Source organism: Streptomyces scopuliridis RB72 (assembly GCF_000718095.1).
GTDB classification, from domain to species: Bacteria; Actinomycetota; Actinomycetes; order Streptomycetales; family Streptomycetaceae; genus Streptomyces; species Streptomyces scopuliridis.
Window position 1 is genome coordinate 1 of record NZ_JOEI01000017.1, and the last position, 55898, is coordinate 55898.

Here is a 55898-nt window from a genome sequence, read left to right on the forward strand (position 1 = left end):
ACACTAAAGCGTGATTTGTGGCGCACGAACGCCCGAACCCATCGTCAGGCCAGCTGCGCGCCGTAAATCATGCCGTCCCGGGCGCGAGCCCCGGAGCGCACCCCGGCAACAACCCGCACACAACCACCGGCCCCAGGCCACAGACGACCGCACCACGACCCCCCGCCGGAGGCGAACCGCGCCACCCGGCAACAACCCGCACCCGACCACCAGCCCGAGCCACAGACGACCGCACCACGCCCCCCGCCGGAGGCGAACCGCGCCGCCCGGCAACAACCCGCAGACGCACCACCGGCCCCAGGCCACAGACGACCGCACCACGCCCCCCGCCGGAGGCGCACCGCACCCCGGACCCGCGGCCCCAAGCCGAAACCCGCTACGCGTCAATAACCGCCCGCCACCCCCGCACCGCATCCGCCGACACCGACCCCGCCCACCCCCCCGGCCTCGCCGCCCCCCCGATGTGGAACGCGTCCACCCCCGCCGCCAGCAGCGCCCCCAAGTGCTCCAGCCGCAGCCCGCCGCCCACCATCAGCCGCGCCCCGTACCCCGGCTCCCCCCGCGCCCCGGCCGCCGCCTCCGCCAGCAGCGTCGGCAGCCCGTCGTCCACGCCCGCCGCCGAGCCCGCCGTGAGGTACGTGTCCAGGCCCGGCAGATCCGCCAGCTGCTTGCGGAGCGCGTCGCGGTCGGCCGCGCGGTCGATCGCCCGGTGGAAGGTCCACCGGCAGCCGTCCAGCTCCGCGATCAGGCGTTCCACCGTCACCAGGTCCGGCGTCCCGTCCGCGTCGAGGAAGCCGAGGACGAACTCGTCCGCCCCCTCGGCCCGCAGCCCCCGCGCCACCTCGACCAGGGCGTCCGCGCCTCTCGGCTCGCCCGCCGCGAATCCGTCGGCCAGCCGCAGCATCACCCTCAGCGGGATGTCGACGGCGGCCCGGATCTTCGCGAAGGTCTCGCGGGGCGGGGTCAGCCCGTCCGCCGCCATGTCGGTGACGAGTTCAAGGCGGTCCGCGCCTCCGTTCCGGGCGGCGACCGCGTCCTCCGCGTCGAGAGCGATCACCTCCAGGAGTGCACGCTTGCTCATGGGACCTCATTCATAGGTATGCCGGCGGGTCAAGGACATGACTGGACGGGACCGAATATAGGTCTAGTCCAATATCCAAGCCTACGGGCCCCTCCCGCCCGCGCGCATCAGCGCATCCACGGGCAACCCTTGCATCAGATACCCCATGGGGGTATACCTAGGGGAGTTAGATACCCCTAGGGGGTAAGATACGTATCGGTCGAGGAGAAGGAGCCGTCACCCATGAGCCCCACACGGACCGCCACCGGCACAGCCGGCACCGGCACAGCCGCCGAAGTCGAGCTCATGATCGGCGGTATGACCTGCGCCTCCTGCGCGGCGCGCATCGAGAAGAAGCTGAACCGGATGGACGGCGTCGAGGCCACCGTCAACTACGCCACCGAGAAGGCGAAGGTCAGCTACCGGGGTGAGGACGTCGCGGTCGAGGACCTGATCGCCACCGTCGAAGCCACCGGCTACACCGCCACCCCGCCCGCACCCGCGCCCCTCCAGACGGACACCGACACCCCGGAAACACCGGACCCGGCCGACGCCGAGCTCCGGCCCCTGCGGCAGCGGCTCACCACCGCCGTCATCCTGTCCGTGCCGGTGATCGCGATGGCGATGATCCCCGCCCTCCAGTTCGACTACTGGCAGTGGCTCTCCCTCACCCTGGCCGCCCCCGTCGTCACCTACGCCGCCTGGCCCTTCCACCGCGCCGCCTGGACCAACGCCCGCCACGGCGCGGCCACCATGGACACCCTCATCTCGGTGGGCACCTCGGCCGCGTTCCTGTGGTCCCTGTGGGCCCTGTTCTTCGGTACGGCCGGCATGCCCGGCATGACGCACCCCTTCGAGCTGACCATCGCGCGTACCGACGGCGCCGGGAACATCTACCTCGAAGCCGCCGCCGGCGTCACCGCCTTCATCCTCGCCGGCCGCTACTTCGAAGCCCGCTCCAAGCGCAAAGCCGGCGCCGCCCTGCGCGCCCTGCTCGAACTCGGCGCCAAGGAAGTCACCGTCCTGCGCGACGGCGGTGAAGTGACCGTCCCCACCGCGCAGCTCCAGACCGGCGATCGCTTCCTGGTCCGCCCCGGCGAGAAGATCGCCACCGACGGCACGGTCGTCGAAGGCTCCTCCGCCATCGACGCGTCGATGCTCACCGGCGAGTCCGTCCCCGTGGAGGTCACCGCCGGGGACCCGGTCACCGGTGCCACCCTGAACGCCGGCGGCCGCCTCGTCGTCGAAGCCACCCGCGTCGGCGCCGACACCCAGCTCGCCCGTATGGCCCGCATGGTCGAAGACGCCCAGAACGGCAAGGCCGCCGCCCAGCGCCTCGCCGACAAGATCTCCGCCGTCTTCGTCCCCGTCGTCATCGCGCTGGCGCTGGCCACCCTCGGCTTCTGGCTCGGCAACGGCGCCGGACTCACCGCCGCCTTCACCGCGGCCGTCGCCGTCCTGATCATCGCCTGCCCCTGCGCCCTCGGCCTGGCCACCCCCACCGCCCTCATGGTGGGCACCGGCCGCGGCGCCCAGCTCGGCATCCTCATCAAGGGCCCCGAAGTCCTCGAATCCACCCGCCGCGCCGACACCATCGTCCTCGACAAGACCGGCACCGTCACCACCGGCCGTATGACCCTCCTCACCACCCACACCGCCAACGGCGCGGACCAGAGCGAGGTGCTACGTCTGGCGGGCGCGCTGGAGCATGCTTCCGAACACCCCATCGCCCAGGCCGTCGCCACCGGTGCGGCCGAGCAGGTCGGTACGCTCCCGACGCCCGAGGACTTCGCCAACATCCCCGGCCTCGGCGTCCAGGGCATCGTCGAGGGCCACGCCGTCCTCGTCGGCCGCACAAAGCTTCTCGCCGAGTGGGAGATCCACCTCCCCGAGGACCTGGAGCGCGCGAAGGCAGCGGCCGAGGCCGCCGGACGCACCGCCATCGCCGTCGCCTGGGACGGCCAGGCACGCGCCGTCCTCGAAGTCGCCGACGCCGTAAAGGACACCAGCCCAGAAGCCATCCGCCGGCTGCGCGCCCTCGGCCTCACGCCCCTCCTCCTCACCGGCGACAACAAGGCCGTCGCCGACGCCGTCGCCAAGGAAGTCGGCATCGACCCCGAGCACGTCATCGCCGATGTCATGCCCGAGGACAAGGTCGACGTCGTCAAGAAGCTCCAGGCCGAAGGCCGGTCGGTCGCCATGGTCGGGGACGGTGTCAACGACGCCGCCGCCCTCGCCCAGGCCGACCTCGGACTCGCCATGGGCACCGGCACCGACGCCGCCATCGAAGCCGGCGACCTCACCCTCGTCCGCGGCGACCTGCGCGCCGCCGCCGACGCCATCCGGCTCGCCCGCCGCACCCTCACCACCATCCGCGTCAACCTCTTCTGGGCCTTCGCCTACAACGTCGCCGCACTCCCCCTCGCCGCCGCCGGACTCCTCAACCCCATGATCGCCGGCGCCGCCATGGCCTTCTCCTCCGTCTTCGTCGTCGGCAACAGCCTCCGGCTCCGCGGATTCAAGGCCGTGTAATCGCGCGACGACCGCACCCGCCGGGCCCCGGGATCCTCCGTTCCGGGGCCCGGCTCTATCGTCGTCCCATGCCCGCACCCGATCTGCGCAGCCGGTTCGCGACCACGCTTCTCGCGCTCCGGGAGGGCGCCGAGGAAGCCGTGGGGGCCGAGGGCCCCGACCCGTACGCGTACGCCGACCGCCTCCTCGCCCGCTGGTCCGAGCCTCAGCGCCGGTACCACACCACGGATCATCTGCTCGCCGTCCTGGACCACATCGACACGCTCGCGGAGTACGCCGACGACCCCGACGCCGTACGTCTCGCCGCCTGGTTCCATGACGCCGTCTACCGCCCCGACCGCTCCGAGAACGAGGAGCGCTCCGCCCGCCTCGCCGAACGCGCCCTCCCCGAGGCCGGGTTGAGCGAGGACCATACGCGCGAGGTCGCCCGGCTCGTCCGCCTCACCACCACCCACGCCGCGGCGCCCGGCGACCGCAACGGCGCCGTCCTGTGCGACGCCGACCTCGCCATCCTCGCCACGGGACCGGACGCGTACGCGGCCTACACGGCGGCGGTACGGGAGGAGTACGCCTTCGTCCCCGACGACGCCTTCCGCACCGGCCGGGCCGCCGTACTGGAGCAGCTGCTCGCCCTGCCCGCGCTGTTCCGTACCCCCTACGGCGCGCGGGAATGGGAGGCGCGCGCCCGCGCGAACCTGACGGAAGAGCTGCGCGGCCTCAGCCGTCTCACCGGCTGAGAGACGGGGTACCGCCGGAATGTAACGGCCGATACCGGCGTCGGAACCTGTCATGCCCGGCTCCGCCGATTCCCCGCCGCCGAAGCCGCTCCCGTCCCCGCACCTGCCCGCGGACCCGCCCCAGGACCCGTCCCCGGCCCGGACCCCCGCCCCGGCCCGTATGCCGCTCGCCGTCTACATCCTCGGCCTCTCCGTCTTCGCCCTCGGATCCTCTTCGCCTCCCGCGTCATCAGCGCGTTCGCCTGCGCCGGGTTCTGGGCGGTCGGCGCGGCCGTCGCCATGTGGTCGCGGGCTCGCTCCTGGCCAAGTCCTCCGAGTCCGCCGAGTCCGCCAAGGACCGGGCACCCGTACGCCACCAGCCGGACACCGCTTCCGCGCCCGCGGACCGCTGATCGACGACGTCCACACACCCCTGCCGTCTGTTACGTAACACTCCCCACGCCCCCCTCGGCAATCTAGAGTTGAGGCACCATCAGCTTCAGGGGGCGGAGACCGGAATGTCGCAGCAAGCGCCGGACAACACCGAGGGACAGACGCTGCCGTTCTGGGTCGACGTCGTGGAGGAGGAGGGCGAGGACGGCAACGCGATGGGCGGCCTCTTCCGGCACGACGGCGAGGCCGTCCTGCGCTCCGTCCCCCTCGGCCCCCTGCGCAAGAATCTGGCCGATACGGTCGACGCCCTCCAGAAGGTCTTCGAGGAGGTCGCCGACCGGGGCGGCGCGCTCCCGCTCGCCGAGGCCCAGCTCTCCTTCCAGGTCACCGCCACCGGCGGCATCCAGCTCATCGGCAGTGGCCAGGTGCAGGGCACCCGCGGTCTGACTCTGACGTTCAAGCGCCCGTCGTAGCGGCTCCATGCCACGCTCCATGCCACGCCACAAGGCTCTCCTCATCGGAGCCAGCGAGTACGACGACGAGACGATCCGCTCGCTGCCCTTCGTCCGCGACGACCTCCAGCGGCTGGAGGGCGCGCTCTCCGACCGGGGGTTCCGCCCGGTGGAGATCGCCGAGTCCCAGCGCGGCATCACACCGAACGCCGTCAACCGCCACGTCCTGCGCTTCCTGCGCGAGGCCGGCCGCGGCGACACCCTGTTCATCATGCTCAGCGGCCATGGGGTGCACTTCGACGGCCGGGACTATCTCGTCCCGGAGGACGCCTACTACGAGAGCGAGCCCTTCGCCGAGAGCTGCGTCGAGATCGGCTGGCAGAAGGAGCTGGAGGACTCCCCCGCCGGCCAGGTGGTCTTCCTCATCGACGCCTGCCGGGAAGGGTCCGCCCGCCGGACCAAGTCCCCCACCAGGATGCCCGGTTGGGAACGTCCCAAGATCGCCGCGACACTGCGCCGCAAGGTCGCGTACGTATACGCGTGCTCCAAGGCCCAGTACGCGCTGTACGTGGACGAGTCCGAGGCCGTCCTCCCCCAGCACGCCGACGCCGCCGGCACCCAGCCGAAGGACTCGTTCAGCCTCTTCTCCCGCGCCGTCGCGGACGTCGTGTCGCAGGTCCCGCACACCCTGCACATGGGCGAGTTCCTCGATGAGGTGCAGCGCCGGGTGACCGCACTGCACACGGCGTACGGCAAGACGCCCCCCGTCCAGCGGATCAGGGCCGAGACCGACATCCCCTGGCAGGAGTTCACGGTGCTGCCGGGCCCGGCACGGGACGCCGCCGAGCATCCCTGGGTACGCAGCACGGCCACCCACCCCGTATGGGAACGGACCGCCCCGGGCCCCGCCCGCGAGGCGCTCAAGGACGTCTGCGCCACTCTCGCCGCGCGGCTCGCCGAGGGGTACGACACAGCGGCGGCCACGCTGCGGGACGACCCGTGGCACGACGCCGAGCTGGCCAAGCGCGCCCAGGACCGGCTGGGCTTCCTCACCGGCCGGCTGGCCGCCGGTACGGAACTCTCCCCGACCGAAGGCGCGTTGACGGTCCTGCTCCCGCTGATCGGCCAGGCGTTCTGGACGCACGAGGCGGCCCAGCGGGCGGCCGTGGTCACCGCGGGCCCGGCCGATCAGTCCACCCCCGAGCGCGACCGCTTCGGCAAGTTCGCCCAGGGCTTCCCCCGCCTCCAGCGCCGGCTGCGCACCCTGGAGCAGCGCGGCGTTGCGGACGGATCGGCCGAACGCATCCGCTGGTGGCTGTTCCACCGCTGGCTCATCCGGCAGCCCGAGCTGTACGCGTCCCAGACCCTGAAGACACTGCTCGGCCCGCCGCCGGGCGGCCCGGAGTGCCCGGAGTGGGTGACGGACGCCCTGTCCGGCGAGCGCTTCATGCGTTTCCTCCAGGAGCTGCGGGCGGCGCCGTTCGCCGTACCCCGCCACACCGCCGGCCGGACGGGCGAACCGGACCGGTCGGACCGTACCGACCAGCGCGACAGCGACTACGACGTCATCGCCGCCAGTACGAGGGACGAACACGAGGTACGCGAATCCCTCGTCGCGTCCCTCGCCAAGGCCGCCCAGGCGTTCGCCGTGGACCCGGTGGACCTGCCCGAGATCCTCGTGGAGCACATCGGGATCTCCGACAGCGTGAACCTCGGCGATCTGCTGACGACGATCCGCGGCTCCGACTGGCGCACCTCGGGCCTCGGCCGCTCCCTGAACGCGGTCTGCGAGCACCCGGCCGTCCAGATCGCCCTGCGCGAGCACGCCCACCGCGTGGACGGACTGCTCCGCGACATCAACCGGACGTCCGCACTCGCCCCGCTCCGCTCCCTGCCCCCGTACGCCGACGCCGACCGCGTCAGGCTCAGCGGCAACACCCCTACGCATCTGGCCGACGGCATCCGCTTCCAGCTCGCCGAGGACCGGGTGCAGGAGCTGCTGATGGGCGAGGAGCTGTACGGCGAACGCGAGCTGGCGATCCGGGAGTTGTACCAGAACGCCCTGGACGCGGTCCGCTACCGGGACCGCCGTACGGAATACCTGCGCCGGACCGACGGTACGCCGCCGGAGTGGGACGGCCTCATCGAGTTCGTCCAGAAGGCCGACACCCTGGGCCGCCCGTACCTGGAGTGCCGGGACAACGGCGTCGGCATGGGCCTCGACGAGCTGCGCAACGTCTTCTCCCAGGGCGGTGCCCGCTTCGTCGACCTGCCGGAGTACATCGAGGAACAGACAGCCTGGGCCGAGCTGGGCGAGCCGCGCATCGAGCTGCACCCCAACAGCCGTTTCGGCATCGGCGTGCTGAGCTACTTCATGCTGGCGGACGAGATCGAGGTGACGACGTGCCGCATGGGCCGCGACGGCCGCCCCGGCAACAAGTACGTGGTCAAGATCGCGGGCCCGGGAAACCTGTTCCGCGTCGATGACCTGGGGCCGGGCACGGACTCGGGCACGACGGTGCGGCTGCTGCTGACCGACCACAAGGAGCGCGTCTCCTGCGTGGACACGTTGCAGCGGGTGCTGTGGCTGGCTCCGTACCGTACGAGGGCGGAGCACGGCTCGCGACGGCACGAGTGGGAACCGGGGCAGCTCTCGGTCAGCGGTCCCGAACTGTCCTGGATGGACGACTCGGAAATGTTCCTGCGCTCCGGGGCCTGCTACCCGTCGGAGGATCCCGATGTGTGGTGGGTGGACGGTACGGGCCGGTTCCTCGCGGACGGCCTGCTCGCGGCGACCAACACGCTTACCAGCACCAGCACCGGTGAGTCCTACGGCACCGTGGTCAATCTGCGCGAACAGCACCAGCCGGAGCTGAGCGTCGACCGCAAGACGATCCGCTCGAACGACGGAAGCCATGTCAGCGCGCTGCTGAGCGGGGCACTGCCCAGCCTCTTCTCCACCGCGCTGCCGCTCCTGACACCGGACTGGCTGGTGGAGGTCGGCCTCTCCTCGATCCGTTTCGCGGACGAGGTGGCCGAACGGGCCAGGACAAGTGGGGTTTCCTGGCCCGTGGGGGACACCGAACGGCCCTTCGACGCCTTGGGTTTCTTCCGTCCCGATCAGATGCTTCTGCCGCTCGTCTCCGGTCAGTACCCGGCGGCCCCCGAGACGCACGGGATGTCGTACCTGCGCACCATCCCCGCGCCGGTACTCCGGTGGAGACTGCTCACGCTCTACCAGGCGGGCCTGGGGGATGCCCTGACCGATGCGGCGCTGTCCTCACCCGCCCTGCCGTGCGCACGGCCCTCGGACCATTTGCTGCTCGCCGCCGACGGTCTGTACACCACGCTCAACTGGGCCAGGAGATACAAGGAGTGGCTCGCCGGACCGGACAACACGCAGAATTTCGTCAGCGCTTCCCGGTTCGTACTGGACTCGGGCATGTTGAGCGCCTACGAAATGACCAAGTGGCGCGATCCCGAACAGGTGGTCACCCTCGATGACACCTTCCAGCTGGTGCAGCAAGCCGAACTCACCGCCGGGGACGTCGCGGAGCGTCTGACGGCTCTCGGCTATCAAGTTGTCCCCCCGACCGGCAGCGAGGAGGTCGGGCCGGAGGATCTCGCCCTGCTCCGTCCGTTGGGCAGGGCCGACGACAGCTGGCTGGAGCCCGGAAGCGAGCTGTCGGTGGCTCAGCTCTGCTTCAGCGCGGCACTGGCCGAGAGGTCCACGCGCGAGGCGGCCGACCGGCTCCGGGAGCTTGGGTTCACCGTTCCCTCGGAGTATCCGAACTCCGACGCCTGGACCGCGGAGGACCGCGAGGTGCTACAGCGGCTGTGGGCTCTGCACGCGGATCCGGTACCGGCGGACCGGGCCCAGGAGATCACCTATGCCCAGCTGATCAGCGTGGCACGCGCCTCGGGGGCCACCACGCAGGCGGTCGTCGACCTGCTGAGGGACACCGGCTTCTCCGTGCCCTCCTATGACACGCCCGAGCAGACGTTCCACGACGACGAATGGGCCCTGCTCGTCTACAACGACATCCCCCTCAATGTTGACCGCCAAGTCCCGCTGCCTCATGCGGTGGGGGTGGCGCACCGCACCGGGCAGACACTGGAGGAGGTCGCCGTACGGTTGCGCGCGCTCGGCTTCGAGATGCCCGAACTTCCCGCCGACGGGGCGTCGTTGAGCAAACAGGACGTCAACTTCCTCTACGCGCGGTACGAACGGTCGTCCAGCAGGGCATGGCCCGAGCCGGATCGCCCGCTGGGGCTCAGCGCGATCGCGGAGCGAGCCTCCCGTTCCACCCTCTCCATGACCGAAACGGCCGCCAGACTGAGCAGCCTGGGATACCACTGTGCTCCGGATCAGTCGCTGCTCGCCCGGCTCCAGGAACATGATCTCGACGCGCTCCGGTGGACCCTCCCCGACGAGGACGATCAGACCGTGATCTCTCCCACGCAGCTGTACTCGGTGGCCGAGCACCTGGGGCGCCACCCGGAGGAAGTCGCCCAGTCGCTCACGGACTTCGGCTACAACGTCGCCGAGATCCCCGACACCTGGCACCAGGAACGGAAAGCGGAAGCGGATCTGATCGACGCCCTCTCACGCGGAGAAGAACCAATCGTCGATATCCGCTACGAGGTCGAGATCTCGCTTCCCACCCTCGCCACCGTGGCCATGCGCCTGAGGCTGCCCTTCCGTACCGTCGCCCTCAAAGCCACCGCCCTCGGCATGCGCCACGAGGCCGAGACCTGGTTCGCCGCCGGCTGATCCCGTGTGTCACAGATCATCGACAGCCCGAACCGAACACGCGGCTTCCCCTCTCTTGTGAGGCGGACGCAGACCCCCCGTCCGCCGCCCGCGCCAGCGCCCCAGCGCGCCACCCGAGGAGACATCCGCCATGCCCAAGACCTCAACTGCCCTGATCCGGCGCCTTCGTGGCCGGGCCACGGGACTCGTCGTGGCCGGTACTGCCCTCGCCCTCGCCGTCCCGGTCCCGGCGATGGCCGCGACCGCCCGGGCCAGTGCCGCCTCGGCCGACCCGGTCTCCGTCATGACGTACACCGCCAAGGAACGCCGGGAGGCCCTCGCCTACTGGACGACCGCCCGCATCAAGGCCGTCGGGAAGTCCGTGGACCTCGGTCCGACCGGGCCGAAGGCCAAGCCGTACAAGGGCGCCGCGCTGAAGACCGTGGGTCGGCTCTTCTTCGTCAACTCGCGGGGCGCCGACACCTGGTGCACGGCCACCGCCGTGAAGAGCGCCAACCGCTCCGCCGTGATGACCGCCGCCCACTGCGTGCGCATGGGCTCCTCTCCCGGCAACACCAACACCGCGATGGTGTTCGTCCCCGGCTACCACAAGGGCAAGAAGCCGTACGGCGCGTTCGCGGTCCGCTCCGCCGCGACCCCGCGAACCTGGGAGAACGACTCCCTCAACGACATGTCCGCGCTGGTCGTCGACGCCGACAAGAACGGCCGCAAGCTCACCGACGTCGTGGGCGGCCGGCCCATCGCCTTCGACCGCGCCGTCGGCGGCACGGTCACCGCCCTCGGCTACTCCGCCACCCGCCCGCAGCTCGGCGAGGAACTCCTCCGCTGCGTCGGCAGGACGAAGAGGGAGCACGGCACGCAGATGATCCCCTGCGACCTGACCGGCGGGGCCAGCGGCGGCCCGTGGCTGGCCGACTTCGACGCCACCACCGGCAAGGGCAAGGGCGTCCTGGTCTCGGTCAACGCCTCGCTGGACTCGCTGACACCGACCAAGATGTACGGAGAGGTGCTGAGGACCACGGCCAAGAAGGTGTACGACCGGGCCCAGCGCGGCTGACCGAACAGTCATCGGCGCGGTTCCCCCTGGTCAGCGGCGCGGTTCCCAGCGGAAGAGGCGGGAGGCCAGCGCGACGGCGACGACGACCCAGCTCAGTGTGGGCAGCAGCAGAGGCAGGGAGTCCGCCACGGGAACGCCGCCGTTCCAGGCGTTGAGGACCAGTTCGGTGGCCGAGCCGCCGGGGAGCAGCCGCTTGAGCAGGGTGAGCTCCTCGGTGCCGGTGATTCCTACCCAGCTGGTGACGGCGATGACGCCGAGGCTGACGGGCAGCGTGGTCACCTGGGCGTGCTCGGGGGAGTTCGTCAGTCCCGCCGTGGCCAGCGCCAGGCCGAGCATCATGATCAGCGTCGAGAGGACGGCCGCCGCCAGGAGGGGAACATTGCCCGGCCTGCCGGCGACCCCGGCCAGCACGACGAGGATCGCGGTCACCTGGACCAGTGCGACGACGGTGACCGGGAGCATCAGCCCGGAGAGAATGGTGGCATCGCTCGCCGGGGTGGAGCGCAGCCGCTTGAGGAAGAGGTTCTGACGGCGCGAGGCCAGAGTGGTCACCGCGGTGGTGTAGAGCCCGAACGCGCCCACGGTGAACATCACCACGGCCGCGATGTATCCGAGACTGCCCAGGTCGGCGAAGATTTCGTGCTGGTAGATGAAGTACGCGCTGACCGCCACGGGCATGATGAAACTGGTGACCAGAACCAGCCGGTTCCGGAAGATCTGGATCAGCTCGCTAAGAGCGATGGAGAGCATGGGGAAGGTCCTTTTCCTGGGAAGTTCCGGGATGTGTCAGACAGGGCCTCATCGCGGACGGGGCCTAATCGCTGCCGATGGAGCGGAAGACGTCGTCGAGCCGAGTCGGTCCTGCTTGGAGTTCCCGCAGCTCCACCGCGTTGTCGTGCGCCCAGCCGAGCAGGGTGTGGAGGTCCTTCTGGAGGTCGAAGGTCTCGATGAGGACCTTCCCGTCCATCTGGCGCGTGGCCTGGAGCGGTAGCGCCGGTGCGAAGGCCGCGAGGGAGAAGTGGATAGCGGCCGGCAGGGATCGCGTCAGCTCGGCGACGGTCCCTTCCCGGTGGAAGGTGCCCTTGTGCATGAGCCCGATGCGATCGGCGCGCTCCTGGGCCTCTTCCAGATAGTGCGTGGTGAGCACGACGGTGGATCCGTCTTCGCGCATTTTGTCCACGGCGTCCCACACAGCGTCCCGGGACTGGATGTCCAAGCCGGTGGTGGGCTCGTCCAGGAAGATCAGCTCAGGCTGCCCGTACACGGCGGTGGCGAAGTCCAGACGCCGCTTCTCACCGCCGGAGAGCTGGGACACCTGGGTGCCGGCCTTGTGCGTGAGGTCGACGAGGCTGAGTACGCGTTCGACCCTGTCGCTGCGCTGGGAGAGCTTTCCGATCAGCCGGACCGATTCCTTCACCGTCAGGTCCGGGGAGAATCCGCTCTCCTGGAGCATGATGCCCATCCTGGGCCGCACGGCGCGCCGGTCGCGCGGGCTCTGCCCGAAGACCCGCACGGTGCCCGAGGTGGCCGGACGGTGGCCTTCGACGGTCTCCAGGGTCGAGGTCTTGCCGGCCCCGTTCGTGCCGAGCAGCGCGTAGAGCTCCCCCTTCCCCACCTGGAAGGACAGGTCTTTCACGGCGTGGAAGTCGCCGTAGCTGAGGTTCAGACGTTCAACGTCGATGACTGGTGTCGAGGTCATGCATTGATCTCAGCCGTCGTCACGCTCGTCCGGCAGTGGCGTGGTGTCATCACTCCGCCATGACATTCCTTGGGGCGGACGCATGACGCGGTGTCACTGGTGCCACCCACGGAGCCTGGAGAATACTGCGGGACAGACTCTGCTGTTCGATCCCGGAGAGCCGCACATGGAGCACGCCGACACGCCCCAGGGACCGCTGCGCAGATGGAACCGCGTCACGTTCGTCCCGCCGCTGGCCGCCGTAGGGGCGGTGCTGGTGGCGACCGACGCCCGGACCTGGTGGGAGGCCGCCGTCCTGGCCCTGGGCGTGACAGCGGGCCTGCTGGTCGTCGCGCGGTGGTCGGCGGACGACACCTCCCGCGTCGTACTCCCCTGCCTGATCATCACCGCGGCCGTATGGCCGTTCGGAGTGCTGGTGGCCGACAGTCACACGGCGTTCTACGGCCTGACGATCGTGGGCCCCTACCTCATCCCCCGGCTGCCGCGCCACCGAGGCGCGGCAGCCCTGGGGCTCGTCGCGTTCGTCGGCGCGGTGGGCGCGGCGAGGCTGACGCAATCACGGGACGATGTTCCCGGCGTTCTGATCGAGTACGTCCTCATCCCCACGGCTGTCGCGGTGGTGACGATCGGCGCCCAGTTCGCCAACCACAGGTTCTACAAGGTCATGGAGCAAACGCGAGAACGCGAAGCGGAGCTGGCCGTCATCCGGGAACGCATACGGTTCGCCAGTGATCTGCACGATATCCAGGGCCACACACTGCATGTGGTGAAGCTGAAGATCACGCTGGCCGAGAAGCTGCTGCGCAGCGACATCGGGCGCGTGGAGGAGGAGCTACGGGAAGTGCACGCCCTGGTCAGCGACACCATCACCCAGACCAAGGAGCTCGCCTACGCACAGCGGCGACTCAACCTGTCCGTGGAGCTGGAGAACGCGAAGAACCTCTTCGAAGCCGCCGGCATCCGCGTGCGCGTCAACCGCGAGGCCGACGTCGATGAGAGCGTCAACGGGCTGCTCGGCCAGGTCCTCCGCGAGACGACGACCAACATCCTGCGCCACGCGCAGGCCACACGGGTGCGAATCACTCTCTCGGAGTCGGGCATCACCATCGTCAACGACGGCGCGCAGGAGGCTCCCCTTCCGGGGCTCAGGGGGCTGGCCACCCTCAAGGAACGAGTGGGCGACAACGGAGGCGAGCTGACGGTGGAGCAAGAGAACGGGCGCTTCCTCACGGCCGCGGCGTTTCCCCGCCTTCGCCCGGCGACGGTGCCCTCCGCGGCGCGGGAGGACAGCCGATGACCACCGTGGTGCTCGCCGACGACGAAGCTCTGCTCCGTAAGGCGCTGGCGTCGTTGCTGACTCTCGAAGGCGAGATCACCGTGCTCGCCGAAGCGCACGACGGCGAATCAGCCGTCCGGGCCACGCTGCGACACCGGCCCGACGTGCTCGTCATCGACTTGGAGATGCCCGGTCTGGACGGGCTCGGCGCTGTCGCGGAGATCCGCCGTGCGCGGCCGGACCAGGTGATCCTCATGCTGACCCGCCATGCCAGACCCGGGGTGCTCCGCAAGGCCCTGAAACTCGGAGTCCAGGGGTTCGTCAGCAAGTCGGCGGAACCCGCGCACATCACGTCGGTCATCAACACTCTGCACGAGGGCAAGCGCTGGATCGACCCGGACGTCTCCGCGCTCGCCGTCGTCGACGACTGCCCACTCACCGACCGGGAGATCGACGTCCTGCGAGCGACCCGCGACGGGTACTCCGTCGCCGAGATCGCCCCCCGCCTCCACCTGGCGGAAGGCACCGTACGCAACTACCTCTCGCACGCCATGCAGAAGACCCAGACACGGACCCGGCACGAAGCGGCGCGCTTCGCGCGCGAGCACGACTGGCTTTAGGCCGTCACGAGGTGGTTCCCACCCCTCCTGGGCCCAGCGACCCCACCGCCGCGACCACCACCCCCGCCTTCCCGCACACCCAGTGCGGATCGGGCCCCAGCTCCGGTTCCACCTCCAGCGCGTGCGGTCCGTCGGGCTCGGCCTCGGCGCAGACGGGGCACAGCGGCCACCGTCCGTACCGTTCCAACAACGCGTCTTGTACGTCCTGCGCCACCAGCCCGGCCACGTACGCGACGCCCTCCGGCCACTGCTCCACCCACCAGCGCCGGTGCGACACCGAGTCCTCCACCAGCGACACGACCTCGGCGCGCGCGACATCGCCCGCCGCCAGGTCGGCCAGCACCAGGGCGCGGGCGGCGTGCAGCGCCTGCTCAAGCAGATCCACATCAGGGTTCGGGGCGTCCATTCAGCCATTGTCAGGGACAGCGAGGGGTTGACGACCGCCGAAATCCGAAAATATCTTTCATGAGTGACCCAAGACGTGAAGGAAAGTTTCAGCGGTGACGCCCCACCCGCCCCCGCAGCCCTGGCCGCCAAGGTACGGACCCTCGCGCCGACCATGACCCGTTCCATGCAGCTCGTCGCCGAAGCCGTCGCCGGTGACCCCGCCGGCTGCGCCGCCCTCACCGTCACCGGTCTCGCCGAGCTGACCGGTACGAGCGAGGCCACCGTGGTCCGTACCGCCCGCCTCCTCGGCTACCCCGGCTACCGCGATCTCCGCCTCGCGCTCGCCGGCCTCGCCGCCCAGCAGCAGTCCGGCCGCGCCCCCTCCGTCACCGCCGACATAGCCGTCGACGACCCCATCGCCGACGTCGTCGCCAAGCTCGCCTACGACGAACAGCAGACGCTCGCCGACACCGCCGCCGGACTCGACACCGTCCAGCTCGGCGCCGTCGTCGCCGCTGCCGCCGCCGCCCGCCGGATCGACATCTACGGTGTCGGCGCCTCCTGCCTCGTCGGCATGGACCTCGCCCAGAAGCTGCTGCGCATCGGCCTGATCGCACACGCCCACTCCGACCCGCACCTCGCCGTCACCAACGCCGTACAGCTCCGCTCGGGCGATGTCGCCATCGCGATCACCCACTCCGGCTCCACCGGCGATGTCATCGAGCCGCTCCGTGTCGCCTTCGACCGGGGCGCGACGACGGTCGCGATCACCGGCCGCCCGGACGGCCCCGTGTCCCAGTACGCCGACCACGTACTGACCACCTCCACCGCCCGCGAGAGCGAGCTGCGCCCGGCCGCCATGTCGAGCCGTACGAGCCAACTGCTCGTCGTCGACTGCCTGTTCATAGGCGTGGCACAGCGTACGTACGAGACGGCCGCGCCCGCGCTCTCCGACTCGTACGAGGCCCTCGCGCACCGCCACAGCCCGCGCAGCACCCGCTGACCCGTTCACCAAGGGCACCCGCACCCGTATACCGCTCACTCGGAAGAAAGAGCCGCTTTCCCATGACCTCCCAGTACGGCGAACTCCGCGCGCAGCTCGACTCCCTCACCACCGAGGCGTTCCGCCCCGAGCTCGCCGAGATCGACCAGCTGCCCACCCTCGAAATCGCCCGCATCATGAACGGCGAGGACAGCACCGTCCCCGCCGCCGTCGCCGCCCAGCTCCCCCGGATCGCCGCCGCCATCGACGCCACCGCCGAACGCGCGGCCCGTGGCGGCCGGCTGATCTACGCGGGCGCCGGTACGGCGGGCCGGCTCGGCGTGCTGGACGCCAGCGAGTGCCCGCCCACCTTCAACACCGACCCCGAGGAGGTCGTCGGCCTGATCGCGGGCGGCCCCGGCGCGATGGTCACGTCCGTCGAAGGGGCCGAGGACTCCAAAGAGCTGGCAGCCGCCGATCTGACCGCCATGAAGCTCAGCGCGGAGGACACGGTCGTCGGCATCTCCGCCTCCGGCCGTACCCCGTACGCGATCGGCGCCGTCGAGCACGCCCGCAGCCTCGGCGCGCTCACCATCGGGCTCTCCTGCAACGCGGGCAGCGCCCTGGCCGCCGCCGCCGAGCACGGCATCGAGATCGTCGTCGGCCCCGAACTGCTCACCGGCTCCACCCGTCTCAAGGCCGGTACGGCACAGAAGCTCGTCCTCAACATGCTCTCGACGATCACCATGATCCGGCGCGGCAAGACGTACGGAAACCTCATGGTCGACGTCCGCGCCTCCAACGAGAAGCTGCGCGCCCGCTCCCGGCGGATCGTCTCGCTCGCCACGGGCGCGTCGGACGAAGAGATCGAGACCGCGCTCGCCGCCACCGACGGCGAGGTGAAGAACGCCATCCTCACCATCCTCGGCGCCGTCGACGGACCCACCGCCGCCGCACTCCTCACCGACTCCGACGGCCACTTGCGCGCCGCGCTGAAGGCCACCCGCACCGGCTGAAAGACCACGCACCATGGCACCCCCCATCCTCGCCATGGCGGGCGCGGGCCAGGTCGGCGCAGCGGCGGCGGTCTACGTCCGCCTCCCCCGCAACGGCTCGATCCGCCGCACCATCAGGTCCGCCCTCCCGGCCCCTCAACGCGCGAACAGCCCCCTCAGCCATGCCGGAAAGCGGCCCGGTACCCGTGCGGACTGGTGCCGACGACCCGCTTGAACCGGTCGCGGAAGGCAGTAGGTGACCCGAACCCCACCTGGGTCGCGATGCGGTCGACCGGGTGCGTGGTCGCCTCCAGCAGGTACTGGGCCTGCCGGATACGGGCCCGGTGCAGCCACTGCAACGGAGTCGTCCCGGTCTGCTCCCGGAACCGCCGGTTCAGGGTCCGCGTACTGGTCGCCGCCCGCGCGGCGATGTCCTTGAGGGTCAGCTCACGCCCGGCGTTCTCCTCCATCCACCGCAGAAGAGGCTCCATCGTGGCCCCGGCGGGCACCGGAGGCTGGTCATGGACGATGAACTGCGCCTGGCCGCCCTCCCGTTCCAGCGGCATGACGGACAGCCGGGCCGCGTCGGCGGCGACGGCCGAGCCGTAGTCCTTACGGATCAGGTGCAGACAGAGATCGAGCGCGGCGGCGGCCCCGGCCGAGGTGAGGAACTGGCCGTTGTCGACGTACAGCACATCGGGGTCGACGGTGACGGCCGGATGGCTCGCGGCCAGCAGCGGAGCGGCCACCCAGTGGGTGGTGGCGCGCAGCCCGTCGAGCAGCCCGGTGGCGGCGAGGATGAAGGCGCCGGTGCACACGGAAGCGATACGGGTGCCGCTCGCGGCGGCGGCGCGCAGGGCGTCGAGTACGTCCGGGGGCACCGGGGCGGCCGGGTCGTCCGTACCGGGCAGGATGATCGTGTCGGCCTCGGCGAGGGCGTCAAGCCCGTACGGCGCCCGGAGCGCGAACGGCCCGGCGTCGATCTCGGCCCCGGCCGCCGCCGCGCAGACCACGACCCGGTAGGCGCCGGCGCCGTCGGGGAGCCGGGTACGGGAGAAGACCTCGATCGGTGAGGACAGGTCGAAGGGGATGACCCGGTCGAGTGCGAGGACGGCCACGGTGTGCATGCCCACAGGCTAGACAGCCCTCACGGCCGCTTCGTCAGCGGTGGCGAGAATCCGGCGATACCTGGCAATCGAGCCACTACTACGGCCGTGAGCAGCGCCTTAGCGTCTGCGTGAGCACCACCATGCCCCCGTCGAAGCCGAAGCCGAAAGAGCGATCCCCGCCGTGACGAAGTTCCTGCTCGCCGTTCATGTCCTCGCCGCGATCGTCGCGATCGGCCCGGTCACCGTCGCCGCCAGCATGTTTCCGCCGTACGCGAGGCGGGCGATGGCAGCGCCCGGGGACCCCCGGGCGCTGTCGTCGGTACAGCTGCTGCACCGCATCTGCCGTGTCTACGCGGCGGTGGGCCTCGCGGTGCCGGTCTTCGGCTTCGCGACCGGGAGCGCGATGGGCGTCCTGGGCGACACCTGGCTGATCGTCTCGATCATCCTGACCGGGCTGGCGGCCGTCACGCTCATGGTGCTGGTACTGCCGCGCCAGGAGGCGATAGTGACGGACCTCGAAGAAGCCACGGGAACATCAACCACCGGGCTGACCGCGCGCCTGGGCATGCACACGGGGATCTTCAATCTCCTGTGGGCGACGGTCACGGTCCTGATGATCATCCGCCCCGGCTCCACGACGGGGGCGTGAACGTCCAACACGTCGTTCAGCCCGCCGCCGCCGTACGCAGGAACCGCACGAGGTCATCCAGGCTGTATCCGAGCAGCGGCCCGCGCTCGGCGGCCATCAGCAGCAACTGCCCCACCACCTCCGCGCCCCGGCCGTCGGTCCCGTCGGAGGCCCACTCCCAGAGCCCCTCGATCCCGAGATCGGTCATGAGCAGGCCGTGTTCGGCCCTGATCTCCGCGCACAGCGGCGCCACCGCGTCGAGCAGGGTCGCACCCCGGCGCACGCAGCGCAGACTGAAGTACGCCTCGAATCGCACCACCGTGCATCCCTCCGGCGGCCGGGCCTTGAGCCCGTCGTAACGGGGGTCGTCGAAGTCCGGGGAACTGTCTGCTGAGCAGTGCACAAGGCTGAACCGGTGCGTGACGGCGTCTCTTGTGTCCTGGGTACGAATCAACACAACGCTCCACTCTGTGTGAATGATTGGGCTACACAGCGTGTCCAACAGTCGCTAGCGTGCATAGAGGAAGCAGCACAACACCGACATCTGTCTCACCGGGAGCACCTGTGCCTGGACCCAAGCCACTTGACCCGTCATCCTCACCCCGCGCCATGCTCGGCGCCGAGCTCCGACATCAGCGCGACGAAGCGGATATGTCCCAAGAAGAGCTGGGCAGGCCGATCTTCGTCAGTGGATCGCTCATCGGCCAGATCGAGGCCGGTACGCGCCGAATGCAGCCGGAATACGCGATTCACTTCGATGAGGTCTTCAAGACGGACGGCTTCTTCCTGCGGAATTGCGAAGCGCTGCGGAAGTCGAAGTACCCGGATCACTTCGCGGAGGCGGCGGAGGCCGAGGCGATCGCGACGGTGATCAAGGAGTACGAACCGCAGCTGATTCCGGGCCTGTTGCAGACGGAGGCATACGCACGGGCGGTGTTCCGTGCGTACCACCCGACGGCGACGGAGGAAGTCATTGACGAACTTGTGTCAGCTCGCCTGGATCGCGCCAAGCTGCTCAAGGATCCAACAAAGCCCGTTGTGTGGACGGTCCTTGACGAAGCGATCCTGCGGCGAACAGTAGGCGGACGGGCGGTGATGGCGGAAGCGCTGCGCCATGTCGCGGGCCTGATCCGACGCCGTCGAATCATCGTGCAGGTACTTCCGTTCAGCGCAGGCGCGCACGCGGCAATGAACGGCGCCCTCAAACTGATGACGTTCGAGGACGCGCCCCCACTCGCCTATCTCCAAAGCCTGGGTTCGGGCCAGCTGATTGACGATCCAGCCGTCGTCGCCCGCAACGAACTGACCTACGATCTACTGGGGGCCACCGCACTGTCACCGGAAAAGTCCTTGGCCCTGGTCGAATCAGCGGCGGAGGATTACGAGCATGAAAAGCAGCAGCCATGAGTACGACCTGAGCGGCGTGTCCTGGCACAAGTCCAGCTACAGCGGTGGCGACGGTGGAAACTGCCTGGAAGTGGGCACCTGGAAGAAGTCGACGTACAGCGACGGCAGTGGCGGCGATTGCCTGGAGGTCGGCACCTCCTGGCGGAAGTCGACCCACAGTGGCGGGGACGGCGGCGACTGCCTCGAAGTAGGCACCGTCTGGCGCAAGTCGACGCACAGCGATGGCAGCGGCGGAAGCTGCGTCGAGGTGGCCGACGGCCACCCCGACATCGTCCCCGTCCGCGACTCCAAGGTCCCCGACGGCCCGGCGCTCGTTTTTCGTACGGCGTCCTGGTCCACCTTCATCTCCGACATCAAGGCCGGCTGACCGGCGGCGGAGCGGCCTGACACGGGTTGTCAGACCCCTCCACTACCTTGCCGGAATGACGGAATTCGTACTGGTAGCAGGAACATGGCTCGGTTCGTGGGCGTGGGACGAGGTGGTGCCGGAGCTGCGCGCGGCGGGCCACGGCGCCCACGCGTTGACGCTGTCCGGCCTCGCCGAGAAGCAGGGCCTACCGGCCGGACAGCGGACGCACGTCCGGGACATCGTTGACGCGGTCGAGCGGAACGATCTGCGGGACGTCGTCCTGGTCGGGCACAGCTACGCGGGCATCCCGACCGGCCAGGCCGCCGAGCTGATCGGTGACCGGCTGACGCGCGTGGTCTTCGTGGACTCGAACGTTCCGGCGGACGGCGAGTCGTTCGTCTCCGACTGGCCGGACGGCCGGGCGATGGTGGAGGCCGCGATCGCCGGGACCGGTGGTTTCTGGCCCCCGCTGGCGGCGGCCGACTACGCGGGCCAGGGCCTCAGCGACGAGCAGATCACCCGTATCGTCACCGCCTCGACCCCCCACCCGGGCGCCACCCTGACCGAGCCGGCCACGCTGACCCGCCCGCTCGGCGAGCTTCCGGCGACGTACATCAAATGCCTCCTCGACGGCGCCGAACCGAGTCCCCGCGTGGCCGCGCTGCTGACCAGCGACCACTGGCGCCTGGTCGAGCTGGACACCGGCCACTGGCCGATGTTCTCCCAACCGCACGAGCTGGCCCGCATCCTCCTCACCGAGGCTGGCGACTCATCGCCAACTCCTTGATCAGCACCCGGCCCAACCTCCAAGCTGACAGAACACCCCGAACCAGCGGATCAGTGGAGGTTTCCCCATGCTCGTGCGGAAAGCCCTTGTCCTGTCGGCCGCCGTGACAACGCTCCTCGCCGGTACGTCATTCGCTCCCGCCTACGCGGAGGCGGCCGAGCCCGGTGTGTACATCACCGATGGCGACCGCGTCCATGTCTCCAGCACTCCACCCCCCACCGCGTCCGCTCACGGGTGGTGGAAGAAGGTCAGCGGACCCGGCGAGAAGGCGCGCGTCACCATCGATTTACAGGTGAAGAACGCGGACGGCTCCTGGCGGACCGTCGCGACCGGCTCCAAGGTCGTCAAACAGGGTGGCGGCAGCGCACGTCGGGCCAATGCCCGCAAACAGTGCGTTAACGTGAATCGGACGATCCATTGGCGAAGTGTCATCGATGTGGACATCATCGGTGTCGTCGACTCACCGGAGAAGGCCGTCACGGCGACCCAGTCGTTGCGGTGCGCGGTTTAGGAGTTTGCAGCCTTGAGCGACAACGCGGACGCGGACGACCTGGCACCGACCATGATTCTGGGCGTCCATGGGGTCCTCGACCTGGACCCATGGATCCGCCGGGCCTATGAGGACCACAGCTTCGAAGAGGACATGTACAGCCTCGTCGTGAAGCGCACGGTCGCGTACGGACTGAGTTCCTTCCACGCGGGCGGGCCGGAGGGCGAGCGCTGGGGGCACAACGACGCGGGCGGCGACTGGACCCAGGACGGAAAGATCCGTCAACTGGCCTGGCTCCAGGTCGCCGTCAGCGAAGAGCTTCGCGGGCAGCGGCTGCCGGTCCAGCCCGCGGCGACGGTCCTCCGCGACGTCCTCACCCGGCTGGGCCGCTTCCGCCTCACGGGCCTGCACACCCTGGCGCCCCTCCATCTGGCCCCCGACGGCCGCGCCGATCTCGTGGACGCGGCGGCCTGGTTCGCCCTCGCGGACCCGGACCCCGGCGCGTCGGTCGACCTTACCGTGTCCGTATGGGCCACCGAAACCGCCGCCCTGTCCGCCCACGCCTCCGGCATCCTCACCGCGGCCCAGGAACGTACGTACGACGCGATGACGATCCGGCCCGCACCGCCCGACTCGCCCCCGACCACCGCGCAGGACGGTCTGGCCCTCCCCCTGGCGGGAGAGGTCCAGACAGATGAATTGCGCCCCGGCCCGGCGTTCCTTTGCCGCGTCCGCGAGTGGTCACTCGATGTGGCCACATGGACGACGGAGATCTTCGTGGACGCCCTGAGGTCCACGGGTACGACCGCCCCGGCGCTGATCACGGTGTCGGCCCGGGAGCGCACTCAACAGAAAGGACCCACTCAGCCGACGATGCGATAGCCGAGGTTTCCGCCACCGGCCGGACCCCCGAGGGTGCCCAAGCGCGACGCCCGCACCACACCACCTGTGGTGCGAATGGACGACACCGCGCTCCCTGTCCCCGCCCTCCGTGGCGCTGCAACGCTCATGACTCCGTTGATGATTGACGATCATTAGGAGGTCCGATGGGCACCCGATGGCTCAGGCCACCCCGGTCCCGGTCCCGCGCGCGCGGATTCGCCGTGGCCGTGGCCGCCGCGTTCACCCTGCTCACCATGCTCGCCGCACCGGGCGCGGTCGCGGCGGTCTCAGCACCCACCGCGCCCACCGCGCCCACCGCGATCGCCGGCTGCGTCGACTGGCCGACGAGCAAGTTCCTCCAGACCCCGTTGACGTACAAGGCCAACGGCGGCGCCGGTTACGCCATGCAGAACGGCAGCCATTACGGCGAGGGCTACCACGTCAACTGCAACACCGCCGGCAACATGAACCAGTACTACGCCCTCGATCTGGGCATGCGTGAGGGCGACGAGGTCCTCGCGCCGGGCGGCCCCGGCACGGTCCTGTACGCGGGCTGGGCACCCGCGGGCTGGGAGACCTGCGGGCAGTACATCGTCGTCGACCACGGCGGCGGCTACTGGAGCGTCGTCTGCCACCTCAGCCGGATCCTGGTCAGCAAGGGCCAGCAAATCACCGACGCGACCGTCATCGGCCTGGTGGGCGGCACCGGCGGCTTCGCCCCGCACCTGCACTTCTCGCTCATGTACAACGCGAAGCTCACCGGCGCGGGCGGGGTGTACGGAGGCCAGAGCGCCCAGCCCCGGCGTCTGTTCCATCTCGGCTGTGGCGGCGGCTACTACGAGTACATCAACAAGGGCCAGCAGGTCTGCTACTGATACCGCCGCGCGCCCGTACACGTCACACGTACAGCCGGAACACCCAGCACAGCCACACGCGTCGGCCGGAATCCGCCGCTCCCCTCGGGGAGGAGCCCGGCCGGCGCGTCTTCCGTACGCCGGAAAGACAGGACACAATGGCCGCCGACCGCGTCACCACCGACTTTTCGGCCGCCGAGGGGTCTCCCATGATCACCGTTGCGGTGGTGGACGACCATCCCATCGCCCGTCACGGCATCGCCCACATACTCGGTGCCCTGCCCGACTCGTCCGTCACGACGACGGCATCCGTCGGATCGCTGCCCGAGCTGGAGGAGGCTCTCGCGGCGGGCGCGGCACCGGACGTCATCGTCCTCGACCTCTATCTCGACGGCGGTACGCCCGCGCTGGACGCGGTCGCCGCCCTGTCCGTCGCCACCCGCGTCCTCGTGATGTCCGCCTCCGGGCTGCCTGCCGATGTGCTCGGCGCCATCAAGGCGGGGGCCTGCGGCTACGTCACCAAGCACTGCAGCGCGGAACTGTTCGTCGCGGCGGTGGAGACCGTGGCCGCCGGCGGCTTCTCGCTGTCGGCCGAACTCGCCGACATCCTCCAGGCCGAACTGACCCGCCGGGAGCCGGGGCCCGGGGCGGAGGCCGTCGGCCCCCGGCTGTCCGCCCGGGAGGAGGAGACGCTGAGTTACGTGGCGCGCGGCTTCACCCACGCGCAGATCGCGACGCGCCTCGGCGTACGCAAGACCACCGTCGACACGTACGTCGAGCGGATCCGGGCGAAGCTCCAGGTCGGCAACAAGGCGGAATTGACCCGCGCGGCGATAGCGCGGCTGAGCTCGGACAAAGGCACAGCCCCGGACAGAGACACGGCCCCGACGTGAGGACGACAGCCGTGGGGGCGGCCACCGGGTCGGTCGCGGGAGTGCTGCGCAGCGAGAGAGTGGTGCTGCGGGCGTACGTCCTGTTCCGCCTGGGTGGGCTGTTGCAGGTCGTGATCGGAGCTGTCACCACCTTCCCCCACTATCAACCGCTGGGGGCGGGAGTGGCGTTGTGCGCGGTCGTGTTCGGCGAGAGCTTCGCGCTGATCGCGGTGGGCTTACGGCTCCGCCGGGTCCCGCCGCGCGCGCTCGTGGCCGTGGACGCGGCGGTCATGGCCGGTGTCCTGGTCGTGGGCGGCGGTCTCACCGACCGGGCGCACGGCCACACCTGGGCATACTTCGTCTACCCGTTCAGCCTGCTCGCGAGCATCGGGTTCGGTCTCGTATTCACCAGGCTGGTGTCCGTCTTCGCGCTGGCCGCGCTGCCCGCGGCGGCGTACGCCGTCACGGCGGTGGCCCAGCTCGGCGAACCTGTCTGGAACGCCGTCCCCAACAGCGTTCCCTACCTGGTCAACGCGGGGGTCGCCTGGGCGGTGGCCAGGGCGCTGCGCCGCACCGGCCGGGAACTGGACATCGCGACGGACACCGCCATGGTGAAAGAGGCGGAGCTCGCGGCCGAACGCGAACGCGTCCGGCACGCTCGTCTGTTGCACGACCGCGTGCTCCAGACCCTGGAGACCCTCGCCCGTGAGCCGTGGATCACCGACCCGGGACTGCACGCGCATGTCCGGGCCGAGGCCGTCTGGCTGCGGGGTTTCGTACGGGGCGAACGCCCCGTCACCGGGAACGGCGACCTCGCGAGCGGCCTCGCCGGGCTCGCCGAGGACATGGCACGGATCGGCCAGACGGTGGAGGTGCATACCGCCCAACTGCGCAGCGCGTCCGAGCGAGCCGCGGCCGAGACCGTGCCGGAGGAGGTCGCCGACGCGCTCGTCGAGGCGACCCGCGAGGCGCTGACGAACGTGGTCAAGCATGCGGGTACCGCGCGCGCGGTGGTACGCGCCGAACTCGTGGGAGGCGCCGTCATGGTCAGCGTCCTCGACAACGGCACCGGCTTCGACCCGACAACGCTCCCGCCCGGCTCGGGCCTCGACGGCTCCGTACGTGACCGGGTGGCGGGCGTCGGCGGCCGGGTGACGATCGACTCAACGCCCGGCGCGGGTACGTACATCGAGATGCGCGTCCCGGGGCTCAAGCCTCGGGATCCGAGCCCTCTTTCCAAGGATCGGGAGGCCGGGTCTTAACCCACCCACCCTCCCTGCCTGGGGAGTTGACTTTTCGTGACCGACTTGCCACACAGGGTTGCGACGCTCTAGCGTGCCCCTCAGAGCACAAAACAGCCCCCGCCGATGCTTGCGACATCTGGCGAGGGCCTGACCAATCAAGATCGACGGACTAGGAAAACCGATCCCATGGCTGAGACCCAGCTTAGTGCTGCCGCGCCCGAGACGCACGCGGCCTCACCCGCTTCACCCACTTCTCCCCCGATGGCGGCCCCCGGCTACGGCAAGCGTTCGACGCCCGGCCAAAAGGCCCGCAGGGATGACGACTTCGCGCACCTGCCGCCGCGCGAGGCCGCCGTCGCCGCGTTCATCGACCGGCTGCCCGAGGGCACGGACATCTCGGTGAAGGCCCTCGCGAAGGTGCTCCCGTACGGGCAGTGCGCCCTGCGTACCGCGCTCCGACGCCTCCAGGTGGCCGGGCATCTGCGACGAGGCAGGGAACACCTCGCCGGGCCGGACGGCATGCGCTGGGTGACGCGTACGTGGTTCTCCCGTACCGCGCGGGGCAACGACTGGTGGGCGGCGTTCATCTCCGGCGACCTGGCCACCGCGGACGCGCGGGTCAACACCTCACACCCGCCGACGCGTTCCCGCGCCTTCATCCTGCTCGCCGCGCTCGGCCGCAGCGCGCCGATGATGTCGCTGTCGGCCGCCGACTGCGCGGCCCTGGAGCCGCTGACCACGCCGTGGTTCGAACGGGGCGCCACCGAGAGGGACATCCTGCGCGCCCTCACCTCCGGCCTCCCCGCAGAGGTCCACCACCCGGCGGGGATCGCCCGCGCACGGCTGACGTCCAAGCTCCCACCGGAGCGGATCCGCGCGCCACGCCCGCCACTGCGCGTCCTGGAGTGCGCGAAGTGCGGCGCCCCCGGCCGGCCCGAGGCGCTCACCGACGGCGAGTGCGGCCCATGCCGTGGCGAGCCCGTCCCCGTATCCCCCGCCTCCCGGCTCTCCCCCACCCAGGTCCGCGCCCGCGTCGCCGAGGCCCGCGCGGCGGCGACCCACCCACCCGAAAGGACCCGTACATGACCATCCAGTCGATCCGCCGCCATAGAACCGGGGCACCATGGAGGGGAGGAGGCGACACCATGACCCCCAGCTCAAGCCGCCAGGCGAAGCCGCAGATGCAGGTCGAGGACTTCGAAGAACTCGAACGCGGCGCGCCCGAGACCGTGCGACTCGAATTCATCAACGGAAAGCTAGAGGTCAAGCCGGTGCCCGACGGCGATCACGGAGCCATCGTCATGTGGCTCCTGAGGCAGTGCATGCAGCAGCGCCCTGAACTGGCGCTGTACCCGGAGCAGGGCCTGAAGGTGGAGACCTATCGCAACGGCCGCGCCCGTCCGGACGGCGCCCTGGCGCCCCTCGACCACTTCGCGGGTCATGGCGAGTGGGCGCCTGCCGATGGCGTCCTCATGACGGTCGAGGTCACGTCCCACGACCGCGACACAGACCTCCGTGACCGCGTCGAGAAGCGCGACGGTTACGCCGCCACCGGTATCCCCGTCTATCTCCTCGTCGACCGGGACGCCGAAAAGCTGGTCGTCTACACCGACCCGTACAAGGGCGAGTACCAGAACCGCGCGTCACACGCGTACGGCGCCACGGTCAAGCTCCCCCACCCAGTCTCCATCACCCTGGAAACCGAGAAGCTCAAGGACTACACCCGCTGACGAAGCCCCTGAAACGCCCGAAGGCGGCACCCCCGCGAAGGGGTACCGCCCTCGGTCACATCAGGACCATGGACCGGGTCCGAGCCGTCAGGCTCAGAAGTCCATGTCACCGCCCGGCATACCGCCGCCGGCCGGCGCAGCGCCCGCCTTCTCCGGCTTGTCGGCGATGACGGCCTCGGTGGTGAGGAACAGCGCCGCGATGGAGGCGGCGTTCTGCAGGGCAGAGCGCGTCACCTTCGCGGGGTCGATGATGCCCTCGGCGATCATGTCGACGTACTCGCCGGTCGCGGCGTTCAGGCCGTGACCCACCGTCAGGTTGCGGACCTTCTCCACGACGACGCCGCCCTCAAGACCACCGTTGACGGCGATCTGCTTGAGCGGAGCCTCCAGCGCGAGCTTGACGATCGCGGCGCCAGTGGCCTCGTCGCCCGTCAGCTCAAGCTTCTCGAAGACCGAGGAAGCCTGGAGCAGAGCCACGCCACCACCGGCGACGATGCCCTCCTCGACGGCGGCCTTGGCGTTGCGCACCGCGTCCTCGATGCGGTGCTTGCGCTCCTTGAGCTCGACCTCGGTCGCGGCGCCGGCCTTGATGACGGCCACGCCGCCGGCCAGCTTCGCGAGGCGCTCCTGGAGCTTCTCGCGGTCGTAGTCCGAGTCGCTGTTCTCGATCTCGGCGCGGATCTGGTTGACCCGACCGGCGACCTGGTCGCTGTCACCGGCACCGTCGACGATGGTGGTCTCGTCCTTGGTGATGACGACCTTGCGGGCGCGGCCCAGCAGGTCCAGGCCGGCGTTCTCCAGCTTGAGGCCGACCTCCTCGGAGATGACCGTACCGCCGGTGAGGATGGCGATGTCGTTGAGCATGGCCTTGCGGCGGTCACCGAAGCCCGGGGCCTTGACGGCGACGGACTTGAAGGTGCCACGGATCTTGTTGACGACCAGGGTCGACAGCGCCTCGCCCTCGACGTCCTCCGCGATGATCAGCAGGGGCTTGCCCGACTGCATGACCTTCTCCAGCAGCGGAAGGAGATCCTTCACGTTGCCGATCTTGGAGTTGACGATCAGGAGGTACGGGTCGTCGAGGGACGCCTCCATACGCTCCATGTCGGTGGCGAAGTACGCCGAGATGTAGCCCTTGTCGAAGCGCATGCCCTCGGTGAGCTCAAGCTCAAGACCGAAGGTCTGCGACTCCTCGACGGTGATGACGCCTTCCTTGCCGACCTTGTCCATGGCCTCGGCGATCAGCTCGCCGATCTGGGTGTCAGCGGCGGAGATGGAGGCGGTCGAAGCGATCTGCTCCTTGGTCTCCACGTCCTTGGCCTGCTCCAGCAGGGCACCGGAGACGGCCTCGACGGCCTTCTCGATACCGCGCTTGAGGGCCATCGGGTTGGCGCCGGCGGCCACGTTGCGCAGGCCCTCGCGGACCAGCGCCTGGGCGAGCACCGTGGCGGTGGTCGTACCGTCACCGGCGACGTCGTCCGTCTTCTTGGCGACTTCCTTGACCAGCTCGGCGCCGATCTTCTCGTACGGGTCCTCGAGCTCGATCTCCTTGGCGATGGAGACACCATCGTTGGTGATCGTGGGGGCGCCCCACTTCTTCTCAAGGACGACGTTTCGGCCCTTGGGGCCAAGGGTGACCTTGACGGCGTCGGCGAGCTGGTTCATCCCGCGCTCGAGACCGCGCCGTGCCTCCTCGTCGAACGCGATGATCTTGGCCATGTGAAGTGGTCCTCCCGGACGGATGGGGTCTCCCCTGCTCGAACGCAGTTGAGAGCTTGGGGAAGGATTGCTCACGGACCGTGCTGGCGCCCGCGACGGACGGCCTGAGAGCCGTGCGGTTCCTTGCCCCACCGGCTCTTCGGGCCTCACCGACCCGGTCCTTAAGTTGTCACTCTCACTTGCAGAGTGCTAACGCAATGATTAGCACTCGACCCCCGAGAGTGCAAGCTCTCCCAGTGCGCCGGGGACCCTTCAGCCCCCTCCGGAACGCACGAAGGGCCCGCATCCCCATGTACGGGATGCGGACCCTTCGGCGTGAGTACGTACGTCAGTGCGTCGGTGGCCGATCGCGCCGGGATCAGACGGCGAGCTTGACCATGTCCGCCTGCGGACCCTTCTGGCCCTGCGAGATCTCGAACTCCACTCGCTGACCTTCTTCAAGGGTGCGGTATCCGTCCATCTGGATCGCGCTGTAGTGGACGAAAACATCCGCACCACCGTCTACCGCGATGAAGCCGTAGCCCTTCTCCGCGTTGAACCACTTGACGGTGCCCTGAGCCATGCCTAACTCCCCTATTACTGGCCCTTGCACGGGGCCACACTTCGCGCCGGAACGCGTCGACCGCGGCTGAATGTATCTGCCCAACTGCCCTCTGCAACAGGTCAATCGGACGAGAATTCTGGGCATGGCTGAACACGCATAGTGATGAATTCGCTGCGTTCCAGGGCAAGTCGGGCCGGGCAAAGCGCATCTACGGCGCATACGGCACTCCGACTTCGACCCCATGTTGTCGCGTTCTCGCATGCGTTCGGCAGGGGCGACAGCGGGGCGTTCCCATACTGTACCGCGCTCAACCATGTAGAACGGCCCCCTCCGTTTCTCTCACGGAGGGGGCCGCACCAGTCACGGAGCGGAGGAAATCCGGGGCATCCGGAGGATCAGCCTCCGGCTACGGCGGGGATGATCGAGACGCCGGCCCCGGCCGGGGTGGCGGTCTCCAGGCCCTGCTCGAAGCGGACGTCGTCGTCGTTCACGTACACGTTCACGAAGCGGCGCAGCTTGCCCTGGTCGTCCAGGACGCGGGCGGCGATGCCCGGGTGGCTGGCCTCCAGGGACTGGATGACCTCGGAGAGGGTCGTCCCCTCGGCGGCGACCTCGGCCTTGCCGCCGGTGTACGTACGGAGAATGGTGGGGATGCGGACGTTGACGCTCATCATGTGCCTTTCAGTTGGTGGCGAGGCCCGCGTCACGGAACGCGTCCAGGCTCGGGCGGATCGTCGCCGTGGGTCCCGTCGTCGGCGCGACGGCGTCCAGGGTCTTCAGTCCGTCACCGGTGTTGAGGACGACGGTCGTCAGCGTCGGGTCGAGGAGACCGTTCTCGATCAGCTTCTTCGTCACGCCGACGGTCACGCCCCCGGCCGTCTCCGCGAAGATGCCCTCGGTGCGCGCCAGCAGCTTGATCGCGTCGACGATCTGCTCGTCGTTGACGTCCTCGACGGCGCCGCCGGTGCGGCGGGCGATGTCCAGGACGTACGGGCCGTCGGCCGGGTTGCCGATCGCCAGGGACTTGGCGATGGTGTGCGGCTTCTGCGGCCGTACGACGTCGTGTCCGGCCTTGAAGGCGGTGGACACCGGCGAGCAGCCCTCGGCCTGGGCGCCGAAGATCTTGTACGGCTTGTCCTCGACCAGGCCCAGCTTGATGAGCTCCTGGAGACCCTTGTCGATCTTCGTGAGCTGCGAGCCCGAGGCGATCGGGATGACGATCTGGTCGGGCAGCCGCCAGCCGAGCTGCTCGCAGATCTCGTACGCCAGCGTCTTGGAGCCCTCGCCGTAGTAGGGGCGCAGGTTGACGTTGACGAAGCCCCAGCCCTCGCCCAGCGGGTCGCCGATCAGCTCGGAACAGAAGCGGTTGACGTCGTCGTAGTTACCCTCGATGCCGACGAGTTCACCGCCGTACACCGCCGCCATGACGACCTTGCCCTGCTCCAGGTCGTGCGGGATGAAGACGCAGGAGCGGAAGCCGGCGCGGGCGGCGGCGGCGCCGACGGCGCCGGCCAGATTGCCCGTGGAGGAGCAGGAGAGCGTGGTGAACCCGAAGGCGCGGGCGGCCTCGACGGCGATGGCGACGACGCGGTCCTTGAAGGAGTGCGTCGGGTTGCCGGAGTCGTCCTTGATGTGCAGGGAGCCGGTGACGCCCAGTTCACGGGCGAGGTTGTCGGCCTTGACGAGCTTGGTGAAGCCGGGGTTGATGTTCGGCTTCGTGGCCACGTCGGCGGGGACGGGCAGCAGCGGGGCGTAGCGCCAGATGTTGTCCGGGCCCTCGGCGATGCGCTTCTTCAGCTCTTCGGGGGTGCCGCTCGGCAGGTCGTACGCCACTTCGAGCGGCCCGAAACAGCTGGCACAGGCGAAGATGGGGCCGAGGTCGAAGCGCTCTCCGCACTCGCGGCACGAGAGTGCGGCGGCGGGTCCGAGATCAACGGCGCCGGTGTCAGCGGCGTCGGAGTCGGCGTTCTGTACGGCGGTCTGCACAGCCATGGAGGCGAGGCCCTTTCTCCTCATCTTCCTCGCGACGTACTTCGCCACGAGACGGAATTGGCACCTTCCCCACCGTGACCTCGAATGGTCGGCGGGAGGGTTGCCGGGACTTCAACGGGCCGTTCCCTCAGTCCCTCTGGATGAGCGCTATGGCGCCGGACCCGGGGTCCTGCGCGTTTTTTCACGTAAGGACCCCCGGCATGCGGAGGTCATTCGTGTTGTTCAAGACTGTAACCGAAGGAGCGCACGGTTGAGATAGTCGTCCGCACCGCGAGATGGATCACGTTCATGGCACACGCACAGGGAGTACCGACCGTGCTGGAAGAGGTGGAGCACTGGCTGACCAGGCGTTCCTGGTCCGTGGCCGACCGCCCGCTCGACCGGCTGATGGTGGCGAAAGCCGCGCGCGGAACGACGGTGAGCGTGGTCCTTCCGGCGCTGAACGAGGAGGAGACGGTCGGCGAGATCGTGTCCGTGATCCGGCGCGAACTGATGGAGCGGGTGCGGCTCGTCGATGAACTGGTGGTCGTCGACTCCGGTTCCACGGACCGTACGGCCGCGGTCGCCGCGGCGGCGGGCGCGCGGGTGGAGCACCGGGACGCGATACTGCCGCGGCTCCCGGCGCTGCCCGGCAAGGGCGAGGTGCTGTGGCGCTCGCTGCTGGTGACGAGCGGCGACATCGTGTGCTTCGTGGACGCCGATCTGCGGCGCTTTTCGGCCGATTTCGTGTCGGGGATCGTGGGGCCGCTGCTTACCGACCAGGACCTGCAGTTCGTGAAGGCGATGTACGACCGTCCGCTGCACCAGCCCGCGGCGGGACGGGGTCCGGGCCAGAGCGGGCAGGGCGGGCAGGGCGGGCAGGGCAGCCAGGGCGGGCGTGTGACCGAGCTGGTGGCCAGGCCGCTGCTCAATCTGCACTGGCCCCGGCTGGCCGGTTTCGTCCAGCCGCTGGGCGGTGAGTACGCGGCACGGCGCTCGCTGCTGGAGCGGTTGCCGTTCCCCGTCGGCTACGGCGTGGAGCTGGGGCTGCTCGTGGACGCGCTGCACACGGCGGGCCTCGACGCGCTGGGACAGGTCGACGTCGGGGTACGGATCCACCGCCACCAGGACGAACGGGCGCTGGGGCGGATGGCCGCGGCGATCTACCGTACGGCGCAGCTGCGGCTGTCGCGGGCGCACTTGGTACGGCCGGAGCTGACGCAGTTCGAGCGCGGCGAGAACGGTTTCGTGCCGCGTACGCACGCGGTGGACACGGAGGAACGGCCGCCGGTGCGGGAGATCGCGGAGTACACGGCCGGACGCGCGGCGTAACGGAATACGATCATGTGAATTATCTAGATTGCCCGGTTATGGGCATGAATCATGTAGTGGCTGGAGCACTGACCGGGCCTCTGGCCGAGCCGCTGACCGGGCCGCTGAGCGCCGTCCACGCGCAGCTTGCCGTGGCCGGAAGCGCGGCCGAGCGGCTGTGGCTGCTGGGCGGGGTGGTGCTCGCGCTGAGCGGCGCCGGGGTGGTCGCGCTGGCCGCCCTGCGCGGCCGGCGGGACTGACGGCGGCCTCGCCCGTGACAGTCGACACAGCGGCGTCCGTACGTTTGAGCGTTTCCGTGACGGGCTAGGTTTCGGCACATGGTTACCGAGCCGCCCTCCCAGGCCCAGGTCCTCGTCGCGTCCAACCGCGGGCCCGTCTCGTACACGCTGCGCGACGACGGCACGCTGGAGGCCAAGCGGGGCGGCGGCGGGCTGGTGTCCGGCCTGTCGGCCATCGGTCCTGACGCGGACGCGGTGTGGGTGTGCGCGGCGCTCGGCGACGGCGACCGCGAGGCGGTACGGCGTACGGGCGGCCGGCCCGACCCGGCCGACACGGGCGGTCAGCGGGTGCGGATGCTGGGCATCGCGCCCGAGGTGTACGCGGACGCGTACAACGGCGTCGCCAACTCCGCGCTCTGGTTCGTCCACCACCTGCTCTACCAGACCCCGTTGGAGCCCTCCTTCGGCCCGGAGTTCCGCGCGCAGTGGGCGTCGTACGAGACGTACAACCGCGCCTTCGCGGAGGCGCTGGCCGATGAGGCGGCGGACGGCGCGGCCGTGCTGGTGCAGGACTACCACCTGGCGCTGGTGCCCGGGATACTGCGCGCCCTGCGCCCCGACCTGAGGATCGGGCACTTCTCGCACACGCCCTGGGCGCCGGTCGACTACTTCCGGCTGCTGCCCGACGACATCGCGCGCCAGCTGCTGCGCGGCATCCTCGGCGCGGACCGCGCGGCCTTTCTGACGCACCGGTGGGCCGACGCGTTCACAGCGTGCTGTACGGAGCTGCTGGGCGGCACGGGCAACACCGCCATCGGCGTGCACGGCCTGGGCGCGGACGGCGACTTCCTGCGCGAGCGCGCGAACCGCCCGGACGTGGACGAGCGGATCGTGACCCTGCGCGGGCAGATCGGCCGTACGAGCACGGGCGAGGAGCGGAAGACCATCGTCCGGGTGGACCGTACGGAACTGTCGAAGAACATCGTGCGCGGCCTGCTCGCCTACCGGCTGCTGCTGACCGACCGTCCCGAATGGCGCGAACGCGTCGTCCATCTCGCCTTCGCCTACCCGTCCCGGCAGGACCTGGCGGTCTACCGCGAGTACACCGCCGAGGTCCAGCGGGTGGCCGATGAGATCAACGCCGAGTTCGGCACGGACGACTGGACCCCGGTCGTCCTGCACGTCCGGGACGACTTCGCCCGCTCGCTGGGCGCCTACCGGCTGGCGGACGTGGCGCTGGTCAACCCGATCCGCGACGGCATGAACCTGGTCGCGAAGGAGATCCCGCTCGTCTCGGAACGCGGCTGCGCGCTGGTGCTGTCGCGGGAGGCGGGGGCGTACGAGGAGCTGGGCGAGGACGCGCTGGTGGTGAACCCGTACGACATCAGCGCCACGGCGGCGGCCCTCCACGAGGCGCTGTCCATGCCGGCCGACGAGCGCGCGGAACGCGCCAAGCGGCTGGCCGCGGCGGCGACGGCGCTGCCGCCGCAGCAGTGGTTCCTGGACCAGCTGACGGCGCTGCGCGCCTGACGCCAAGGGGCGGCCGTCAGGCGCGTCAACCGTCAGGCCATCGCCTCCGCCAGCGCCGCCAGGAAGTCCGCCAGCGCGGCCGGTCCCGGCAGCGGCAGGTCGGCGCGCTCGGCCAGTTCGGGTACGTCGCCGCCGCTGCAGATCAGCAGCCCCGGGTGGCCGTCGGAGCGGAGCTTCTCGACCGCCGCGTAGGCCGGGAGGTCGCCCAGGTCGTCGCCCGCGTACAGCACCGTCTCGGCGCCGACCTCGCGTACGTACTCCAGCAGCGCCACGCCCTTGTCCATGCCGGGCGGGCGCAGCTCCAGGACCATGCGGCCCGGCTCGACGATCAGGCCGTGGCGCGCCGCCAGCTCGGTCAGCGGGTCGCGCAGGGCGTCGAAGGCGGCCTGCGGGTCGGAGGCGCGGCGGGTGTGGACCGCGACCGCCTGGCCCTTCTCCTCGATCCAGGTGCCGCGCCAGGCGCCGAACTCATCGAGGACTCCGGGGAGTTCGGCGCGGGCCGCCGCGACGCCCTCGTGCGGGGCGGGGGTACGGACGGTGCCGGAGACGGCGTCCCAGCGCTCGGCGCCGTAGTGGCCGAGGACCACGAGATGGTCCAGCCCCGGCACTCCGGCGAAGCCGCCGTACCGCACCGCCACCCCGGCCGGGCGGCCGGTGACGACCGCGACCGACGCGACATGCGGCGCGAGCGCGGCCAGGGCGGGGACGGCGCGCGGATGCGCGCGGGCCTGTTCGGGGTCGGGGACGATCTCGGCGAGGGTGCCGTCGAAGTCGAGCGCGACGACGGCCTTGCCGGGCCGCGCGAGGAGCGCGGCCAGACCGTCGGCGCCGGCGGGGGTGGCCGGTTTCGGCAAGGGGTACGGGTTGCTGCCCATGCCCCGACCTTATCGGCGGCGGCGTTTCTCGTCCCTGATCCGCCGCAATCTGTTCACCGTCACCGGGTCGTGCTCCAGCGCCAGCGGATCGTCCAGCAGCGCGCCCAGCAGCTGGTAGTAGCGGGTCGGCGACAGGCCGAGCCCCTCCCTGATCGCGCGCTCCTTGGCGCCGGGCCCCGGCCAGCCGCGCCGCTCCATGGCGAGCACGGCGCGGTCCCGCTCGGACAGCCCGGCGGGACCGGGTACGTCCTCGGGACCGGCAGGCTCGGCGGGCTCAGACGCGGTCATATGACCACACGCTACTCGGCGGCCTCGGCCGCCGCCGCGTCCCTGGCGATCCCGCCGAGGACGTTCGACGGGCTGGCGCCGGGCTCGACGGCCTTGCCGATGTTCTTCTTGAAGCTCTCGCTCACGCTCGCCCACGAGTTCTTGCCGTACGGGATCAGCTCGGAGGTGGGCAGCGCGTTCAGGAACTTGCGCAGGTCCGCGTACTGCGGGTCCGCCGCCATCGCCTCGTTCGCGCTGTAGGTGACCGGCAGCAGGTCGTACTGCCCGGCGAAGGACATCACGTTCTGGTCGTCGTACACGAAGTCCAGGAACTTGCCGATCGCCGTACGGTTGCCGTTCTGCTTGAAGGCCATCATCCAGTCGGCCACGCCCATGGACGCCTTGGCCGTGCCGTTGACGCCGGGCAGCGGCACCATCCCGACCTTGATGCCCTGCTTGGCGGCCTCGGCCATCAGGGAGGGATGCCCGTTGAGCATGCCGACCTGGCCGCTGGTGAACGCCTTGAAGGCCATGGCGCGATCGAGCTTCCCGGGGGCGACCGGGCCGGTCAGCCCCTTGCCGACGAGCTCCTTCTGGAGCCACTGGAACGTCTTGATGTTCTGCCGCGAGTCGATGTTGTACGAGCCGTCGGCGGTGTCCGTGTAGCCGCCCCCGCCGCTCAGCAGCCACATCAGGGTCTCGCCCTGCGCCTCCTCGGAGCCCAGCGGCAGAGCGAACGGTGTCGTCACGCCCGTGGCCTTGAGCGCCTCGGCGTTGGACTGGATGTCGTCCCAGTCCTTCGGGGCGTCAAGACCGGCCTGGTCGAAGAGCTTCTTGTTGTAGAAGAGCAGCCGGGTGGAGGCGACGAACGGCAGTCCGTAATGGAGGCGGTTGACCTTGCCGGCTTCGGCGAGCTGGGAGAGGAAGTTCGCCTGTGTGGGGACGGAGAGCACTTCGTCGGCGGTGTAGAGCTTGCCCTTCTTCACGTAGTTGGCGTACGAGCCGACCTGCGCGATGTCGGGGGCGCGGTTCTCCTCGACCATCGTGGCGACGTCGCTGTCGACGGTCTTCCAGGGGCGGACGTTGACATCGACCTTGATGCCGGGGTTCTTGGACTCGAACGCCGTGGCGAGCGCGGACCAGTATTTCTCGGAGCTGTTCTCCGAGTTGGTGCCGTAGTCCGCGGCGACGAGCTTGAGGGTGACGTCTCCGGACCCTCCCGAACTGCCGCAGCCGGCCAGCGCCATTGTCATGCCCCATGCGGCTATCGCCGCGGTCATCCCCAGATAGCGCCGTCGCACAGCTGTGTTCCCGCCCTTGATTTTCGATTGCGCGTAAGGCCCCGGTCGGTCCCCCATGACGCACTGTTATAGAAGCAAGTGATTTTCCCCCATCCGGAGGTTTGGGGTCCACCTGGGGTTGATCTCACTTGCACAACGCCTATCCCTTGGGCCAACCGGGATCCGCGTTTGTATGGAGACTCAACAATCCTGGACAGTGGACTAGACCTTTCAAGGGTCTACGCGCGAGACTGTTCACGTGAGACACGTCATCGCCCTGGATGTGGGCGGCACCGGCATGAAAGCCGCCCTGGTGGGGGCGGACGGCGCGCTGCTGTACGAGGCGCGGCGGGCGACCGGCAGAGAGCGCGGGCCCGAGGCCGTCGTGGAGACCATCCTCGGCTTCGCCGCGGACCTGCGCGCGCACGGCATCGAGCACTTCGGCGAGAGCGCCGTCGCCGCCGGGGTCGCCGTGCCCGGGATCGTCGACGCCGGGCGCGGTATCGCGCTGTACGCCGCCAACCTCGGCTGGCGCGACGTACCGATGCGCGATCTGCTCGGCGCCCGGCTCGGCGGCGTACCCGTCGCGCTCGGGCACGACGTACGCACCGGCGGTCTCGCCGAGGGGCGGCTCGGCGCGGGGCGGGGAGCCGACCGGTTCCTGTTCGTGCCGCTGGGCACCGGGATCGCCGGGGCCATCGGTATCGCGGGCGCGATCGAGGCCGGCGCCCACGGTTACGCGGGCGAGATCGGCCATGTCGTGGTCCGCCCCGACGGGCCCGAGTGCGGCTGCGGGCAGCGCGGCTGTCTGGAGACCCTCGCCTCCGCCTCGGCCGTCTCCCGCGCCTGGGCGGCGGCGAGCGGCGACCCGGACGCGGACGCCGCCGACTGCGCGAAGGCCGTGGAGTCCGGCGACCCCGCGGCCGTACGGGTCTGGCTCGACGCGGTCGACGCGCTCGCCGCCGGGCTGGTCACCGCGCTCACCCTGCTCGACCCCCGGACGCTGATCATCGGTGGCGGACTCGCCGAGGCCGGGGAAACCTTGTTCACACCGCTGCGGGCCGCGGTGGAGGAGCGGGTGACGTTCCAGAAACTGCCGGAGATCGTCCCGGCGGCCCTCGGCGACACCGCCGGCTGTCTGGGCGCGGGCCTGCTCGCCTGGGACCTGATCGCCGCCGCCCAGCCCGCCACGGAAGACCGGTCCGCCACAACGCACCCCGCCGACGACGACAACGACCCGCCCGCCGACGAACCACTCGCCACGGAGGTATCCGCCTGATGGCCGCTAGCGCCCCACGCGCCGCGCATGCCGCACGCACCCCACACGCCGGAAGCACCGTTCTCACCGGCGCCCGGGTGGTGCTGCCCACCGGAACCGTGGACGGCGGGCGGGTGATCATCGAGGGCGGCCGGATCGCGGGCGCCGCCCATGACGACGCCGCCTCGCTGGATCTCTCCGGCCACTGGATCGTTCCCGGCTTCGTGGACATGCACAACCACGGCGGCGGCGGCGCCTCGTTCACCTCCGGCTCGGTGGACGACGTGCTCAAGGGCATCCGTACGCACCGCGAGCACGGCACCACCACCCTCGTCGCCTCCACCGTCACCGGCGAGATGGACTTCCTCGCCCACCGCGCCGGCTTCCTCTCCGAGCTGGTCGAGCAGGGCGAGCTGGCCGGGATCCACTTCGAGGGCCCGTTCATCTCGCCCTGCCGCAAGGGCGCCCACAGCGAGGCGCTGCTGCGCGACCCCGACCCGGCCGAGGTCCGCAAGCTGCTCGACGCGGCGCGGGGCACGGCCAGGATGGTCACGCTCGCCACCGAACTGCCCGGCGGCATCGAGTCCGTACGGCTGCTCGCGGAGCACGGCGTGATCGCCGCCGTCGGCCACACGGACGCGACATACGAGCAGACCGTGGAGGCCATCGACGCGGGCGCGACCGTCGCGACGCATCTCTTCAACGCGATGCCGCCGCTCGGACACCGCGCCCCGGGACCGATCGCCGCGCTGCTGGAGGACGAGCGGGTCACGGTCGAGCTGATCAACGACGGTACGCATCTGCACCCCGCGGCCCTGGAGCTGGCGTTCCACCGCGCGGGCGCCGGCCGGGTCGCCTTCGTCACGGACGCGATGGACGCGGCCGGGTTCGGCGACGGGCGCTACCAGCTCGGCCCGCTCGCGGTCGAGGTCAAGGAGGGCGTCGCGCGGCTGGTGGAGGGCGGCTCGATCGCGGGCTCCACGCTGACCCAGGACACCGCGTTCAAGCGGGCGGCGACGGTGGACCGGCTGCCGGTGGAGGACATCGTCCAGGCGATCTCCGCCAACCCTGCGCGGCTGCTGGGCGTGTACGACACGGTCGGCTCGCTGGAGCCGGGCAAGGACGCGGACCTGGTGGTCCTGGACGAGGAGTTCTCGGTCAAGGGCGTCCTGCACAAGGGCGAATGGGTGATTGACCCTCAAGTGGGCTGATTCCGCAACAAGTCAGCCGGTTCAGCCACAAGTCCCGAGAAAGCCATACGAAGGCGGTCGGCCCGGGGTCTGGGCCTACCGCCTTCTGTTTGGCATGATCGCTCCGGTAATCGGCCGCGCGAGCGAGCGGCCTGACGAGCATGTTTCCCGGGGGTGCGACGGATGATCGTGACGGTCACGCTCAACGCCGCGCTGGACATCACGTACCGCACCCCCGCGCTCGTCCCGCACACCACGCACCGCGTCAGCGATGTCGCCGAACGCCCCGGCGGCAAGGGCCTGAACGTCGCGCGGGTGCTGTCGGCGCTGGGTCACGAGACGGTGGTGACCGGGTTCGCGGGCGGCCGGACGGGCGATGTGCTGCGGGAGCTGCTCGGCAACAGCGGTCCCGGGGGCTCCAGGGGCCGGCCGGTGGACGCGCTCGTACCGATCTCCGGGTCCACCCGCCGCACCCTCGCCGTCGTCGACGAGACGAGCGGCGACACCACCCAGCTCAACGAGCCCGGCCCGACTGTCTCGGCCGCCGAGTGGTCCGCCTTCCTCGGCGCGTACGAGCGCCTGCTCACCGGCGCCGATGCCGTGGCCCTGTGCGGCAGCCTGCCGCCCGGCATCCATGTCGGCGCGTACGCCGAACTGATCCGCCGGGCCCGCGCCGCGGGCGTACCGGCGCTCCTGGACACCAGTGGCGAACCGCTGCGCCGCGGCGTCGCCGCCCGCCCCGATCTGGTCAAGCCGAACACCGACGAACTCGCCAGGCTCACCGGCTCCCGCGAGCCGCTGCGCGCCGCGCACGACGCCCGCCGTCGCGGCGCGCACGCCGTCATCGCCTCGCTCGGACCCGACGGCATCCTCGCGGTCACCCCTGACGGCGTCTGGCAGGCGACCCCGCCCGCGCCCGTGAAGGGCAATCCGACGGGCGCGGGCGACTCGGCGGTGGCCGGGCTGCTCTCGGGCCTCGTGGAGCGCCTGCCCTGGCCGGCCCGGCTGGCCCGCGCGGTCGCCCTGGCCACGGCGACGGTCCTGGCCCCGGCGGCGGGCGAGTTCGACGCGGAGGCGTACGAGGAGCTGCTGCCGCGCGTCGCGGTGACGGAACAGCCCGGTCCCTAGGCCCTGTCCGGCGTCGGGACCGATCTGCAAGCTGAAAGGACTGAGGCACGCATGCCACTCGTCAGCACAGGTGAACTCGTCACGGCCGCTCGGGCCGGGAACCGCGGGATCGCCGCCTTCAACGTCATCACCCTGGAGCACGCCGAGGCGATCGCCACCGGCGCCGAGCGGGCCGGGGCGTCCGCGATCCTCCAGATATCGGAGAACGCGGTGAAGTTCCACGGCGGCGACCCCGGCGCGGTCACCGCCGCCGCGGCGGCCGTCGCCCGCGCCTCCTCCGCGCCGCTCTCCCTCCATCTCGACCATGTCGAATCGGCCGCACTGCTGAAGGCCGCGCCCGGGGCCGGCTTCAGCTCGGTGATGTTCGACGCGTCGAAGCTGCCGTACGCGGAGAACCTCGCGGCCACCGCCGAGGCCGTCCGCTGGGGCCATGACCACGGCATCTGGGTCGAGGCGGAGCTGGGCGCGGTGGGCGGCAAGGACGGCGAACCGTCCCTCGACGCGCACACCCCGGGGGTACGTACGGATCCGGCCGAGGCGGTCGTCTACGTCACCGAGACCGGCGTGGACGCGCTGGCCGTCGCGGTCGGCTCGTCCCACGCGATGACCCGCCGCACCGCCACCCTCGACCACACCCTGATCGCCGCGCTGCGCGACGCCGTCCCCGTACCCCTGGTCCTGCACGGCTCGTCCGGCGTCCCGGACGAGGAGATCCGCCGGGCGGTGGCCTCCGGCATGGTCAAGATCAATGTGGGAACGGCGCTCAACACGGCCTTCACCGGCGCCGTACGCGCCCACCTCGCGGCCCACCCGACGACGGTGGACCCCCGGAAATACCTCGTCCCGGCTCGCGAGGCGATGGCCGGGACGGTGGCGGATTTCCTGCGGGTGGTCGGCTCGGCGACCACGTGATCACTACCCCTTGGGGGGCGTGACCTCCAGCCAGTCGAGGATGGCGTCGCACTGATTGCCCTGCTCGCAGGAGATCTTCAGGGTGTTCTTGCCCGCCTGGAGCTCCACCGGCGCCCAAGTGGTCTGCCAGTTCTTCGACCAGTCGGGGTCGTTGGAGTTGATGAAGTTCTTCAGCCCGAGCGGGGAGTTGTTCGCCTTGCCGTTGACGGTCAGGGTGGCGTTGGCGTCCTTGGCGGGTATCGCGTAGCGCACGGACAGCGCGTAGGAGCCGGCCTTCTCGATGTCGGCGGTCCAGGTCACCGAGGCGCCGACGGCGTTGAAGCCGGTCACATACGAGCCGTTGGTGCCCTGGGCGCCGTCGATGTCCGTCGCGAGGACGGCGGGCGGGCCCAGCTTGAGGGTCGCCGCGTCCTGCTTGGGGAGGCCGATCCCGTCGGGCGAGGTGTCGCCCTTGTCGCTCGCCCCGTCGGTGGGCTGCTGCGACTGGTCGGCCGAGGACGTCGGGCCGCCGGTCGGGGCCGGGTCGGCGTTGCTGCTCTTGTCGTCGCCGTTGGTGAGGAGCGCGGCCGTGATACCGATCACGACCACCGCGACGACGGCGATCGCACCGATCAGCAGCCCCTTGGTGTTGGGGCCGCCGCCGCGTCCGCCGCCCCGCTGGGCCGGCACCTGGCGGGTGGTGGCACCGCCGGGGTGGGTCTCGGGGGCCGCGTAGTGCGGGTTCTGCTGCTGGCCGTACGGCGCCTGACCGTAGGGCGCCTGCTGCTGGCCGTAGGGGGCCTGGCCGTACTGCGGCTGCTGACCGTACGGCGCCTGCTGCGGCGGGGCCGCCTGCTGCTGACCGTACTGGCGCTCGCCGACCGTCCTGACCTGGTTGTACGAAGTCCTGGGCACGCCGGGCTGCGCGGCCGGACCGGGGTAGCCGTAGCCGCCTTGGCGTCGCTGATTGGCGCCCGCCGCCTGTCCGTCCTCGTACAGATAGCCGAACGGATCGTCGTCCTCGGGCGCGCTCGCGCCGTTGTTCCCGGCCGTCATCCCTGGTCACTCCTTACCATCTCGCCAGCGTCGCCGACCGGCCGAGCCTACCTCGAATGGGCAAGGCCACGGACGGGCCTTGACGGGTGGCAGCCAGTCTGCGACCCGTGGGTGAACAACGGATCGCGGACATGTCCCAGCCCTGTCCCGAACGGTTCCGGGACCCTTCCCGGCACATCGGGGACCCTTCCCGACGCGCCCGGCGGACCCGTCGGAGAGCGCCTACCCCGCACGCCGGTGAACCTTGCTCCGCGACCGCTTCTCGATATACATCCGCTGGTCAGCGGATTGCAGCACTTCCTCCACCGACATCCCGCAGCTCGCCCAGCTGATGCCGAAGCTCGCCCCGACCCGGACCGCCCGGCCGTCGACCCTGATCGGCGGAATGATCGCGTTCCGCAGCCGTACGGCGAGATCGGCGGCGTCCGCCGAGCCCAGTCCGTCCGCGAGAACGACGAATTCGTCACCCCCGAGGCGCGCGACGGTGTCGCCGTCCCGTACGCCGGTGGTCAGCCGGCGCGCGACCTCGATCAGTACCGCGTCGCCGGTGTTGTGGCCGAACCGGTCGTTGATGGACTTGAAGCCGTCGAGGTCGCAGAAGAGGACCGCGAGGCCCTTCGTGCCGTCGTCGGCCTCGGGGTCGTCGCTCGGCGCGACCATGTGCACATGGTGGTCGAGGGGCACCCCGCCGACCGCGGGGACGGCGGAGCGTCCGCCGCCCTGCCCGCCGCCGCTCTCCTCGTACTGGTCATAGCCGTCATAGCCGTCGTACGCGTCGTATCCGGGCTCGTACAGGACGGTGCCCTCGTACCCCCCGTACGCCGCGTCCAGCGCCTCGACGGCGGTCTCCCGCATCGCGTGGGGCCGCGAACAGAGCCGGGCGCTGAGGCGGGAGCGCAGCTCGGCGCTGTTCGGCAGACCGGTGAGGGAGTCGTGCGAGGCACGGTGCGCGAGCTGGAGTTCGCGGCTCTTGCGCTCCTCGATGTCCTCGACGTGGGTGAGCAGGAAGCGCGGGCCGTCGGCGGTGTCGGCGACCACGGAGTTGCGCAGCGAGACCCAGACGTACGTGCCGTCGCGCCGCAGCAGCCGCAGTTCGGCGCGGCCGCCCTCGGCGGAGGTGCGCAGCAGGGTCCCGATGTCCTCGGGGTGCACCAGATCGGAGAACGAGTGGCGGCGCATCGCGGACGCCGGGCGGCCCAGCAGCCGGCAGAGCGCGTCATTGGTCCGCAGCAGCCGGCCGTGCTGGTCACCGCCCATCTCGGCGATGGCCATGCCGCTGGGGGCGTACTCGAACGCCTGGCGGAAGGATTCCTCACTGGCCCGCAGCGCCTGCTGTTCCCGTTCGAGCCGGACCAGCGCGCGCTGCATATTTGCTCGAAGGCGAGCGTTACTGATCGCAATGGCGGCCTGGGACGCGTACATCTGGAGCGCCTCCTGCCCCCAGGGCCCCGGCCGGCGCCCACCGCGCGGCCGGTCGACGGAGATGACGCCGAGCAGCTCGCTCCCGCCGCCGGACGCGTACATCGGCGCGTAGAGGCGGTCCTGGGGGTGCCACTCGTCCTCGAAGCGGGGATCGGGCCCCTCGGTGTACCACTGCGGGACGTCGTCCTCCAGCAGCACCCAGCCCTCGGTGTGCGGTATGAAGCGCAGCTCGCCCCAGCTCTCGCCCATCAGCAGCCGGCGCTCCCAGGAGGCCCTGGAGCCGACCCGGCCCGTGATCAGGGCTTCCGCGGCAGCGCTTCCGGCGAAGGCGGCGACGACGAGGTCGCCGTCGGCCTGGACGACATTGACGCAGGACAGTTCGTACCCGAGCCCGGAGACGACACCGTCGGCCACGGTCTGCAAGGTGTCCGCCAGGCTGCGGGCGGTGTTGAGTTCGGCGACGGCCTCATGCAACTGCCGCAGGGTCGCAAGACGGACATACGGCTCCGACTCGGTCTCCATTGCTCGCTCTCCCCGAGACCTCGACAGCAACTCCAGGATTCTCATCGGCTCTCGTCCTGCACTGGCATCGCCACTGAATCACAGGGAGCTGCGCGCTCGGTACACAGGGTCAACAAATACCCCGCTCTGTGAGTCAAGTCACATGGCCCGATGAGGAGATGGACGGCCTGCTGAGAGCGCTCCATAACTTTCTTGAACGCAAATTCGGGCGGGTCGGGGCGCGGCCACAGCGGACCCGTACCAGCCCCGTACCGCTCCTGGTCCTAGGACCGGGCTGGTCCCCTGGCCCGATGTGGGCGGGAGCCGTCGGGGCTAGCGTCTTCCGCGTGCCCCAGACGACCCCTGCCACCCGTACCGACGCCATCCCCCATCCTGAGGGGGTGAGCAACGAAGAGTTCCGCGCCGCCCTCGCCCGGCTGGCCGCGGGTGTGGTGCTGGTGACGGCGCACGAACCCCCCTTGAGCGCCACCGGACCGCGCGGCGAGGACGCCGGGATGACGGCGACCGCCTTCATGTCGGTCTCGCTGGACCCCCCGCTGGTGCTGGTCAGCGTGCGCAACGGCTCCCGCATGGACGATCTGCTCGCCGAACAGCCGCTGTGGGCGGCCTCCTTGCTGACCGAGAGTCAGCGGCATGTCGCGGGCCGGTTCTCGATGAAGGGCCGGATCAGCGACCGGCTGCTGTTCGACGACATCCCGTACCGCCGGGGAGAGGTGAGCGGCGCGCTGCTGATCGGGGGCTCGCTGGCGGTGCTGGAGTGCCGTACGGAACAGCGGATCGAGGCGGGCGACCACACGCTGGTCATCGGCCGGGTGCTGACGGCGGAGCTGCCGAGCGCGGAGGGCGGGCCGCTGATGTATTTCAAGGGGCGCTACCGGCAGTTCGGTTCGTAGTATCGGCGGATGACTACACCGCCACGGCTGGTCCCCCTGCTTGAGCAATTCGATTTCGCGCGCACGCGGCTCGCCGACCGTATGGCGGGCCCGGTCATGAACAGCGGCAACGGCACGGACGTCGATGTCGTTCCGATGACCGACGAGGAGTATCTCTGGGAGCCGGTGGCCGGATGCTGGTCGGTCCGCCGCCGTGCGGACGGCCCGGGGCCCGGGGCGACGCTGCTGGTCGGCGCGGGCGACTGGGGACGCGACGCCGCGCCCGCCCCGCACCCCTCGCCGCCGCCGTTCACCACCATCGCGTGGCGGCTGAGCCACCTCAGCGAACTGCTGGCCCTCCGCGCCGACCACACGACCGGCAGCCGCACCCTGACCCGGGACGACTACCGGGTGAGCGCGGACGCCGCGGGGGCGATCGCGGCCTTCGACGCGGGAGCCACGGCGTGGCGGGAGACGCTGCTCGCGACGGACGACGCGGGGCTCGACACGGTGGGACGGAGTAGGTACCCGTACGGCAGCGATCCGGAGAACCCCTTTGTCGACATCGTGTGGTGGGTCAACCAGGAACTGCTGCACCACGGGGCCGAGATCGCCTTGATACGGGACCTCTACCGCCACCGCGCCGCGCACAGCGGCGGCGTGGAGTACTAGGACCAGCCGCGGCCGGTACGGCCACGCTTCGTCTCGGCGCGCTGCTTCTTCTCGCGCAGCCGGCGTTCGTTGATCCCGCGCGGGATCTTCGTCTTACGGCGCGGGCGCGGCGGCGGGGCCGTCGCCTCCGCCAGCAGGGAGGCGAGCCGTACGGCCGCGGTCTCGCGGTTGCGCCACTGAGAGCGGTGCTCCGAGGCGCGTACGGTGATCACGCCGTCCACCAGCCGGTCCGCGAGCCGCTCCAGCGCGCGTTCCTTCCACACCGGCGGCAGCGCTTCCGTCTTCGCGAGATCGAAGCGCAGCTCCGCCTTCGAGTCACTGGTGTTGACGTGCTGTCCGCCGGGCCCGGAGGACCTTGAGAAACGCCACATCAGTTCGGCCTCCGGCAGGGAGACCGAACCGCGGATGACATGAGCGGGTCCGGACATACCCCTATGGTCCCGTGTCCTGCCCGCTTCCGTCACCCTCTTTTCCCCGGCGTTCCCGTGGCGCTCCCCGGGCGCGGGCCACTCCGGGTAAAGAAAGTAAAGAGGTGCGGAACCTCCCGGACCTCTGCCTGCGTTATGTCGGGTGACGGTAGCTTCGGGACCACTCGTAGCCCGCACACGACAACGAAAGGGACATCCCCATGGCTGTAAGCCTGTCCAAGGGCGGCAACGTCTCGCTCACCAAGGAGGCACCGGGCCTGACCGCCGTCACGGTCGGCCTCGGCTGGGACGTCCGTACCACCACCGGCACCGACTTCGACCTCGACGCCTCGGCGATCGCGGTGAACGGCGGCGGAAAGGTCGTCTCCGACGGCCACTTCGTCTTCTTCAACAACAAGTCGACGCCGGACCAGACGATCGTCCACACGGGTGACAACCGCACGGGCGAGGGCGAGGGCGACGACGAGGCGATCAACGTCAACCTGGCGGGTCTGCCGGCCGACGTGGACAAGATCGTCTTCCCGGTCTCGATCTACGACGCCGAGACGCGCAGCCAGAACTTCGGCCAGGTGCGGAACGCGTACATCCGCATCGTCAACCAGGCCGGCGGCACCGAGATCGCCCGCTACGACCTGAGCGAGGACGCCGCCACCGAGACCGCGATGGTCTTCGGCGAGCTGTACCGCAACGGCGCGGAGTGGAAGTTCCGCGCGGTCGGCCAGGGCTACGCCTCGGGCCTCGTGGGCATCGCCACGGACTTCGGCGTCAACCTCTGACACCAACGCCGCGTTGACAGCGGCGCGGACAACGGGTGGGCCCCAGCTCTGAACGCCGGGGCCCACCGGTCTGAACGCCGGGGCCCACCGGTCTGTGCGGGGGTCAGGACCGACACCCGCCCCCGCTAATCCAGCCACGGCCTCTCCTCCCCGTACAGCCACGCGTCCCACAGCTCTCCCAGGTCGCGGCCCGACTCCCTCTCCACGTACGTCGTGAAGTCGTGGGTGTCGGCGTTGCCGTGACGGTGCGTCCGGGCCCAGCCGCGCACGATGCGGAAGAAGGTGGCGTCGCCCACGGTCTCCCGTACGCGCTGGAGCACCATGGCGCCGCGTCCGTACACCGGCGGGTCGGAGATGTTCACCGCCGAGGGCGGGCGCGCCGGTGGGAAGGTCCAGTTCGCGTCGGCGTCGTACGCGTCGGCGAAGCTCTGGCGGACCGGTACGCGCTCGGTGTGCTCCGTCCAGAGCCACTCCGTGTACTTCGCGAAGCCCTCGCTCAGCCACATGTCCCGCCAGGACTTGGGGGTCACGGAGTTGCCGAACCACTGGTGGGCCATCTCGTGGACCAGCGTCGCGACGCTGGTCGGGCCCGGGAGGAAGGGCCTGTTCTGGGTCTCCAGGGCGTACCCGGAGTCCCCCGGCCGCCCGATGACGACACCGGTGGAGGAGAAGGGGTACGGCCCGAAGGTCTTCTCCTGCCACTTCACGATCCCGGGGAGCTCCTTGAGGAGCCGCGCGCCGCTGTTGACGGCGGTCGGATCGACCGCCGTATAGATGGGCACTGTCCCCTTCGTCCCGTCGATCGACCGCGTCTTGTACGGGCCGATGGCGACCATGGCCACATAGCTCGCCATCGGCTCCGCCGAGTGCCAGTCGAAGGTCGTGCGCCCGTCCGCCGTGCGCTCCGCGCGCAGTTCACCGTTGGAGACGGCCTTCAGCCCCTCGGGCACGGTGATCCGGATGTCGTACGACGCCTTGTCGCTCGGGTGGTGGTTGCCCGGGAACCACGCCATCGAGCCGGTCGGCTCCCCCAGCCCGACCGCGCGCTCCCCGGTCCGGAGCCAGCCCTCCTCCGAGGTGTCGGGGTCGGTGATGCGCCGGGGTACGCCGGAGTAGCGGACGACCGTACGGAAGGTGGCCCCCCGGCGGAGGTCTTCGCCCGGGCGCAGCGTCACCTCCGTACCGGCGTGGTGGAAGGCCGCCTTCTCACCGTCGACGGTCACGGAGTCCACCGTCAGTCCGTCGAGATCGAGGTTGAAGGCGCTGAGGTCCTGGGTGGTGCGGGCGGTGATCTCGGCGGTGCCCTTGAGCCGGCCGGTGTCCGGGGCGTAGTCGAGGGTCAGGCCGTAGTGCTGGACGTCGTACCCGCCGTTGCCGATCCGCGGGAAGTAGGGATCGCGCAGGCTCGCGGCGCCGGGCTTGCCGTGCACGCCGCCGCCCGGCACACAGCCGCCGAGAACGAAGGCGAGGGTGAGGGCGGAGGCGGGGCGGAGTGCCGGGCGCGGGTACACCCGGTGATCGTAGGCCGGGTGGCCGGAAATCGCCGGTTCACCGGGGCCGGATACGGCAGCTGGTTCAACGAGCCGGCGCGGCCTCCCGGGCCCGGCGCAGCAGCGCACCCGTACCGCAGCCGACGTCCAGCACGGACCGCGCGGACATCACCAGATCCAGATAGAACGCGTCGTCGCCAGACCCTCCCCACGGGTTCAGTACGTCGTACAACTGAGCGAGCCGCTCGTCGGAGAACGCGTGATCGACCACCCCACGAGTCTGCCAGGCAGGCCGTGACACCATCGGGCCCGTGCTCGACATCGGCTACTCCCTCTCCCGGCGCTTTCCCGATCCCCCGCAGACCGACTACCGCCTCGCGGACGTCCGGGCGCTGCGGCACGACCTGTTCTGCGGGGACGTCTATCTCGCCGATACCCACGCGGACCGCGAGGTGTCCACAGCCTGGGGATGGGTGCCGGTGCTCGACTTCGCCTGGGCGCTGTGCGACATCGTGGAACAGCTCGACCGCGATCCGCGCGGCAGCCGCGCGGCCCAGCCGCAGTACGCCGAGCTGGACTTCACCGAGTCCGCCGACCGCATGCTGTTCCAGCGGCGCTTCGGCTGGGTCGATGTGGAGGCCGACTGGATGCCCGGCGACGAGCCTCCGCTCACCTTCAGCCACCGTCTGCTGCGCCGTGAGGCGCGCGACTTCCTGCACGATCTGATCGCGGATCTCGCCGATATGCACGAGGGCCTGGCCGACAACCCGATCATCTGGGACCTCCAGTCCCGCTTCCCCCGCAGCTGACCTACCCGGGTGTCAGCACCACCTCACAGCCCCCACATCACGGTCACACACCCCACCCATCGATTTCCGGATCGGCAGGCGTACATCCCCCGGCACCGGGCAGACGTGGTTCTGCCGGGGCACTGCCGGGAATCGGGCGACCGATTCCTCCCCCCACACAAGGCCGTGCCTCTGGAGCACCACGAAGGCCCCGACCTCATCCCCCCAGGTCGGGGCCTTCGAAGGACGGAGGCCGGTCAGTCCTCCACCCGCACCCCGATCTGCGCCGCGAACGCCGGTGCCAGATGCAGCAGTTGCGCCGAACTGATGACCGCCCCCGCCAGCCGGTCCAGGCCCCGCGCGATATCCAGCTCCGCGACCGTCCGCAGATCGACGTCCTTCATCCGCGCACCGCTCAGATCGGCCCGTCTGAGCACGCAGTCCCGGAACTCGACCCGTACCAACTCCGCTCCCCCGAAGTCCGGTTCGGACAGGACGACGCCCTCGAACACCACATCCTTGAGCCGGGCCTTCCGGAAGTTCAGATAGTCGATCTTCCCGCCCCGGATCAGCACCCGCTCCAGCACGGCGCCATGCAGCTGCGTCCCGCCCAGCCGCGCGTCCACCACCTCCACATCGCGCAGCGACGCCCCGGCCAGATCCGTGCCCACCCCCCGGACACCGCTCAGTACGGAATCGATGAACCGCGCCCGCCCCAGCGCCGTCTCGTCCAGTCCGCAGTCCCGCAGCGCGCAGTCGATGAACCGCGAGCCGGGCCCCTCCTGCCCCGACAGGTCGAGGTCCTTGAACTCCAGCCCGTCGTAATCGCCGTCCGGATCGAGCCCGCCGCCGTACGGGCTCAGCGGAGGCAGCCGTACCTCTGCCCGCCGCGCCGCCGGGACCCCGCCCGCCCCGCCCGCGCCGCTCTTCGTTGTCTTCCGTGCCATGCCCCCCATGGTGACGTACGGCACTGACAACGCGCCGATGTCACATCCGGCTGTCCAGTTCCCGTCACACCGGTGAGAGACAGAGCGAGCGAAGAGAAAGAGGCAGACCATGGATCCCAGCCATCGCATCACCGTCATCGGCGGCGGCTTCGCCGGCCTCACCGCCGCCATCAGCGCCGCCGAGTCGGGCGCCGCCGTCACCCTGTACGAGGCCCACCGCACCCTCGGCGGCCGGGGCCGCACCGCCGAAGGCCCGTACGCGGCCAACGACGGGCCGCACGCCCTCTACAGCCGCGGGCCGCACTGGGCCTGGCTGCGCCGGCGCGGTCTGCTCGGTCCGATGGCGACCCCGCCCCTGCGCGAGAGCCACCGCTTCCGCTTCCACCGGGCCGGCGCCCTGCGCAGGACGCCGCCCCTCGGGGTGTTCACCCTCGCCCGCCGCAAGGCCGAAACCGCCCCGGTGGACACCGACTTCATGACCTGGGCCACGGAACGGGCCGGCCCCGACACCGCACGCGCCGCCGCGCACTACGCCGCCGTCGCCCTCTTCCACCACGACCCCGGCGCGCTCTCCGCGGCCTTCGTCCAGGAGCGGCTGCGGCGCGCCACCGCCCTGCCGCCCGAGGCCCGCTACCCGGTCGGCGGCTGGGGGCGGTTGACCGGCCGGATGGCCGCGCACGCGCGGAACCTGGGCGTACGGATCGAGACAGCCGTACGGATCGACAGCCTCCCCGAGCACGCCCCCGTGATCGTCGCGACCTCCCTGGAAGCGGCCCGCCGCCTCCTCAAGGACGACAGTCTGCGCTGGACCGGCGGCCGTACCGCACTGCTCGATCTCGCGCTGCGTACGCGCAAGGGCGACCCGTTCATCGTCTCGGACCTCGACGCGCCCGGCTGGCTCGAACGGTTCACCGCGCAGGACCCGTCCCTCGCCCCGGCCGGCGAGCAACTGCTCCAGGGCCACTTCCCGGTCGGCCCCGACGAGTCCAGGGCCGACGGCATCGCCCGCGCCGAGAACCTGCTCGATCTGGGCTTCCCCGGCTGGCGCGCGCGTACCGCCTGGCGGCGCGAGTCGCTCGCGACCGGCCGTACGGGAGCCGTCGATCCGCCGGGCACCACCTGGCGGGACCGGCCCCGTATCGACCGGGGCCAGGGCGTCTTCCTCGCGGGTGACCAGGTCGCCGCGCCCGGGGTGCTCTCGGAGGTGTCGTTCAACAGCGGGATCACCGCGGCGGCGCTGGCCGTCCAGCAGCTCTCGGCTCTCAAGGAGCAGAGCCCCGGCGTCGCTTGACCTCAAGCATGCTTGAGGTCGTTGGCTGTTCCCGTACACCGGAAAACCCGTACACCGGACAACCCCGCACATCGGACAACCCCCGGGAGCCCGCCATGCACGCCATCCGCCTCCACGCCTTCGGCCCCGCCGAGAACCTCCTCTACGAGCGGACCGAGGACCCCGTACCCGTCCCCGGCCAGGTCCGGATCGCCGTCGCCGCGGCCGGGGTGCATCTCCTCGACACCGCCCTGCGCGAAGGCATGCAGGGCCCGTACCCCACCACCGCCGAACTGCCCACCATCCCCGGCCGCGAGGTGGCCGGTACGGTCGAGTCGCTCGGCGCGGGCGTGGACGCGGGCTGGCTCGGCAAGCGCGTCGTCGCCCATCTCGGCCTGGTCCCCGGCGGTTACGCGGAGCTGGCCGTCACCGACACGGCACGGCTCCACGAGATCCCGGCCGGGCTCGACGAGGCCGAGGCCGTCGCCATGATCGGCACGGGCCGTACGACCATGGGCATCCTCCAGTTCACGGATCTCGGCCCCGCCGACATCGTCCTCGTACCGGCGGCGGCGGGCGGCATCGGCACGCTCCTCGTCCAGTACGCGAAGAACGCCGGCGCGACCGTCATCGGTCTGGCGGGCGGCGCGGCCAAGGTCACGCGGGTCGCCGCGAACGGCGCCGACCTCGCCGTCGACTACACCCTGTCCGACTGGCCCGAGCAGGTCCGCGACCATCTGCGCGACCAGTTGGGCGGCCGGCGCGCGACCGTCGTCTTCGACTCCGTCGGCGGGGCGACCGGGCTCGCCGCCGTCGGCCTCCTCGGCAAGGGCGGCAAACACATCGTCTTCGGCTGGTCGGGCGAGGGGCTGCACGATGGAAAGCCGCTGACCTTCACCGACGAGGAACTGGCGGAGCGCGGGATCACCTCCGAGTCCGTCCTCGGGCCGGTGATGATCGCCAAGGCGGGCGGCGACGTCCGCGCCCTCGAAGAGCGCTCACTCGCCGAGGCCGCCGCGGGCCGGCTGCGCCCCGCCGTACAGCGCTTCCCGCTGGCGAACGCGGCCTGGGCCCACCGCGCGCTGGAGACCCGAGGAACGATGGGGAAGGTCGTCCTGGAGCCGTAACAGCGAGCCGTAACCGCGACATCCCGGACGGGTCAGACCCCGTACCGGCGCCGGGACGGGGGTCCAGCGCCGGTACGGCACCCTCGCTCATCTGAGTCGCGAGAAGCGAAGACCACCGATTCATGGTGTCCTGTGCAGAGGTTCGACGCAGTTCGGGGGGCGATCCGCCAGAGATTCACCGTGAGGGACGATCTCGATGAGTGACCCGCCGACATCCGGCACCCGGCCGGACCCCGAGCCCGGCGCCGCGGTCGACACCCACCGCTGGTGGGCCCTGGCCGTCATCGCGACGGCCCAGCTCATGGTCGTACTCGACGCCACCATCGTGAACATCGCCCTGCCCTCCGCCCAGCGCGAACTCGGCCTCACCAACGGCAACCGGCAGTGGGTGATCACCGCGTACACCCTCGCCTTCGGCGGTCTCCTGCTGCTCGGCGGCCGGATCGCCGACCTCGTCGGCCGCAAACGCACCTTCATCGTCGGGCTGATCGGCTTCGCCGCGGCCTCCGCGATCGGCGGCGCGTCCACCGGCCCCGAGATGCTCTTCGCCGCCCGCGCGCTCCAGGGCGTCTTCGCCGCGCTCCTCGCCCCGTCCGCGCTCTCCCTGCTCACCACCACCTTCACCGGTGGCAACGAGCGCGCCAAGGCGTTCGGGATCTTCAGCGCCATCGCGGGCGCGGGCTCCGCCATCGGGCTGCTCGTCGGCGGCGTCCTCACCGAGTTCCTCAGCTGGCGCTGGTGCCTCTACGTCAATGTCCCGATCGCCGCGATCGCCGTCGTCGGCGCGCTCACCCTCCTCAGCGACCGGGCGGGCACCAAGGGGGCGCACCTCGACATCCCCGGTGTCGTCCTCGGCTGCGGCGGGCTCGTCGCCATCGTGTACGGGCTCAGCGAGGCCCAGGCGCACGGCTGGACCGCCCCGCTCGTCCTGGGCCTGCTCCTCGGCGGGGTCGCGCTGCTCTGTGTCTTCGCCTGGTGGCAGACCCGCTCGCCGGGCCCGCTGCTGCCCCCGCACATCATCCGCGACCGCAACCGCGGCGGCTCGGTGCTCACCATGTGCCTGACGACGATCGGGCTGTTCGGGGCGTTCCTGTTCATGACGTACTTCTTCCAGAACATCCTCGGCTACTCACCGCTCAGAACCGGTCTCGCCTTCCTGCCGCTGACCTGCGCGATCGTCATCGGATCCACACAGATCTCCGCCCGGCTGCTGCCCCACGTACCGCCGCGGCTGCTGCTCGGCCCCGGGCTGCTGCTCGCCGCGGGCGGGCTGTACTCGCTGACCTTCATCGACACCCACTCCAGCTACCCCACCCACATCCTGCCCGGCACGCTGCTGCTCGGCCTGGGCCTGGGGCTGACCTTCATGCCCGCCATCTCGACGGCCACCATGGGCGTCGCGCCGAGGGACGCCGGGGTCAGCTCGGCCACCGTCAACACGGCGCAGCAGGTCGGCGGCTCCATCGGTACGGCACTGCTCAACACGCTCGCGACGACCGCCACGGCGACGTATCTGACGACCCATCTCGCCGCGGCGGAGCGGCGGGCGGCGCCGAGGGGAGGGCTCACACCGGCGCAGAAGGCCGACATCGTGAACATCGGGACCGTGCACGGCTTCACCGTCGCCATGGGCTGGGCGGCCATCATTCTGGTGGGCGCGGCGCTGATCGCCGTACTGCTCGTCAACGGCGGTTCGCCGCGCAGCCGGGAGGCGGCCGAGGCGGCACCGGCCGCCTGACCGCCCACGTACCAACTCCGCACAGACCACCTATCGGGTGGGTGCGCCCAGGGCGCCCAGCGCCCCGTCCGTCAGCCGGAACACCGTCCACTCGTCCTGCGGCAGCGCGCCCAGCGACCGGTAGAACGCGATCGACGGCTCGTTCCAGTCCAGGACCGACCACTCCAGCCGCTCATAGCCGCGCTCCACACAGATCCGCGCCAGCTCGGTCAGCAGCGCCTTGCCGTGCCCGCCGCCGCGCCGGTCGGGACGTACGTACAGATCCTCCAGATAGATGCCATGGACGCCGCGCCACGTCGAAAAGTTGAGGAACCAGAGCGCGAACCCGACCGGCTCCCCGTCCTCCGTCTCCGCGATATGCGCGAACGCGGCGGGCCGCTCCCCGAACAGCGCCTCACGCAGCTGCTCCTCGGTCGCCCGCGCCTCGTCCAGGGCCTTCTCATACTCCGCGAGCTCACGGACCATCGCGTGGATCACCGGAACGTCGGCGGGTGTGGCAGTACGAATCATGGCCACAGACTCTCTTGCCGCCCGGCTGTCGCGCCAGCCGGGCTACCGCGCCAGCAGCGACCGGGCGATCGACACCTGGTCCGGTCGCAGCGCGTGCTCGCCGTCCGCCACCTGCCACAGGCTGTTCTGGAGCACCCGCCCCAGCGTCCAGGCCCGCGCCCGCTCGCGGTCGAGACCCAGCACCTCCGTCATCAGGTCGAAACGCCACAGCGTCTCCGCCGCGTCGAACCGGTTGGCGAGGGCCGGCATCAGCTCGAACCCCGGGTCGCCCGCCAGCGGCTTCGGGTCGATCGCCAGCCACGGTTCCCGCTGGTCGGCGGGGTACGACGCGAGCACGTTCTCGTAATGCAGATCCCAGTGCAGCAGCCGGTCCCCGGGCTCGCCCGCCACCTCACGCACCGCCGCCGCGCAGTCCCGCAGCAGCCTCCGCTCACCCTCGTCGGGCAGCGACCGCGAGACCGCCGGTACGGCGTCGAGCATGCGCGCGGCGATGTCCCCCAGCCCCCGCATCCCGGCCGGGGCCCGCACCGACGTCAGCCGCGCCAGCAGCTCCGCGATGATCCGGACCGCCTCCCGCGAGTCCACCTCGCCCAGATCACGGGGGTCGAGCCGCTCCAGCAGCAGCGTGCCCGTCTCCTCGTCGTACCCCAGCAGCCGTACCGCGCCGTCGCCGCCCCACACGCGCAGCGCCACCGGCTCCCCGGCCGTCTCCTCGTCCGGATTCTGGAGCTTCAGCACGGCGGGCGTACCGTCCGCCCGCTCCACCGGCAGCACCAGCGCGC

54 protein-coding genes, 1 pseudogene and 1 riboswitch (1 of these 56 running past the window's edge) are annotated in these 55898 nt (G+C 70.6%); of the genes and pseudogenes, 34 read left to right on the forward strand and 21 right to left on the reverse strand.

What is annotated here, in order from left to right:
• Positions 1-376 precede the first annotated feature (376 nt).
• A complete protein-coding gene (locus tag IF11_RS0121585) occupies positions 377-1081 on the reverse strand; it encodes a copper homeostasis protein CutC (RefSeq protein WP_030353316.1) in 705 nt (234 codons plus the stop codon).
• 222 nt (positions 1082-1303) lie between these two features.
• Between IF11_RS0121585 and IF11_RS0121590 the strand changes: the two genes are divergently transcribed.
• The 5 genes from IF11_RS0121590 to IF11_RS0121615 all read left to right on the forward strand — a co-directional run bounded on the left by IF11_RS0121590 (position 1304) and on the right by IF11_RS0121615 (position 10984).
• Positions 1304-3592, forward strand: a complete 2289-nt coding sequence (locus tag IF11_RS0121590) for a heavy metal translocating P-type ATPase (protein WP_030353317.1) — start codon at positions 1304-1306, stop codon at positions 3590-3592.
• Positions 3593-3660: 68 nt separating this feature from the next.
• Positions 3661-4329, forward strand: a complete 669-nt coding sequence (locus IF11_RS0121595; RefSeq protein WP_030353318.1) for an HD domain-containing protein — start codon at positions 3661-3663, stop codon at positions 4327-4329.
• Between the two features lie 497 nt (positions 4330-4826).
• Positions 4827-5174 (forward strand): Pepco domain-containing protein, encoded by a 348-nt coding sequence (locus IF11_RS0121605; RefSeq protein ID WP_030353319.1) that lies wholly within the window; start codon positions 4827-4829, stop codon positions 5172-5174.
• A gap of 19 nt (positions 5175-5193) precedes the next feature.
• Positions 5194-9927 (forward strand): wHTH domain-containing protein, encoded by a 4734-nt coding sequence (locus IF11_RS0121610; RefSeq protein WP_030353320.1) that lies wholly within the window; start codon positions 5194-5196, stop codon positions 9925-9927.
• A 130-nt stretch (positions 9928-10057) separates the two neighbouring features.
• Complete coding sequence (locus IF11_RS0121615) at positions 10058-10984, forward strand: trypsin-like serine peptidase (RefSeq protein WP_030353321.1); 927 nt, start codon at positions 10058-10060, stop codon at positions 10982-10984.
• A gap of 30 nt (positions 10985-11014) precedes the next feature.
• Here IF11_RS0121615 and IF11_RS0121620 read toward each other — a convergent pair whose 3' ends face one another.
• Positions 11015-11734 (reverse strand): ABC transporter permease, encoded by a 720-nt coding sequence (locus IF11_RS0121620; protein WP_030353322.1) that lies wholly within the window; start codon positions 11732-11734, stop codon positions 11015-11017.
• A 64-nt stretch (positions 11735-11798) separates the two neighbouring features.
• Positions 11799-12683, reverse strand: a complete 885-nt coding sequence (locus IF11_RS0121625; RefSeq protein WP_030353323.1) for an ABC transporter ATP-binding protein — start codon at positions 12681-12683, stop codon at positions 11799-11801.
• A 166-nt stretch (positions 12684-12849) separates the two neighbouring features.
• Here IF11_RS0121625 and IF11_RS0121630 point away from each other — a divergent pair, with 166 nt between their 5' ends.
• Positions 12850-13980, forward strand: coding sequence for a sensor histidine kinase (locus tag IF11_RS0121630; protein WP_030353324.1), 1131 nt, complete (start codon positions 12850-12852; stop codon positions 13978-13980).
• Entirely contained in the window at positions 13977-14579 is a 603-nt protein-coding gene (locus IF11_RS0121635) for a response regulator transcription factor (protein WP_030353325.1), read from the forward strand. The genes IF11_RS0121630 and IF11_RS0121635 overlap by 4 nt, the downstream gene beginning before the upstream one ends.
• 4 nt (positions 14580-14583) lie before the next feature.
• Here IF11_RS0121635 and IF11_RS0121640 read toward each other — a convergent pair whose 3' ends face one another.
• Complete coding sequence (locus IF11_RS0121640; protein WP_030353326.1) at positions 14584-14985, reverse strand: hypothetical protein; 402 nt, start codon at positions 14983-14985, stop codon at positions 14584-14586.
• Positions 14986-15048: 63 nt separating this feature from the next.
• Here IF11_RS0121640 and IF11_RS0121645 point away from each other — a divergent pair, with 63 nt between their 5' ends.
• A complete protein-coding gene (locus tag IF11_RS0121645; protein ID WP_030353327.1) occupies positions 15049-15969 on the forward strand; it encodes a MurR/RpiR family transcriptional regulator in 921 nt (306 codons plus the stop codon).
• Between the two features lie 62 nt (positions 15970-16031).
• Positions 16032-16964: an N-acetylmuramic acid 6-phosphate etherase gene (gene murQ / locus IF11_RS0121650; protein WP_030353328.1), complete on the forward strand. Its 933-nt coding sequence runs from the start codon at positions 16032-16034 to the stop codon at positions 16962-16964.
• Positions 16965-17119: 155 nt separating this feature from the next.
• On the opposite strand, the gene IF11_RS0121655 is transcribed toward murQ, so the two are convergent.
• A complete protein-coding gene (locus tag IF11_RS0121655) occupies positions 17120-18070 on the reverse strand; it encodes a GlxA family transcriptional regulator (RefSeq protein WP_030353329.1) in 951 nt (316 codons plus the stop codon).
• A 163-nt stretch (positions 18071-18233) separates the two neighbouring features.
• Here IF11_RS0121655 and IF11_RS0121660 point away from each other — a divergent pair, with 163 nt between their 5' ends.
• Entirely contained in the window at positions 18234-18701 is a 468-nt protein-coding gene (locus tag IF11_RS0121660) for a membrane protein (protein WP_030353330.1), read from the forward strand.
• Between the two features lie 16 nt (positions 18702-18717).
• Here the strand turns inward: IF11_RS0121660 and IF11_RS0121665 are convergent, their stop codons facing one another.
• Positions 18718-19137: a DUF572 domain-containing protein gene (locus IF11_RS0121665; RefSeq protein ID WP_240627501.1), complete on the reverse strand. Its 420-nt coding sequence runs from the start codon at positions 19135-19137 to the stop codon at positions 18718-18720.
• Between the two features lie 107 nt (positions 19138-19244).
• Here IF11_RS0121665 and IF11_RS0121670 point away from each other — a divergent pair, with 107 nt between their 5' ends.
• The 10 genes from IF11_RS0121670 (at position 19245) to IF11_RS0121715 (ending at position 27295) form a co-directional block, all read left to right on the forward strand.
• Complete coding sequence (locus tag IF11_RS0121670; RefSeq protein ID WP_030353332.1) at positions 19245-20087, forward strand: helix-turn-helix domain-containing protein; 843 nt, start codon at positions 19245-19247, stop codon at positions 20085-20087.
• The gene (locus IF11_RS0121675; RefSeq protein ID WP_030353333.1) at positions 20068-20454 is read left to right on the forward strand and encodes a DUF397 domain-containing protein; all 387 of its coding nucleotides are present in this window, start codon (positions 20068-20070) and stop codon (positions 20452-20454) included. The genes IF11_RS0121670 and IF11_RS0121675 overlap by 20 nt, the downstream gene beginning before the upstream one ends.
• Before the next feature lie 55 nt (positions 20455-20509).
• Positions 20510-21223: an alpha/beta fold hydrolase gene (locus tag IF11_RS0121680; protein WP_030353334.1), complete on the forward strand. Its 714-nt coding sequence runs from the start codon at positions 20510-20512 to the stop codon at positions 21221-21223.
• Between the two features lie 67 nt (positions 21224-21290).
• Entirely contained in the window at positions 21291-21734 is a 444-nt protein-coding gene (locus IF11_RS0121685; RefSeq protein WP_030353335.1) for a hypothetical protein, read from the forward strand.
• A gap of 12 nt (positions 21735-21746) precedes the next feature.
• Positions 21747-22595: a hypothetical protein gene (locus IF11_RS0121690; protein ID WP_051746119.1), complete on the forward strand. Its 849-nt coding sequence runs from the start codon at positions 21747-21749 to the stop codon at positions 22593-22595.
• 164 nt (positions 22596-22759) lie between these two features.
• Positions 22760-23470: a M23 family metallopeptidase gene (locus tag IF11_RS0121695; RefSeq protein ID WP_078490836.1), complete on the forward strand. Its 711-nt coding sequence runs from the start codon at positions 22760-22762 to the stop codon at positions 23468-23470.
• 188 nt (positions 23471-23658) lie between these two features.
• Complete coding sequence (locus IF11_RS0121700; protein ID WP_165840605.1) at positions 23659-24342, forward strand: LuxR C-terminal-related transcriptional regulator; 684 nt, start codon at positions 23659-23661, stop codon at positions 24340-24342.
• On the forward strand, positions 24339-25583 hold the full coding sequence (locus IF11_RS37875; RefSeq protein WP_133243168.1) for a sensor histidine kinase: 1245 nt from the start codon (positions 24339-24341) through the stop codon (positions 25581-25583). Before IF11_RS0121700 ends, IF11_RS37875 begins: the two co-directional genes overlap by 4 nt.
• 168 nt (positions 25584-25751) lie before the next feature.
• Positions 25752-26651, forward strand: coding sequence for a hypothetical protein (locus tag IF11_RS0121710; RefSeq protein WP_420894548.1), 900 nt, complete (start codon positions 25752-25754; stop codon positions 26649-26651).
• A gap of 59 nt (positions 26652-26710) precedes the next feature.
• Positions 26711-27295, forward strand: coding sequence for a Uma2 family endonuclease (locus IF11_RS0121715; protein WP_030353341.1), 585 nt, complete (start codon positions 26711-26713; stop codon positions 27293-27295).
• Positions 27296-27388: 93 nt separating this feature from the next.
• Here IF11_RS0121715 and groL read toward each other — a convergent pair whose 3' ends face one another.
• The 4 genes from groL to thrC all read right to left on the reverse strand — a co-directional run bounded on the left by groL (position 27389) and on the right by thrC (position 31550).
• Positions 27389-29014, reverse strand: coding sequence for a chaperonin GroEL (groL, locus tag IF11_RS0121720; RefSeq protein WP_030353342.1), 1626 nt, complete (start codon positions 29012-29014; stop codon positions 27389-27391).
• A gap of 358 nt (positions 29015-29372) precedes the next feature.
• On the reverse strand, positions 29373-29576 hold the full coding sequence (locus tag IF11_RS0121725) for a cold-shock protein (protein ID WP_005315736.1): 204 nt from the start codon (positions 29574-29576) through the stop codon (positions 29373-29375).
• A gap of 377 nt (positions 29577-29953) precedes the next feature.
• Positions 29954-30229, reverse strand: coding sequence for a ubiquitin-like small modifier protein 1 (locus IF11_RS0121730; protein ID WP_030353343.1), 276 nt, complete (start codon positions 30227-30229; stop codon positions 29954-29956).
• A gap of 10 nt (positions 30230-30239) precedes the next feature.
• Positions 30240-31550 (reverse strand): threonine synthase, encoded by a 1311-nt coding sequence (thrC, locus tag IF11_RS0121735; RefSeq protein ID WP_030353344.1) that lies wholly within the window; start codon positions 31548-31550, stop codon positions 30240-30242.
• A gap of 17 nt (positions 31551-31567) precedes the next feature.
• Positions 31568-31697, reverse strand: a riboswitch (SAM riboswitch).
• Between the two features lie 168 nt (positions 31698-31865).
• Here thrC and IF11_RS0121740 point away from each other — a divergent pair.
• The 3 genes from IF11_RS0121740 (at position 31866) to IF11_RS0121750 (ending at position 34609) form a co-directional block, all read left to right on the forward strand.
• Positions 31866-32861 (forward strand): glucosyl-3-phosphoglycerate synthase, encoded by a 996-nt coding sequence (locus IF11_RS0121740; RefSeq protein ID WP_030353345.1) that lies wholly within the window; start codon positions 31866-31868, stop codon positions 32859-32861.
• A 56-nt stretch (positions 32862-32917) separates the two neighbouring features.
• Entirely contained in the window at positions 32918-33100 is a 183-nt protein-coding gene (locus IF11_RS0121745; protein WP_030353346.1) for a hypothetical protein, read from the forward strand.
• 78 nt (positions 33101-33178) lie between these two features.
• Positions 33179-34609, forward strand: coding sequence for an alpha,alpha-trehalose-phosphate synthase (UDP-forming) (locus tag IF11_RS0121750; RefSeq protein ID WP_030353347.1), 1431 nt, complete (start codon positions 33179-33181; stop codon positions 34607-34609).
• Positions 34610-34641: 32 nt separating this feature from the next.
• Here IF11_RS0121750 and otsB read toward each other — a convergent pair whose 3' ends face one another.
• The 3 genes from otsB to IF11_RS0121765 are packed head-to-tail and all read right to left on the reverse strand — an operon-like array spanning position 34642 to position 37031.
• A complete protein-coding gene (gene otsB / locus IF11_RS0121755) occupies positions 34642-35484 on the reverse strand; it encodes a trehalose-phosphatase (RefSeq protein WP_030353348.1) in 843 nt (280 codons plus the stop codon).
• Positions 35485-35493: 9 nt separating this feature from the next.
• Positions 35494-35772, reverse strand: coding sequence for a DUF3263 domain-containing protein (locus tag IF11_RS0121760; protein ID WP_030353349.1), 279 nt, complete (start codon positions 35770-35772; stop codon positions 35494-35496).
• An 11-nt stretch (positions 35773-35783) separates the two neighbouring features.
• A complete protein-coding gene (locus IF11_RS0121765; RefSeq protein ID WP_051746122.1) occupies positions 35784-37031 on the reverse strand; it encodes an extracellular solute-binding protein in 1248 nt (415 codons plus the stop codon).
• A 259-nt stretch (positions 37032-37290) separates the two neighbouring features.
• Here IF11_RS0121765 and IF11_RS0121770 point away from each other — a divergent pair, with 259 nt between their 5' ends.
• The 4 genes from IF11_RS0121770 to IF11_RS0121785 all read left to right on the forward strand — a co-directional run bounded on the left by IF11_RS0121770 (position 37291) and on the right by IF11_RS0121785 (position 41519).
• On the forward strand, positions 37291-38310 hold the full coding sequence (locus IF11_RS0121770) for an ROK family protein (protein WP_240627500.1): 1020 nt from the start codon (positions 37291-37293) through the stop codon (positions 38308-38310).
• Complete coding sequence (gene nagA / locus IF11_RS0121775) at positions 38310-39500, forward strand: N-acetylglucosamine-6-phosphate deacetylase (protein ID WP_030353352.1); 1191 nt, start codon at positions 38310-38312, stop codon at positions 39498-39500. The genes IF11_RS0121770 and nagA overlap by 1 nt, the downstream gene beginning before the upstream one ends.
• Before the next feature lie 162 nt (positions 39501-39662).
• Positions 39663-40607 carry a 1-phosphofructokinase family hexose kinase gene (locus IF11_RS0121780; RefSeq protein WP_030353353.1) on the forward strand — a complete coding sequence of 315 codons (945 nt, stop codon included), beginning with the start codon at positions 39663-39665 and terminating at the stop codon, positions 40605-40607.
• Between the two features lie 51 nt (positions 40608-40658).
• The gene (locus tag IF11_RS0121785; protein WP_030353354.1) at positions 40659-41519 is read left to right on the forward strand and encodes a class II fructose-bisphosphate aldolase; all 861 of its coding nucleotides are present in this window, start codon (positions 40659-40661) and stop codon (positions 41517-41519) included.
• Between the two features lie 3 nt (positions 41520-41522).
• Here IF11_RS0121785 and IF11_RS0121790 read toward each other — a convergent pair whose 3' ends face one another.
• Together IF11_RS0121790 and cdgB are read right to left on the reverse strand one after the other, a co-directional pair.
• Entirely contained in the window at positions 41523-42554 is a 1032-nt protein-coding gene (locus IF11_RS0121790) for a CBM35 domain-containing protein (RefSeq protein WP_030353355.1), read from the reverse strand.
• 222 nt (positions 42555-42776) lie between these two features.
• A complete protein-coding gene (gene cdgB, locus IF11_RS0121795; RefSeq protein ID WP_030353356.1) occupies positions 42777-44498 on the reverse strand; it encodes a diguanylate cyclase CdgB in 1722 nt (573 codons plus the stop codon).
• Positions 44499-44878: 380 nt separating this feature from the next.
• On the opposite strand from cdgB, the gene IF11_RS0121800 reads away from it, so the two are divergent.
• Together IF11_RS0121800 and IF11_RS0121805 are read left to right on the forward strand one after the other, a co-directional pair.
• The gene (locus IF11_RS0121800; protein WP_030353357.1) at positions 44879-45391 is read left to right on the forward strand and encodes a flavin reductase family protein; all 513 of its coding nucleotides are present in this window, start codon (positions 44879-44881) and stop codon (positions 45389-45391) included.
• A gap of 9 nt (positions 45392-45400) precedes the next feature.
• The gene (locus IF11_RS0121805; protein ID WP_030353358.1) at positions 45401-46042 is read left to right on the forward strand and encodes a DinB family protein; all 642 of its coding nucleotides are present in this window, start codon (positions 45401-45403) and stop codon (positions 46040-46042) included.
• On the opposite strand, the gene arfB is transcribed toward IF11_RS0121805, so the two are convergent.
• Positions 46039-46470 carry an alternative ribosome rescue aminoacyl-tRNA hydrolase ArfB gene (gene arfB, locus IF11_RS0121810; RefSeq protein WP_030353359.1) on the reverse strand — a complete coding sequence of 144 codons (432 nt, stop codon included), beginning with the start codon at positions 46468-46470 and terminating at the stop codon, positions 46039-46041. The two genes, IF11_RS0121805 and arfB, sit on opposite strands and share 4 nt — an antisense overlap.
• A gap of 200 nt (positions 46471-46670) precedes the next feature.
• Between arfB and IF11_RS0121815 the strand changes: the two genes are divergently transcribed.
• On the forward strand, positions 46671-47246 hold the full coding sequence (locus IF11_RS0121815) for a TerD family protein (protein WP_030353360.1): 576 nt from the start codon (positions 46671-46673) through the stop codon (positions 47244-47246).
• Between the two features lie 125 nt (positions 47247-47371).
• On the opposite strand, the gene IF11_RS0121820 is transcribed toward IF11_RS0121815, so the two are convergent.
• Both IF11_RS0121820 and IF11_RS0121825 read right to left on the reverse strand, forming a co-directional pair.
• The gene (locus IF11_RS0121820; RefSeq protein ID WP_030353361.1) at positions 47372-48757 is read right to left on the reverse strand and encodes a M1 family metallopeptidase; all 1386 of its coding nucleotides are present in this window, start codon (positions 48755-48757) and stop codon (positions 47372-47374) included.
• Positions 48758-48842: 85 nt separating this feature from the next.
• Positions 48843-49007: pseudogene (locus tag IF11_RS0121825) on the reverse strand (SAM-dependent methyltransferase); the annotation flags it as partial.
• A 40-nt stretch (positions 49008-49047) separates the two neighbouring features.
• Here IF11_RS0121825 and IF11_RS0121830 point away from each other — a divergent pair.
• A complete protein-coding gene (locus tag IF11_RS0121830) occupies positions 49048-49545 on the forward strand; it encodes a hypothetical protein (protein ID WP_030353363.1) in 498 nt (165 codons plus the stop codon).
• A gap of 236 nt (positions 49546-49781) precedes the next feature.
• Here IF11_RS0121830 and IF11_RS0121835 read toward each other — a convergent pair whose 3' ends face one another.
• Positions 49782-50480 (reverse strand): pentapeptide repeat-containing protein, encoded by a 699-nt coding sequence (locus tag IF11_RS0121835; protein WP_030353364.1) that lies wholly within the window; start codon positions 50478-50480, stop codon positions 49782-49784.
• 100 nt (positions 50481-50580) lie between these two features.
• Here IF11_RS0121835 and IF11_RS0121840 point away from each other — a divergent pair, with 100 nt between their 5' ends.
• From IF11_RS0121840 to IF11_RS0121850, 3 genes are all read left to right on the forward strand, one after another.
• Positions 50581-51762, forward strand: a complete 1182-nt coding sequence (locus IF11_RS0121840) for an NAD(P)-binding protein (RefSeq protein WP_030353365.1) — start codon at positions 50581-50583, stop codon at positions 51760-51762.
• A gap of 95 nt (positions 51763-51857) precedes the next feature.
• A complete protein-coding gene (locus tag IF11_RS0121845; RefSeq protein ID WP_030353366.1) occupies positions 51858-52868 on the forward strand; it encodes a zinc-binding dehydrogenase in 1011 nt (336 codons plus the stop codon).
• Between the two features lie 196 nt (positions 52869-53064).
• Entirely contained in the window at positions 53065-54606 is a 1542-nt protein-coding gene (locus tag IF11_RS0121850) for an MFS transporter (protein WP_030353367.1), read from the forward strand.
• 30 nt (positions 54607-54636) lie between these two features.
• Here the strand turns inward: IF11_RS0121850 and IF11_RS0121855 are convergent, their stop codons facing one another.
• Positions 54637-55116, reverse strand: a complete 480-nt coding sequence (locus IF11_RS0121855) for a GNAT family N-acetyltransferase (protein ID WP_030353368.1) — start codon at positions 55114-55116, stop codon at positions 54637-54639.
• A 42-nt stretch (positions 55117-55158) separates the two neighbouring features.
• On the reverse strand, positions 55159-55898 hold the 3' portion of the coding sequence (locus IF11_RS0121860) for an aminoglycoside phosphotransferase family protein (protein ID WP_037728261.1). The gene runs 187 nt beyond the window's last position; the window shows 740 of its 927 coding nt (coding positions 188-927); the start codon falls outside the window, past its right edge; it ends in the stop codon at positions 55159-55161.

Excerpts from the sequence above, each read along its gene's own strand:
- IF11_RS0121815 (WP_030353360.1), top strand. The coding sequence starts at position 46,671 with ATGGCTGTAAGCCTGTCCAAGGGCGGCAACGTCTCGCTCACCAAGGAG.
- IF11_RS0121760 (WP_030353349.1), bottom strand. The coding sequence starts at position 35,772 with ATGACCGCGTCTGAGCCCGCCGAGCCTGCCGGTCCCGAGGACGTACCC.
- IF11_RS0121655 (WP_030353329.1), bottom strand. The coding sequence starts at position 18,070 with ATGCACACCGTGGCCGTCCTCGCACTCGACCGGGTCATCCCCTTCGAC.
- otsB (WP_030353348.1), bottom strand. The coding sequence starts at position 35,484 with ATGGGCAGCAACCCGTACCCCTTGCCGAAACCGGCCACCCCCGCCGGC.
- IF11_RS0121850 (WP_030353367.1), top strand. The coding sequence starts at position 53,065 with ATGAGTGACCCGCCGACATCCGGCACCCGGCCGGACCCCGAGCCCGGC.
- IF11_RS0121640 (WP_030353326.1), bottom strand. The coding sequence starts at position 14,985 with ATGGACGCCCCGAACCCTGATGTGGATCTGCTTGAGCAGGCGCTGCAC.
- murQ (WP_030353328.1), top strand. The coding sequence starts at position 16,032 with ATGACCTCCCAGTACGGCGAACTCCGCGCGCAGCTCGACTCCCTCACC.
- IF11_RS0121750 (WP_030353347.1), top strand. The coding sequence starts at position 33,179 with ATGGTTACCGAGCCGCCCTCCCAGGCCCAGGTCCTCGTCGCGTCCAAC.
- IF11_RS0121685 (WP_030353335.1), top strand. The coding sequence starts at position 21,291 with ATGCTCGTGCGGAAAGCCCTTGTCCTGTCGGCCGCCGTGACAACGCTC.
- arfB (WP_030353359.1), bottom strand. The coding sequence starts at position 46,470 with ATGTCCGGACCCGCTCATGTCATCCGCGGTTCGGTCTCCCTGCCGGAG.
- IF11_RS0121725 (WP_005315736.1), bottom strand. The coding sequence starts at position 29,576 with ATGGCTCAGGGCACCGTCAAGTGGTTCAACGCGGAGAAGGGCTACGGC.
- IF11_RS0121765 (WP_051746122.1), bottom strand. The coding sequence starts at position 37,031 with ATGACCGCGGCGATAGCCGCATGGGGCATGACAATGGCGCTGGCCGGC.
- IF11_RS0121620 (WP_030353322.1), bottom strand. The coding sequence starts at position 11,734 with ATGCTCTCCATCGCTCTTAGCGAGCTGATCCAGATCTTCCGGAACCGG.
- IF11_RS0121605 (WP_030353319.1), top strand. The coding sequence starts at position 4,827 with ATGTCGCAGCAAGCGCCGGACAACACCGAGGGACAGACGCTGCCGTTC.
- IF11_RS0121780 (WP_030353353.1), top strand. The coding sequence starts at position 39,663 with ATGATCGTGACGGTCACGCTCAACGCCGCGCTGGACATCACGTACCGC.
- IF11_RS0121630 (WP_030353324.1), top strand. The coding sequence starts at position 12,850 with ATGGAGCACGCCGACACGCCCCAGGGACCGCTGCGCAGATGGAACCGC.
- IF11_RS0121715 (WP_030353341.1), top strand. The coding sequence starts at position 26,711 with ATGACCCCCAGCTCAAGCCGCCAGGCGAAGCCGCAGATGCAGGTCGAG.
- IF11_RS0121790 (WP_030353355.1), bottom strand. The coding sequence starts at position 42,554 with ATGACGGCCGGGAACAACGGCGCGAGCGCGCCCGAGGACGACGATCCG.
- IF11_RS0121590 (WP_030353317.1), top strand. The coding sequence starts at position 1,304 with ATGAGCCCCACACGGACCGCCACCGGCACAGCCGGCACCGGCACAGCC.
- IF11_RS0121710 (WP_420894548.1), top strand. The coding sequence starts at position 25,752 with ATGGCTGAGACCCAGCTTAGTGCTGCCGCGCCCGAGACGCACGCGGCC.
- IF11_RS0121840 (WP_030353365.1), top strand. The coding sequence starts at position 50,581 with ATGGATCCCAGCCATCGCATCACCGTCATCGGCGGCGGCTTCGCCGGC.
- IF11_RS0121835 (WP_030353364.1), bottom strand. The coding sequence starts at position 50,480 with ATGGGGGGCATGGCACGGAAGACAACGAAGAGCGGCGCGGGCGGGGCG.
- IF11_RS0121680 (WP_030353334.1), top strand. The coding sequence starts at position 20,510 with ATGACGGAATTCGTACTGGTAGCAGGAACATGGCTCGGTTCGTGGGCG.
- IF11_RS0121785 (WP_030353354.1), top strand. The coding sequence starts at position 40,659 with ATGCCACTCGTCAGCACAGGTGAACTCGTCACGGCCGCTCGGGCCGGG.
- IF11_RS0121700 (WP_165840605.1), top strand. The coding sequence starts at position 23,659 with ATGATCACCGTTGCGGTGGTGGACGACCATCCCATCGCCCGTCACGGC.
- IF11_RS0121855 (WP_030353368.1), bottom strand. The coding sequence starts at position 55,116 with ATGATTCGTACTGCCACACCCGCCGACGTTCCGGTGATCCACGCGATG.
- IF11_RS0121585 (WP_030353316.1), bottom strand. The coding sequence starts at position 1,081 with ATGAGCAAGCGTGCACTCCTGGAGGTGATCGCTCTCGACGCGGAGGAC.
- IF11_RS0121595 (WP_030353318.1), top strand. The coding sequence starts at position 3,661 with ATGCCCGCACCCGATCTGCGCAGCCGGTTCGCGACCACGCTTCTCGCG.
- IF11_RS0121845 (WP_030353366.1), top strand. The coding sequence starts at position 51,858 with ATGCACGCCATCCGCCTCCACGCCTTCGGCCCCGCCGAGAACCTCCTC.
- IF11_RS0121615 (WP_030353321.1), top strand. The coding sequence starts at position 10,058 with ATGCCCAAGACCTCAACTGCCCTGATCCGGCGCCTTCGTGGCCGGGCC.
- nagA (WP_030353352.1), top strand. The coding sequence starts at position 38,310 with ATGGCCGCTAGCGCCCCACGCGCCGCGCATGCCGCACGCACCCCACAC.
- thrC (WP_030353344.1), bottom strand. The coding sequence starts at position 31,550 with ATGGCTGTGCAGACCGCCGTACAGAACGCCGACTCCGACGCCGCTGAC.
- groL (WP_030353342.1), bottom strand. The coding sequence starts at position 29,014 with ATGGCCAAGATCATCGCGTTCGACGAGGAGGCACGGCGCGGTCTCGAG.
- IF11_RS0121730 (WP_030353343.1), bottom strand. The coding sequence starts at position 30,229 with ATGAGCGTCAACGTCCGCATCCCCACCATTCTCCGTACGTACACCGGC.
- cdgB (WP_030353356.1), bottom strand. The coding sequence starts at position 44,498 with ATGGAGACCGAGTCGGAGCCGTATGTCCGTCTTGCGACCCTGCGGCAG.
- IF11_RS0121695 (WP_078490836.1), top strand. The coding sequence starts at position 22,760 with ATGGGCACCCGATGGCTCAGGCCACCCCGGTCCCGGTCCCGCGCGCGC.
- IF11_RS0121625 (WP_030353323.1), bottom strand. The coding sequence starts at position 12,683 with ATGACCTCGACACCAGTCATCGACGTTGAACGTCTGAACCTCAGCTAC.
- IF11_RS0121635 (WP_030353325.1), top strand. The coding sequence starts at position 13,977 with ATGACCACCGTGGTGCTCGCCGACGACGAAGCTCTGCTCCGTAAGGCG.
- IF11_RS0121805 (WP_030353358.1), top strand. The coding sequence starts at position 45,401 with ATGACTACACCGCCACGGCTGGTCCCCCTGCTTGAGCAATTCGATTTC.
- IF11_RS0121610 (WP_030353320.1), top strand. The coding sequence starts at position 5,194 with ATGCCACGCCACAAGGCTCTCCTCATCGGAGCCAGCGAGTACGACGAC.
- IF11_RS0121675 (WP_030353333.1), top strand. The coding sequence starts at position 20,068 with ATGAAAAGCAGCAGCCATGAGTACGACCTGAGCGGCGTGTCCTGGCAC.